This window comes from Clostridium sp. ZS2-4 (genome assembly GCF_026719745.1).
Classification (GTDB): domain Bacteria; phylum Bacillota; class Clostridia; order Clostridiales; family Clostridiaceae; genus Clostridium_H.
Map to the genome: position 1 here is coordinate 115343 of NZ_JAPPRQ010000044.1, position 57671 is coordinate 173013.

Genomic DNA, 57671 nt, shown 5'->3' on the forward strand with positions numbered 1-57671 from the left:
CAAGGACATTGCCTCTTTACTTTGTGAGTAAATTAAATTTTGAAGTTCCACTTCCAGTCCACTTTTGAAAAGAGTAATATGTTTAATAGTGAAATCTACAGCTGGTATATACTTTGATAATGAAGTAAAATTTAAGTAAATAGTACTCTTTTCCATACTTATTCCCATACTCTCAAAATTCTTTAAAATCTTCTTAAGCGCAAAGTCCACAATTTTAGACCATACAGGAATTTTAGCAACTCTAATATTAAACAATCTTAATTTTAATATATTATTTTCTACACTTCCCAATCCCAATGAAATAGAGAAGCCAATTTTTAATCCTTTAGTATAATACCCCTCTACTTTTATTAATTCTTTTATTTGGATTTTCTCTATTTCTAAACCCTGAAGTTTTACATTTTCCACTATCATTCCCAGCAAATCAGCTTCAGTTAACCTAACCCTTATATCTGAAATATTCATACAGTTAAAGCTCCTCTAGAGCCTTCCCCCCCCAACTTGCAATAATTTAACAACACAAGTAAAGTATACACAATAATTTAATTTAACACAATAAATCTTTTACTATACCTCATTAACATAAATTACATTAGCAAATTTTATGATTTATATTGGACATCCGCTTGTAAATTTAATATAATTATCACAGGTTGACATAATCAATACTCAATTCTCAATACTCAATTATCCAAAGGCTTACTGGCAATTAGCTATGTGATAAAGTAAACTTTAATTCAAATGTAGTTTTTACTACAGCTAAATTTGCATTCTGTATAAGCCATAAATATCACTCACAGATTTGAGTTCCCTATTTAATTTGAATCGATCCAAAAACTTTATAATTCTTATATTAGAAAGGATGATTTTGTGAATAAAAGAAAAAACAAATATATATTTATCCCAATAATTACAACTATAATATCTATAATACTCATAGTATTTACAAGCTTTGCCTTTAAATCTCAAGAAACAAAATCATATACAGAATTTTTAAGTGACATAAAGACCAACAAAATTTCGGTGGTATATTACACAAGCTCTCCGACTTTTAAAGTACAGCTTACTGATGGTAAAATTTATCAAACCGATAATCCTAGAAGTGATAACTTTAAAGAAGAACTATTAAAAAGCGGAGTAAAGGTTTTAGAACAATCTTATGTATCTCCTGTAGAAGTTGTACCTTTTGTGCTTTTAGGTGGTTCTGTAATAGCCCTTATTGTAATGGCTGTAAAAAATTCTAAGGTTGCTTCAAAGGGTATTCGCTCTGTTGACTCCTTAGATGCAAGTGCCGTAGAGGATGTAAACTATACTTTTAAAAACGTTGCAGGAAACGAAGAAGCAAAAGAAAGTGTAAAGGATATAATAGACTTCCTTAAACAACCTGAGAAATACAATACCTATGGTGCCCGTATGCCAAAAGGAATTATATTGTACGGTGAACCTGGGACTGGTAAAACCCTACTTGCAAAAGCTGTTGCAGGTGAAGCCGGTGTTCCTTTTTATGCTGTATCCGGTTCAGATTTCATTCAAGTATATGTAGGGGTTGGTGCCAGCAGAATAAGACAATTATTCAAGAAGGCTAAAGCTCATGGAAAGGCAGTAATCTTTATAGACGAAATCGACGCCATAGGAAAAAAGAGGGACGGTTCTGCTGGAAAAGGCGGATCTGATGAAAGAGATCAAACTTTAAATGCTCTTCTTACTGAAATGTCTGGCTTCAATGAAAAAGAAGGAATTGTCGTAATGGCTGCTACTAACAGATTGGATATGCTTGACCCAGCCTTGCTAAGACCTGGCAGATTTGATAGACATATAGAAGTTTCTCTTCCTGATGTTTCAGCAAGAGAAAAAATATTATCATTACACCTTAAAAACAAACCTGCCAAAGACATCCATATTAAGGAATGGGCGCAAAAGACCTCTTTATTCTCAGGTGCTAAAATCGAACATTTAGTTAACGAAGCTGCAATACTTGCCTGCAAGGAAAACAGTGAGAATATAGAGAATAGACACTTTGACAAAGCCTTTTCAATAGTTTTAGCTGGATATGAAAAACAAAACAGAGATCACATAAAAGATATAGATAAAAAAATCACCGCTTACCACGAAGCTGGACATGCTCTAGTTTCTGCCAAAGTACTCCCTGATGATAAAATTTCGAAAGTTACTATTATTCCAAGTACTAAAGGTGCTGGAGGATATACACTAAGCATTCCTCAGGATCAAATGTACCAGAACAAGGATTACTTGAAAAAAAGAATAATGGTTCTTCTTGGAGGGAGAGCTGCTGAAGAAATTATCTTTGGCAAAGACAAAATCACTACTGGTGCATATAGTGACTTAAAACACTCAACAAATATAATATCCAACATGGTTGCTTCTTATGGAATGGGAGAATCTTTAGGATTATTAACTCTCTCTGAAATAGGCGAACTATCCTCATCTAATAAACAGGATATTATAAATGAGTGCAAAAATACAGTCGACAGTCTGTATACACATGTAAAAGAATTACTTTGTGATAATAAGGAGATTTTAGAAAACCTTTCAAATACATTGATAGAAAAAGAAACATTATACAGTAATGACATAGAAAAAATAGTTAATAACTAATCTTCGCTAAAAACAAGACGGTTTTTCGAAATGAAAAACCGTCTTGTTTTATATATACTTTGCATTACTTTATTATACCTATATCAGGATGAAGCTCACCGTGCTGTTCATAAGAATTTCTATATCTAGCCATAACAGTTGAAAAAATATGTGCTGTTGATTGAGGAGTAAATGTTATAGCATTAGCTCCTGCATCAATAGTTTCCTTTATAGTCTCATCAGTTGGTCCAGCTGTAGCTATTATAGGCATCTCAGGAAAATCTTTTCTTATGGTCCTTACTATCTCTGATGTTCTTTTCCCTCCAGAAACATTCAAGATATTTGCTCCTGAATTTATTCTGGCTTGTATATCTTCCTTTTCCGAAACCACTGTAACTATAACAGGAATATCTATGGTTTTTCTTACCCTGCTTACAACCTGATTTGAAGTTGGATTGTTCAATACAACTCCAATACACCCTTTAAACTCTGCATCTAAAGCCAAGTTTACTACTCTCTTTCCAGTGGTTATTCCTCCTCCCACTCCGCAAAAAACAGGCTTATCTGCTCCAACCATTAAAGCTTCTGTTATAACCGGCTGTGGGGTAAAAGGATATACTGCCATAATAGCATCTGCATTTGTATTTCTAATTACTGCAACATCGGTACTAAAAGCCAATGATTTTATTCTTTTACCTAAAACTATTATTCCACTAGCCTCTCTAATAACTTCAGGTACTTTAATCATATTACTTCTTAAAATTCCATTTATTTCAGGTACACTTTTTTTCATAATTTCCTCCTACAACTCTAAGCAAATACTATTATAATTATATATCCACCCATTATCTAATACAATAACTATATTTTTAATATCCTATTCAATTTTATTCTTTAACATTAGAGATACTAATCCCCCTCCTATTAGTCCTCCTAAATGTGCAAAATTATCAATATTGGGAATAGCTACACCTACAAAAATATTTATTCCTATAACAGAAATAATATTTTTAACCATTCCTTTTCCAACTTTATCTTTCATTTTTAATGAAAAAATCAATGCTGCTCCAAGCAGTCCAAATATGGCTCCTGAAGCTCCTATTGAAACTCCTTCTGAAAACATATAACTAAATATTGAAGAAACAATTCCTGCTGTAAAATATATAATTACATATTTTACTCTTCCATAAACCTTTTCCACAAAAGGTCCTAATGCATTCAGCGCATACATATTCAACACTAAATGTATCAACCCTCCGTGCAAGAACATAGCTGTAACAAGTCTGTAATATTCTCCACTGCTTATGAGCTTATTGACTTTGGCTCCTAAAAATATTAAAACTCTTATATCGCTATCTATTATATCTCCAGAAAGAATAGCTGTTATTATATACATAAGTACATTAACAGAAATTAGCGCTATTGTTATAATAGATTTCTTTTCTTCTTTCTTTTCATCTTCTATTTTTTTTCTATACTGAAGTATACTGTATATCTCATTTCCCATTTCTTGAAGCTCTTCTGGACAATATACCAATTTATTCTTAACTTCATCAACAATTAAAATTTTCTTTATATCACTTTCTCCAACTTTAATTTCTTCATTTTCATTTTCTTTTACCAACATAAGCACTTTGATTAACTGCTCATTTTCATTTATATCTACATTGTTAATATTATCTTTATTCAAAAAAACTAAACATTGTTTTACTCCATTTATCACCTTTTCTATTCCCCAAAAAGATTGGATACCATCTTTTGAATAAATTTCTTTAATATTATAATCATAATACCTGCACATCATATCAATAATAAATTTATTTAATTCTTCCTTCTTCATATTATTCCTCCAACTATAAATAAAGTAAAACTAAAAATTACAGTTACAAATACCTCTTCAAAAGGCATTTATAACTGTATACTTAATTTTTTATGCTATTGTATTTTATAATTTTTATCTATACTACCTCTTCTATAGTAACAGCCAATTCCCTCATTAAATCAATCTCATAAAAAGGTACTGGTTGTTTTAATCCTATATCATAAAGAACTCTTATTGTAGGTCTGTCTGGGAAACCTTTATTTTGCCTTATTACATATCCCTCAATATTATTTGAAAGTCTTACACAACATCCTAATGGATATATAGCAAAGGTTTCTTTAAAACTCTTCACTATTTTCTCATCAAACATACATCCACTTCCAGCCAATATAAGCTCATAAGCTCCATTAGGGCTAAATTTTTTTCTATAGCTTCTGTCATTACTTACAGCATCGTATACGTCACATATAGAAACAATCTTACCATATTTAGAAATTTGATTTCCTGGCAAACCATAAGGATATCCATTTCCATCAATTCTCTCATGATGCTGCTCTACAGCCTCAAGTATTTCCATAGGTATTTGAATGTTTTTTTCTAAAATCTCTCTACCGTATATAGGGTGCTTTTTTATTTCCAAAAATTCTTCATCCGTTAAAGATCCTTTTTTATTAATTATGTTATATGGTATCTTAGTTTTACCAATATCATGAAGTACTGCTCCCTTTCCAAGATCTTTTAGTTCACTTTCACTTAAATGCATTGAAAGTCCTAAAAAAGTTGCCATAATACCCGTATCCAGACAATGTACATAGGTATAATTATCATAGGTTTGTATATCATATAAGCTTTTATTCACATCACCAGCATCAATTATATATTCTACTAAATTTTCTACAATTCTAAGAGAATCTCTAGTTTCTCTTTTATTTGCAACATGAATATTTTTGATTATTTTCTCCATACTTTTCATGGCAACCCGCTTTAACTTTACAAGCCTCTCATCTTCAACCATTACATCATCTAATCTGTCATCTTCAATATATACATACAAAACACCTAATTTTTTCAACTTTGATATATATTGTTCTGTTAATGCAATACCTGATCTCAATAGAATACTTCCATCATTAGTAAGAATACTTTTTCCCAAAACATCTTTTTCTTTAACTCTATTTATAAACTCAAGTCTCATATTCCACCTCATAAAATATTTATATTGCCGTTTTCATTTACCAATTAATTCTATTATATTATAATAAACTATAATTTTCATTAATTTTCCTCTTTTTTTTACATTTTGGAAATATTTTAGGTGTAAATATGTTTAAACTCGAATTTATATTAAATTTGCCTTTACTTCTCTAACATATTCAAAAGTTCATTAAATCTATTTATTGTATCTTCTATCGGCTTTGATACAGTCATGTCAATTCCTGCACTTTTAAGTATATTTATAGGATAATCAGAACCTCCACTCTTTAAGAAGCCCTTATATTTTTCTACAGCATTTTCTCCTTGGTCTAATATATTTTTCACAAAGGAATTTGCTGCTGAATATCCTGTAGCATATTGATATACATAAAAATCACTATAAAAATGAGGAATTCTGGACCATTCCATATCTATCTCTTTATCTACAATCATATCCTCACCAAAATATTTAACATTCAACTCATGATATATGCTGCATAAATCTTCTGAAGTAAGGGGTTCACCATTATCAATTTTCTCATGAGTAATCTTTTCAAATTCGGCAAACATTATCTGTCTGAACACAGTAGTTCTTATTTGTTCAAGTTGAGTGTTTATAAGATAAAGCTTCTTCTTTTCATCCTTTTCATTTTCTATCAGATAATTTATAAGCAAACATTCATTTACTGTAGACGCCACTTCTGCACAGAATAAAGTATAATCAGCATATACATATGGTTGCTCTTTTCTTGAATAATACGAATGTATAGAGTGTCCCATCTCATGGGCAAGGGTTGATACATCATTCAACTCATAATTATAGTTTAACAATACATAAGGCATTGTATCATAGCATCCCCATGAGTATGCTCCATTTCTTTTGCCCTTGTTTTCATAAACATCTATCCACTTTTTCTCTATTCCTTCATCAAAAATCTTTAAATATTCTTCTCCTAATGGTTTAAGAGCCTCTTTTACAATCTTAACTCCTTCATCAAATTCAATATGAGTCTTAGGTGTATCTATTACAGGTACATACAAATCATACATATGAATTTCATCTAATCCCAGCAATTTTTTCTTTATTCTTACATATCTATGAAGACTCTCTATGTTATTATTTATTGTTTCAATAGCATTTTCATAAACTCTCACTGGAATATCATTAGGTTGCAGCGAACTCTCTATAGAACTTTTATACTTACGGGTTTTTGCCACGAAAGAAAAGTTTTTTATAGATGAAGTAAGAGATGAAGCTAAAGTATTTTTAAATTTTTCATATGTTCCGAATAATGCTTTAAAAGCAGCTTTTCTAACCTTAACATCTTTAGATTTTATATACTTTGAATAATTTCCTTCTGTTAATTGTATTTCATTTCCCTCTTCGTCCTTAATATCAGGGAAAGTCATATCTGCATTTGACAGCATGCTGAAAATATTTCCTGGTGCATTTAAACAATCCGATACAGCTGCCATAAGTTCTTCTATTTCACTGCTTAAAGTATGAGGTTTTCTTTTCAATATTTTTCTAAGCATAACTTCATACATCCTAAGCTCAGGAAGCTCTTCAATTTCTCTTTCTATTGTTCCTTCTTCATAAGACAGAATTTCTGGAGTAAAAAATGCTCCTATAGCCATAAGCTCGGCTAAATAAGTCTCTATCTTATTTTTTAATGCTTGATGGGTTGTATTTGTAGTATCTTCATCAGCTCTCAAAAATGCATAAACTGCCAGCTTATCCGCAAGCCTTGAAATCTCTTCATACAGTTTTAAGAAAGCTAAAAGTTCTTTTGCCTGATTCAACTTACCCTTATACTCTTTAAGTCTTGGAGCAATTTCCTTTAGTTTTGCAAAATCCTTTTCCCACTCTTCTATACCTGAATAAACCTTTCCGATATCCCATTTATACTCTTGTGGTATTTCATCTCTTTTTTTAAGCATCTTAGTATCACTCACAATATAACACCCCGCTTTTTAGGATTAAAAATTATTCAGGTTTTGCCTTTTGCAAAACCTGTTTTTTCACTCTCAATTGTTAATTGTCCTCTGTCAACTGTTCTAAAGATATTCTTCCTTCTTTTCCTCTGCCTCTGTAAAAGCTTTTTTCATCTCCGTATTAATCAGTTCACAAACCTGATTTAGCTTTTCTTTCATTTCATTATGTTCTTCAATATAATCAAACTCAACAATCCACGTTGGATTATATTCATCGTCCTCTTCTTCAATTTTATAACCCATTTCTTCAAAAGCTTCTAAGTTAAACAAATGAAATAAAGCAGTATACTGCCACTCTTCTACATCTTCCTTAGTATCAAAATATAGATTTATTTTATCCTCTTTATAGAAAAATTTAGTAACATATTCAGCTCCTTCTCCAACCTCGTAGCTTCCAAGTTCTCCTAAAAATTTATTATCCTTATCTACTTCCATAAGTACTAATGATGAAAATTCCATTCTTTATCCCTACCCTTTTAAAATTATTTTTTATCTAGTATAAAACATACTTTAGATTAAAGAGTCTATACCTTCATATTATCACCTTAAAATCAGTTTTATAACCATTATAACATAATTTTTCACAAATCATAGCAAGTTTGCACTTAGTGGAAAGTTAGTGAACTACCACCACAATTGGTCATTGAACTATGAGTATTAATAATTGCAATATTAATTACAATATGCAGTTACTTGCAATTAATATTTTCAAACAAAAATAAGCGTAGTATATCCAATAACTATACTACACTTATTTTAAAAGTTCTTATCTTACATGGCTTCTTCTCTATCTTTCTTCCAGTCCAAGAACTGTATTTCCTGGGCAACAACTTGACTTAAATATCTTTTGACTCCATCTTTACCTTCATAAGAAATCATTTGAAGTCTTCCAATTACACTGATCATGCTTCCTTTTCTTGTATGTTTAGATAACTTTTCAGCATTTTTTTCCCAAGCAACTACTGGTATAAAATCTGCCCCCTTCTCGCCCTTTTCATTTAGGAAAGGTCTATCAACAGCTAAAGTAAAGTTAGTTACGAACTTACCATTTTCCTTTATCTGTTTTAATTCAATATCCCTTGTAATTCTACCTATAAACAAAACCTTATTCATTTCTACTCCTCCATTAACAATAAAATATTTATCTAAATTATATCCAGATAAAATATTATTAATCAGGAGTTACTAAAATAGTATCATCTTAATTCCAAACAAAATCAAAATAATCCCACCAACATAATCCGCATATTTTGCTACAATCTTGATTTTTCTCAGATATCTTGAAATAACAAAAGCAAGTCCTGACATTATAAGAGAAATTAATCCTATGAATAAAGTATATTTAAGCAATATTAAATTACTTCCTATGTTATTGAAAACAGTAAATCCTATAACTGCAGCATCTATACTCACAGAAATTCCAAGAATAAAATACATCTTTTTTTCCAAAAGAATATTTTCCTCTTTTTCTTCCAAACCTTCTTTCAGCATAAGTATTCCTACCACACCTATTATTATGCCTCCTACTATCTTGGGCAGTGCCAGTATATATGTATTAAACAGAAAACCTGCAACTGCACCTGTAAAAGAAAAAAGAAATTGAAAAAAACCAAAGGACATAGAGAACCAAAGTTTATTTTTAAATTTTATTCCTTCATTTATCCCTATGCTCAAAGCTACTCCAAAAGCATCCAGTGCTAGCGCCAAAGCTATTAACAATAACGAATACATATTCATAAAAAATTCTCCTTATATATTGCAATTATCAATACTCATTGTTCAATAATCAATTTATAGAAAACTTCTACAAAGTTTTAATACAATAAACAGTTTTTCTTACAACTTATACATTATGATATGAAAAAAACTTTTTCATTATTCATACTGCTAAAACTAAACTAGCAATTCACCTTCCAGAATTCATTACCGTTAATATACATTTTTATCTTTTTATATATTTTAAATCATTTTATGTATTTATTTTTAATTTTTAATGTTGTATATTGATTTTATAGAATATAATATTAAAGTAGATATTTTTTACATAGGGATGGTGGAATTTATGAGAGTAAAAAAAGCAATAATACCTGCGGCAGGATTGGGTACAAGATTTTTGCCTGCAACAAAAGCACAACCTAAAGAAATGCTCCCTATAGTTGATAAGCCTACTATTCAATATATAATTGAAGAAGCTGTAGCATCTGGCATAGAAGAAATATTAATTATAACTGGAAGAAATAAAAGAGCAATAGAAGATCATTTTGACAAATCTATTGAACTGGAGTATCAACTTAAAGAAAACAATAAAACAGACTTGCTTAATATGGTAAAAAACATATCAAATATAGTAAATATACATTATATAAGACAAAAGGAACCAAAAGGACTAGGTCATGCCATAAGCTGTGCAAAGACCTTTGTAGGAAATGAGCCATTCGCCGTTATGCTGGGAGATGATATAGTACAAAACGAAGTACCCTGTTTAAAACAGTTAATAGATTGTTTTAATGAATATAAAACAAGTATCATAGGAGTACAGCCTGTTCCAAAGGATGAAGTTTATAAATATGGAATAGTAAATGGTCTTCATATAGAAGACAGGGTTTATAAGGTTAAAGATCTGGTTGAAAAACCAAGTATAGAGGAAGCTCCCTCAAATATTGCAATACTGGGGCGATATATCATAACACCTGAAATCTTCAATATATTAGATCATACCCAGCCAGGAAAAGGTGGGGAAATTCAACTTACTGATGCACTTAAAACATTAATATCTCAAGAAGCCATGTACGCTTATAGTTTTGAAGGAAGAAGATATGACGTTGGAGATAAGCTGGGATTTCTTCAAGCAACTGTAGAATTTGCCCTTCAAAAAGAAGAACTCAAAGAACCTTTTATGCAGTATTTATTGAATTTAATCAAAAATTTCCAATCAGAAGATCAGTTTTCTGAGAACAAATAAAAATATACCAGCAGTATAATAAACTATGTTACTTTATTATACTGCTGGTATATTTTTTATTTCCATTTAACATTTGACATATATTAAAATTTGTGACCTGACCCCAATTTTTCCTTATTTCACTATAACTTTAACTACTGCTCCTGCACTTAAAACAGTACCATCATTACTTTTTATCTTATCATTTACAAGGAAATAATAATTTCCCGCTTTCTTAAAACCATCTTTTAAACTCACAACTATCTTTCTTCCATCAGTAACATTAAAATCAACTGGAAGCTTTTCGCCGCTTTCTCCTGAAACTAATTCTATATTTTTATCATTTACAGTACTTTCATCAATATTTTTATTTAAAGTTATAGAAATGGTTTTATCATTTTTATTTTTTACAATCTCTTTCATATTTTTACTGTTCAACTTAAAAAGCTTTCCATCCTTATTTATGTTAGATAAAATCAACCTTGCCGTCTGTATAGAATCTTCATCCTTATTAACATGAAAATCTGGAGTTATGCCTACATGCTGAATTATATTTCCCTTTGGTGAGAAGAATTTAGAGGTTGTAAGCTTTATATAGCCTCCATCACTTAAAGGGAACATATTCTGAGCAACTCCCTTTCCATATGTTGTTTTTCCTATGAAAAATGCTTTTCCATAATCCTTTACTGCTGCTGACAAAATCTCTGAAGCACTGGCACTGTATTCATTAACAAGAAATATTATTGGCTTTTCTATAACTTTAGGGTGACCTGTTGCATAATAGGTCTGTTTATTATGTTTATTGTCCTCCATCAACATCATAGGTTTCTCTCCAATAAAATACCCTCCAATGTCAAGAGCACAATTAACATAACCTCCACCATTGTATCTTAAATCAACTATGTAACTTTTCACATTGTCATCTTCCAGTTTGCTTAGCTTATCCCAAAATTCATAAGCAGTTGTAACTCCAAAGGAAGAAAGTCTTATATAGCCTATGTTGTCCTTTAAAACTTCACTGGTCACTGTAGGAGAAGCTATTATTTTTCTTATAAGCTGAAAATTCAAAAACTGTTCTCCTCTTTTTACAACTATATTGACCTTGCTTCCTTCTTCACCTTTCAAATATTTTGAAGCCTGCTCTACAGCTTTTCCCTTGAGACTTGTCCCATCTGCACTTATTATTATATCCCCTGCTTCAAGGCCTGCTTCCACAGCTGGAGAATTTTCAATAGTAGATAAAACCTTGATACCATCCGCTACTATATCCATGTATATACCTATTCCACAGAACTTATTATCTATGCTGTTTACAAAGCTCTCATACTCTTCTTTTGTAAAATACCTTGAATAAGGATCATCTAAAGCTGTAATCATTTCATTAATAGATTGTGTATTTTCAATCTTATCTTTTACATTCTCAACATAATACTTGTTTATCAAATTTTTAACTTCTGATAAAGTATTAGCGTCTGATGTTTCTGTTGAATATGCTATAGCTTTTCCCTGAACATAAGCTCTTTCTTCAGCAGAAACACTTATAAAAGAAAAATTCAATACATACATTAATGAAAGTAAAAATAATAATATCCTGTTTTTCTTATTTTTTAATGTGTTCATATATTTCACCCCTAAAAGTAAGAACTGCCTCCCTTCTGAAGACAGTTCCATAAATATATTAATTTAAAATTTCTATTCAATAGAAATAATTTCTAATGGTTCCTCTGCTCCTGCAGTTCCTGTATCTTTATCAGTATAAACTAACTTGCCTCCACTTACAGATGCTTTTTTTACTATTTTAGGAATTGAAGTACTTGATATTGCTTCTTTTGTTTCAGTAAAAGTCATTAAAGAAAATGGTTTTCCTCTTTCACTGGCATTTAAAAATGCATCACTTACAATTGAAAAGTCAACGTACTTTCCAGTACTATCATGATAAGCATATGTACCAAATTTTGAAACCTTGCTTATGAAATCTTCATAAAAAGGATCACTCTTAGTTTCACTGTAATTCAAGAATCCATCAATTAAAGTTTTAGAATCGTACTCATATACCATATTTGTGTTCTTATCTTTTACCAAGTATGCATCCATCTTGGCAGAAGCACTTATCCCTGCGCCCAAACTAATGCATCCTGCAATAGCTAACGCACCAAAAATTTTTGTTCTAATTTTCATCATAACTCCTCCTTCATAATAAACTGTTTCTTGTTATTTATTTACAGTTATTTTTATACTGTCTTTTATTGCTTTTTCATTTGTAGTTTCTACAACAGTGTGAAAAAACTTTTGCTTAACTGCATATCTGCATTTCTGTCCTAAAACTGTTACTGTGTATTTTTCTGGAGTTTTTGTATCCAATGTAATAATTACATGTCTGTCCATAGTGCTTAGAGCATTTTCCATTCTTACAGTCATTTTAGGAATATCTTTATTTTTTTCATCCTTTACAGGATTGTAAACATTTGATTCTGCCGCTGTTTTACCACCATATAATACTTCTACTTTTACATCTTTTCCCTTGTACTTCTCCTGAAGCTGTTTTGAATATTCTTCTGCAATCTTATCCAACTGAATTTTATTGGCCTCTGATGTAACAGTAATTTTAGCTTTTACTTCTTTATCTCCAGCCTCAACCTTTGCACTTGCCATATCCTTCTTTAATACTTCATTTATATCCTTGTCCACTTCTTTAGTACCCTCTGTTTTTACAGTTTCCTCATTTACTTGCTGTACATTCTTCTTACTTTTAGCATTTCTCATGGAAGCAATAGTAGCAAAAGTACTTCCTATAAGCGCTAAGGTAATAAAACCTACTAATATTTTCATACCCTTCTTTTTACTATTATTTTTCATTTTCAACTTCATCTCCTGCAGATATAGTATTTTTCATAGTAAAATTAATGTCCCACTTGCTTAAATCAGCATCAGCTTTATTTATTTCATTTTTTTCAAAATCAAACTTATAAATTCTAGCTTTATAAGGATTTATTGAAACATCTTCCAGATAAAAGGTTCCTGATGCAGCTATATCTCCTTTAGCATCTATAATTGTTATAGGGAATTTTTTAATTTTAATTCCTTTACGACTTCCATTACGTATAACAACTGTTACTGATATTCCTCCATCTCTCTTTTTAGAAACATCATAGGCTGACATACTAAATTGTCCTTCTCTCAATAAAGGAAGCTTCTCTAAGAATTTCGTATATTTTTCTTTATTCTGAAGTGAAATTTTTTCTGGTAAATTTTCGTATTCTACTTTAACAACAGATTCAGCCTTTATTTTTGTATTAAATACAATTTTAAGTTCTCTCAAATCATATCCATCCAAATTCGCTTTCTGCTTTGAAAAATATATCTTCCAAGGTCTTACTGAATATGGAGGTATCTCTCCAACATCCCTTAAACCAAATATCTTGCTTGCTAAAACCTTTCCTTCACTGTCTATTATTCTTAAAGGAATCTTTTCAAGACTTAAAGACTTTCTAAGACCATTTCTTATAAAAACATTAGCTTCATAGCTGTCTCCTACATCAAATATGTAATCTGTACTTACATCAACCTGTCCATCTTTTATAGGCGGCAGTGTAGAAATTTCATCCTCTAAACATTCCTTCTGGAAATCAGAAAGGCTGTCCTTTATTTCAGGATGAATAGAAAGCTCAGTGTCTACTACTTTTCTTTCATCATTTAAATTCTTCGTCATAATTTCCCTCCACTTTATAAATTCATTTACCTAATTGCAAATTTCACAAAATTTTTGTTTCATACTTTGACATACATAAGTATACCATACCTGTCCAATTTAATGAACAAAATTAGCTTGCTTCTCTTCCACATAGAGTAAATAAATTGTTAACTTTCTATCATATTTAAATAATGTTCCACCTTACAATGAAAAGCCCTGGAAAGAACATTCTTTCCTGGGCTAGTTCTAGTTAATGTCATATGTTTAAAATTATTTTTAAACCCAATTTTAAATTGTTTTACTTAAACTTATAAGTGTTTTACTGTTAAAATAAAATCTTTTGTAGTCACTTCGCCATTTAAACTAATTGTAGCTGTAATTGTTACTGTTTCATCTGGATCTGCTGCCAGTGGTCTATTTACTATTTGACCGTCTTTACTTACTACTGCTGGCTTATCTGCTATCCAAGATATTGTTGTTCCATTTTCTCCTGTTGTTGGTAATATTCCAAGTGGTCCAGTTATGTTATCTAATGCACTATTGCCCCCCAATGGAATATCTAATGCTGCTTTTGCTTCTGCCACTTTTTCTGCATCTGTTTTTTCAACCACACTTTCTTCTTTCGCTTGAATAACTGCATCTTGAATATTGTTGCACATAGTCTTGCTTCCATTTGTACCAACCACTATTACTGCTATATATATACTCTTTTCAACAGCATCATTATTAGTAAACTTAATTGGTTTATCTCCTGTATCACGTTTATCAGATGCATAAACTATACCTGCAATTGATATGGAAGGCATGCTTCCTTCTTTCACCACTATTTCATAGCGTGCTACATTTTTTGACTCTGGTGCTTCCCAGGTTACTGAAATTTCACTGGTTTCAGCATCTACTTTATTTACAGTTACAGGATTCATAATAACTTCTATCTGTTTTACTGTAACATACAATTTCTTTATAGCCTTTTCTGAACCTTTAATTATAGTAGCAGTTAATGTAACTCTTTCATCTCTGCCTACTGGTCTCTCCACTTTTCCTGTATTGGAAAGTATGTTGCTTTTATCAGAAACCCATGCAATGCTAACATCATCTCTAAAATTACCCTTTGTCGGTAAAACTATATCTTCTGTTATATTACTCATATTTTCTATTGTAAGTCCATTTTTCTCAGCAAGAACTATTTCTCTGTCTGAAGCATTTGAATCCGGCACACCAATATCCAGCATAACAGTCTTTAATCTGTCCGCTGCATTATCTATCTCTCTTTGAGAAACATTTTTCAAAGTTGATGCATTCATGGCAACTTCATTAGCCTTAATAACAGCATCATTTAATTTTTTCCTGCTGTCATCATCTAATGTTAACAACACTCCCTTAGCTTGGTCTATTAAACCTTTTAAAGGATCTAAATCTATCCATACTGTAACATCTTTTGCTTCTGAAATATTTCCAACATCATCAACAGCCACTATTCTATAGTTTATATGCACATCTGTAGTAGCTGCTTCTAACTTATCGGTACTCATATATTTAGGAATTCCTACTCTTGCACCTCTAAATTCTTTACCAATTTTAGCTTTAACAGCCTCTTTAATTAAATCTATACTGTCTATATTTCCAATATCTTTGCTTATAATATACAAATCACTATTTTCATCAGTAATTACCTTAAAAGCTTCTCCAAGATACAACTTAGCTGCATCCCCTACATTAACTCTATCAGATAACTCTACTTTAGGTTTTTTGTTGTCTACTGTAATCGTATAGTCTGAAACTGGAGATGCTCCAACCTTATTTTTGATTACAAGCTTGTACTCTATATCATCATAGTTTGGATCATTTGCATCCATTCCCTTTGGTGCATTCATAACTTTAACAGCACCGTCCCCATCCAATTTGACAACTGTCTTATTGGCAATATCTGTACTAGTAAACGGCCATGGTTTTCCACTAGAAGTTGTCCAATTTATAACTTCACCTACCCTACTAACAGGTATTAACCAAGCTTCTTCTCCTTTAGCTGGTGCAGAACTTAACTTAACTTCATCATATTTCTTAATCTTTTGCTTAGTAAAGCTTGGTTTTTTAGGAAGCATTTCATCATCCACATCTATGGTATACTCATCACTGGACACATAACCTTCTACCTTTGGATTCTTGTTTCTATCATCATCAGAAGCCCAGCCTTCAAATTTACCTGCAACAAAAATATTGTATTTTCCTTTTTTAAACGTAATTCTCTTACTGTCCTTAGTTATTGAATCATCGCCGTGCCATAGTCTTCCAGTAGTTGAATTACTGATACTTATTGAATCTATTTTATTAAATTCATATTTTGAATCTAGTAAATCACTTTTACTCAAATCAAGTTTAGTACTTCCTGAAAGTATATATACATAATAATGGTCAGGAGCTTTTATTTGTGAAGGTACCCACTTTTCTATTTTAAAATCTTTTCCACTTACTCCTATACTTTCATTGTCTCCATCCTCAGCACTAAGTATAGAAGGTGTATCTGCATATTTAATTTCAGTAGGTCTGCTAGGTGCCTTTCCTTTTCTTGTAACTGTAATCCACAAGCTTTTTTGTGCATATTTATCTATTTCCAATCTTTGAACTGTTGCTCTGTTGTATTTTCCAATTCTTGTTACAGTTGCCTTACCTAAAGATTTTACACAATCCTCGCTATCATAAACATTTATCTCATCACCAATATTTAACTTTCTTGGGTTAGATAACAGATTGCTATCAAATTCATTTTCTACTTCAATTATATCTGTGTTCTTGCCTGGATTGTTATACATTCTTATTGTATTAGTTTCATTAAGCTTTTCTGAAGCTAACCAAAGCTCTACCTTGACTTTTCTGCTAAATCCTATAACTTCTCCAATATAAGTACGAACACCATTTCTCATGGTTGCCTTCTTCTTATCCCAAACTACTGAAAATTGATGCATTGTATTATCATCCATAATTCCTGGTACTTTATCAGGTAAGTATTTATTTTCAAGCTCTTCTATTTTTAAATTTACATCTGCATAATCAACAGTAAGCTTGATATCATCCATCTTTATTATTTTATTTCCATTTTTTGTTTTACCTACGGCTTCCGATTTTATTTTACCATCTGTATCCAAAGGAAGTTTGTACAGCTTTTTCTTGCTGGTATAATAAATTGAAGCATTTACTACACTTATGTAATCAACTGTTTCATTAGTTAATTTATATTTTGTACCACTTCCATCCGTACTTATCTTGTACAGCTTTCCACCATCCTGATAGTTACTGTAATACAACCAATTGGCAACAACATTTATATGGAAACCTTTATCAAACTCTCTTGTTTGTCCTTTTATCGGAATAACAGTTCCTGTACCATCCTTTTTAACTTTGCTTAAAACTCCTGAGCTTGATGTATAGTAAATCCACTCTCCATTAACTTGAATTGAATTTGCCCACTCTTCACTTAACTTGGCAATATATTTACCATCTGTACTGATTACATAAGGTTTATGTCTGTCATTTATATTTGTATAGTATATCCATTGTCCTGACACATTAATATAAGCTACTTCATCCCTTAATGCACTGCTGACAATTTTTCTTTCAGTACCATTTGTTCTTATCTTATACAGCCTTCCACTTTCTGAATGATTGCTATAATAAATCCAATCTCCCGCCAAAGTTACATAAGCAGCCATATCGCCACATATTTTCTGTCTTCCAGTACCGTCTTTTCTTATCTTATACAATTTTCCACCATCTGTATAGTTACTGTAATATACCCAATCATTAAGAACATTTATGTATTGAGCATCATCATTGCATATAGCATTATTGAACACACCATTGGTATCAAATTTATATAATTTGCTTCCATCTCCCGTATTATTGAAATACAAATATCCGTCACTATCTTCTGTTACATATCCGTTATTATTTATATTTCCAGCTGTATTCCCTTCAAGATTGCCATTTGCAATTCTAAGATTGTTTACACCTTTATTATAGTACAGCGTATATAATTTTCCCGTAGCTAAAACAGATTTGTTACTTGATAAAATCTGAATATTTTCTGAGCTGCTTGAAGATGTGAATACAACAGTTTCTCCTATTTTTTTAACACTGTTATTATGTTCTACTCTAAAATATTCTGCTCCATCAATACCTTCTACACTAGTAACCTTAACCATTATAACTTTAGCACTTGAATTAACTGTAACCTCTGCATTTACTGAGGGTGGAACAAGCTCGTACTCAGAAGTTTCTTTGTTCAATTTGTATATTCTTCTTTCCCCTCTTGATCCAGTATAATTAATCCTGTCATATAGTTTAGGTTTATCACTTCCTGAAATATCTATATCACCTAAAATATTTTTTATTTTTTCCAAAGTAGGTCCATAGCAGTAATAAACATCATAATTTCCATTTAAAATTTCATTTTTTAACCTGGAATTACTGGCAAGATAATCTATGGAATAGGCTGTATCTCCTACAATAATAACCCCTTCTTCTGCTGGAAGTCCTGAAAATACATTATTTACATTGAAATAAATTTTATTATGCTTAACTAATTTTTTACCGTTCTTAGCCTTAATATCTTTTAAAACTATGTGATACTGCTTGCCTTGAACATATTTATAATTTGGTTTTATAATTATCTCTCTCTTGTTTTCTGAAACAGATACATGAGTAGAAACCCATTTATCATTCCAGTCTTGAACACAAACATTAGTTGCATTTATAGTCTTTTCATCCAATTCTCTATTAAACTTGATAGTCCAAGTCTTATTAGCCGAAACTCCTTGAGTTTTGTATGTAACCTTATAGTCTTCGTCTTTATCGTCTTTTGATTTAGCCAAAGCTGTAGTTGGAGTAAGTAAAAACACCGTGACTAGCATCAGCGATAAAATTCTTCTAAAATTCTTTTGTTTCAAAATTCTCCCTCCCGTAATAAAAAATAAGTTATTTCTTCATGTATTTTATTTATCGTTATTAATTATGAAAATATTACCCTACAGCGGGATTTTTATTATAAATTTTCACATAACCTTAATTATAAATTATAATATTTAGCATGTCCACCAATAAAGGGTAATTTGAATAAATAATATTATATTTATCTAAATTACCCTTTATTGCAAGTTCCATATTTGATATTATGGCTTTTAGCATATCTTTTAATAGCACCTTCTTTTCTGGTTACTACAAAAAAGCCCTATACTTTCGCATAGGACTTTAATTTTAGTATTTATTTTTCTTAATATGTTCCCAATTTTACATCTACACCAGTTGCATAGTTATTGTTAGCTTTACCCTCATGATCAACCAAAGAATTTATTTTTAACAGGTAATTTTCACTGTCATCCATATCATCAAAGGTTAGAATAATTGTTGTGGAATTTACATATTTAACTCCACTGCAACCTATAGTTATTTTTTTATTTGCTCCTTCATTACGTTCTAAAGAATAATTTGCAGCATCTATATTTGCATCTCCATTTTTCATTTCCTGTCCAAATTCAACCTTTATCTGCTTTTTACCTATTGTTACAACATTTTTAACATATGCATCATCACTTTTGCTGCCTACTCCAGAAAACTTATATTGAATGTCTTTAGTAGATTTTTGTTTATACTCATCCTTTACATCTTTAGAAACAATTACTCTGTAAGTTTCATTATACTTTAAAGGCTTGCTTAAATACAATTTAACAGTTTTTCCATCTTCGCTTCCATTAAAGTATACAGAAGATGATGATAGCTTGTAATAACTATTATCTGAAACTCCTTGAACTTCAAAATCATAAGTTTTAAAATCCTGAGAAGCATCAAGATTCCTATCAAATTTAACAAGAACAACCGTATTGCACAAAGCTTGTGTACTAACTATTGAAAGATTGTATTCATCCTTATTCATTTCTTCATTTTTATAGTCTATCAAGTTTAGAGTGGTTTCTCTTATACTGTCTTTAACGTTTCTAATAGTAATAGTATACGTATGTCCTTTTGCAAGAGAACCGCTTACATTTAAAATAACCTTATTTCCTTCTTTACTAACTGCTGCCTTATCAATCTGCAGTGGTGCTCCCTTTGAATCTCTTATTGAGTAATTCCCAATATTTTCAGCTGTTTGAGAATCTACTGCCTTATTGAAAGAAAGCTCCATAGAAGTACTGTTTCTAATAACAGCCTTGTTTAAAGCAAGAGCTTTATTTTCTGATGCCACGCCATCAAAATCTGCTTCATCTCCAAATCCATCTAAAAGTCTAACACCATAATCACTTACTAAATCTCCAAGAATTCTTACAGTATAATTTCTTCCTTCTGACAGACTGTTTTCCTTTAAGTATATCTGCACTCCATTACTGCAATCTTTAAGAACTTGTACATTCATACTTCTGTACCCGCCCTTAGCAAAACTTGCCCCATCTTCAAGAATTTCATAATATAAAGGCTGTTCTACTTCCTCATTAATTGGTTGTGTAAAATATACATTTATGACATTTTTACTAACTTGTTTTATATTTCTGATTTTAAAATAATCCGAGTCTACTTTCTTAACCTTAAACTGAAGCTTGCAAGGAGTTACTAAATTTCTTCCTCCCTTGGACTTTACTCCACTGCTTACGCATACTGAATAAGTCTCATCCTGTACATATTCATTTGTAGGAATAATTCTAATCTCTTTAACCTCTTTCAAGTTATCAGCTGAACCCTCTATGACACTTTCTACAGGCTCAAATTTAAGATCAGTAAATTTTTGTCCATTTGAATCTATCAGATATATGTTTTCTGTTGTCAATGATTTTACATCTATACCTGTAGTAAACTTAACATTCCATTCCTTATTCGGTAGCACAGGCTCCTCTATCACTTCTGTCTTCCAGTTGTCTGTTTTGTCAGCAGCATAAGCCTTATTTGAATTAAAGGATAAAAAAACCGCTGCCAGAGCTGAAAATATTAATAATTTCAAAACTCTTCCGTTATTCATTTGCAATTCCTCCCACTTTGTATCCCATTGTTTTCCTATACATTATAACATAAAAAGCGGAAATCAAAAATCATATAAACTTATAAAAATAGATTTTTCAATACACACTAAGCAGTAATATCTGCTGCTCCTTCTTCTACTTTATTTAATTTTATATTTTGTATCCACTTATCAATGCATATTCTAAGTACATACAGTCCAATTCCTATTGGAAGCCAAACAGCAGCATAGTGCAATCCCCCTTGAATATATGGTAATATTACTTGAAAACCAGAGCCTTTCAAATTTATATCTCTCAATGGATTAATAAAATATCCTAATGGCCAAATCATTTTTACTATATTAGCCAAACCTTCTGGCATCATATATTCCGGCCAAACATATCCACAGGTTAAAATTGCAGGAACAGATAAAAACATACATATCTGTACACATGGAAGGACTTCTTTAAATATTGCAGCAAACACAAAGCTTACCGCTATCAAGTCTAAAATAAATACTATTAATAATATATAATCATACAGTATTATTCCTCTCATAGGCAGATTAAAATATTTGCAAGCTACATAAAAAGAGATGCTGAACCCTGCAAACGCCAAAGCTGCTGCAGCTAGAATTCTCACAAGAAGAACTCCTAAATGTTTTAAACTTTCTATCGATTTCACTTTCATATTCAATATTTTTTTCTTATCCTCTATCAAACTTGGTGCAAGTACTTCTAAAAAAGTCTGCTGAATCATTATGCCTATTATCCCAAACATCAAATATTTCATATAACTAATTTGAGGATCATATAGTACACGTTGAACAAACGACATGGAAGTAACTGCTTTCTTAGCTTCATAAGGATTCATACCTTTTCCTTGTAAAACATTAAGCTGAACCCCTGCATTAAGTGTATTTAATATTTCACTTCCATAAGCAAAAGCATTGTTTCCAATAACAATATTACTTTGATCTACTATAAAAAGGGTTTTAGGTGCATTCATTTCTTTTACATTTTTCTGAAAATCTTTAGGTATTACAAGCCCTGCATATGCTTTTTTTCTTGTTATCAGTTCTTTTAGTTCATCTTCCGATTTTGCATAATTTATTATTTCAAAACCTGGACTTTCTTTAAATTGCTTTGTAATCATCCTTGATATGCTAGAGTTATCCATGTCAAGAATAGTCATAGGTATTTTTTCTACAAAAGTCTTACTATAAACATTTCCAAAAACAAATGCAAACAATACGGGTACTGCAATCAACATAAGAAAATTTTTCAGCCAAACTACAATCATTTTCAAAATTTCTTTTTTACTCATGTCTACGCCACCGCCTCTACATTTTCTTTTTGTTTATTTTGCTGTTTTTGCTGTTTTTCCTCACTTAATTTGTTCCATAAGATTTTTATAAGCTTTTTAGTAAAAAATACTATCACTGAAGCTATCCACATCCAAACAACAAATTTAGCCAACCAATTCATATCTGATGCAATATAACTAATATCAATAGCTTTCATAGATAAATCTCTTAATGGTTCAGCATAATGAACATATGGGATAAACTGTCCCAGTTGTTGAAATGCCTTAGGCATTGCCATTAGTGGAAATGTATATCCTCCTAATATGCTGGAAGGCAGCACTAAAAATGCTGCTACCTGAGTAGCTAATAATTTGTTTGGAATTATCAATTTAACTAAAGCTCCAAAAGAAACCATACCTATGGAATATAACAGGGTTAATTTTAATCCACCTTCTAATGTACCTCTATACGCCACTCCAAAGTAATGAATTTGAACCCACATGGCAACTGCTATTGATGCAGCTCCCAAGATACCCCAAAACAAATTTTTAAGTAAAAGGAATCCAAAATATTTTTCCTTGTCACGAACACGATCTGCTCCTATCATAACCAAACCTACCTGAATAATTCCTATTAGCATCCCTGGTATAAGGAAGTTCACATAATTCCTGGTAGGGTTATTTAAAAGACGGTAGGAAAAATACATAGGAGCTGCAGTCTTTATTGATTGATTTGGAAGTATATTCAATTTTCCTTCCATTACCTTTTTCATATATCCCATCTTAACAGTTAGCAATATCTCTGTCATCCTGGCTTTTGCCGCACTAGTGATTGACATTTGTGAGCCATCGTAAAACACTAGAGTTTTAGGTCCTGTGCCTTCCTTTAAATCTTGTGAAAAAGAAGGTGGAATTACTACTCCTACCATAGCCTTATTCTGTTCTATCATGCTTTGAATATCACTGTCCTGCTGTGAATATTTTACTATATTGAAAGTTTCATTATTTCGTATTTCCTCAGTAAGCATACGACTGAAGGAAGATCCATCCTTATCCACAATAACAGTGGGTATATTCTGTATTTGTTTAGCCTGCATATTATAGCCAAATAAAAAACTAGAAGAAATAGGAATAATAAATAACATTACGAATAACATTAAAGTTTTCTTTATGAATGCTATCCAATTTATTGTGGTTATCCACTTTTTTATTTTCTCTTTCATAACTATTTCCCAGCTTTCTTTGGCTCTTTTTTAGCTTCTGCCTTTACCTCTGGTATTTTACCAAAATCAATAAAAGCTGTCATTCCTGGATGTAATTCTTTATCCATTTTAGTAAACTGTATTTTCACTCCATAAGACAGAATATCATACTCTCCATTATCATTAGTTGCTCTTTTAGTAGCAAAATCGGGTTTAGCATTAATTTTAGCAATCTTTCCTTCAAACTCTTGTTCTTTATACGCTGGCAATTTAACAGTTACTTTTTTACCGACAGAAACCATAGCAAGATCCTTCTCTTGTACTTTTACTTCAACCCATTGGTCACTTATTTTAGATATTGTAATTAAAGGCATTCCTGTAGAAACAAGTTCTCCTACTTTTGGATTAACTGTAGTAATAACTCCATCTGATGGTGCTGTAATTACTGTATCTTTTATATATGTTGATGCTTCTCTTGAAGCTGCTTGTGCTTGTGCTACCTGTCCTTGTGCCGCTTGAATCATAGAATCAGCTTTAGCAACCAAAGCTTTTGCCGCAAGCTTGTCTTCTTCTCTGGCACCTTTTACTGCTTGATCATAGGTTTGTTTTGCTACTTCCAATTTCATTGCAACTTCCTTTAATTTTGTTGAAGCTTCATCATTTTGCTGTTTTGTAGCAATACCTTGTTCATACAGAGCATGTACTCTATCGTAAGACTCCTGTGCAAAATCATGTGCTTCCTTTGCAAAATCACATGCAGCCTTTGCTTTTGCTATATCTTCCGCTTGAGCACCATTTTCTGCTTTTTGAGATTGTGCAACAGCTGCCGCTTTTGCAGCCTGTGCTGCCTTTAATTGTCCAGTAGCCGCAGCAATAGCCGCCTCTGCTTGAGCCTTTTTAGCCAAAAGTGCATCACTTGATATACAAATTAACACATCACCTTTTTTTACTCTATCTCCTTCTGATACTTTTATTTCTGTTATATTTCCTGGTATCTTCGTATTAATACTAATTTCTTCTGTCTCTACCTGACCTTGTACAATGAGATTTGGTTCTTGAGCTTTAACTAATTCTTCTCCTGTTACATTCAGTGATGATACCATCGATGATACAGAACTGCATCCTGTAAAAGTACTGGAAATAATAGCTGCTGAAATAATAGCTTTAGTAAATTTTTTCATTTGTAAACTCCCCCTGATTGCTTATATTACATAAATTACTCATAGATTTTTATTTAAAATGAGTTTCAATTAAACCTTTTTGAATTTTTTCTAAAAGTTCATTGGCAATTTCTTTTTGTTTATCTGATAAAAAATTCATTATTTTTTCAGAGAACTCCTTATATTCAGGCATCACCTTATTAAGTATTTTCTTTCCTTCCTCTGTAATTACCGTATTTATACTTCTGCGATCTTTAGGATTGCTGACTCTATGCATAAAACCATATGATTCCATTCTGTCAACCAGTGTAGTTATATTGGCTTTTGTAACACACATTTTGCTTCCAAGCTCAGAAAGAGCAAGCCCCTCATCACCAGCCAGATAAACTAAATATAAAGATTGAAACTGTGGTTTGGATAACCCTATTTCTTTATAATATTTATCAAATATCTTATCTATTAACAATGTTGTCTTGATAAAATTCCCCATTAATTTCGTTGAAACATCTTCAATCCAATCATATGTATTTAATAAATCATCCATTCTTTTAGACATTTTAGCACCCCCATAATAAATATATTTATAGTTTATATATTAATAGTAAATATATTAATTAAATTTGTCAACTGGAAAATGTAGATAAAAAGCTGCCTTGTTAATAATGTAAATTTTTTTTACAAAAATATTTACAAATAATATTTTCCGTTAAACTTTTTAATCTGATATATGTTTTGTCCATTATAAATGGTATTTAGTCGGCTTTTTTCAAAAATGTTCTAATTTTGAACATTAATGTGTTGACATTATTAAACATTAATGCTATCATCCTTACATATAAGACATAACAATCCATGGTATTATTTATATCTTAATATAGATTATAGAAAGGCATGAAAAAATGGACATTGGGAAAAACATTCAGAATTTACGAAAAAAAACTAATATTACACAACAAGATTTGGCAGATATGTTAGGTATAAGTCGTTCAGCTATTTGCCGCATTGAAAGCAAACCATCAATAGATACTAATTTGCTTGAAAAAATTTCAACTGCCTTCAATGTACCTGTAATATCTCTGCTGTATGATGAAAAGGATGATATTTCCAATTACATAGCAGCTGATATGATTAATTCGGTTAAATCTATAAGAACACTGAATTCCAGTGGCAATAGCTTATATAAAAAATTACCCGACAAAACAAAAAATTTCACAAGAGCTTTAGGAATTCAAATATATAAGGAAATTATTGAATGTGAATGTATTTCTGTAAAAAAATTCGCAAGAAGTTTAAAAACAAATATGAACTTTTTATTTGATAAGGATAATAAAAACTTGCAGAAAACCTGCACACAGTTTATAGATACTTTTACCGCAAACTGGCTTGAAAACACTTATAAAGGAAAGGAGCTATAGACTTGTTACTAAGAGAGGCAATTAAAAGATTTAAACATTATTTGGTAATGACAGACAAAAGTAGCGAAACTGTTCGTTCTTATGCAACTGATCTTGCTAACTTTGAAAAATTTCTTGAACATAAATATAACTGTCCACTATATATAAATGAAATACAAATAACAGATATAGAAGATTATCTCTATTATCTGAAAAAGAAAAATTTACAGACCGCCAGCAGAAGCAGAAATTTACATACACTGCGTTCTTTTTGGAATTATTCATGTAAAAATAAATTGTGTACCTTCAATCTTGCCATGGCTGTTGAGCCAATTAAGATTCAAAAAAAAGAGCGTACATATCTTTCAACAGAAGAGGCTTTTACTCTCATAGAAGCTATAGACCATCCCTTGATTAAGTTGGTTATAAAAACCCTATACTATACTGGTCTTAGAATAAATGAGTGTCTCAGTCTCAATCTAGACGATGTTGATCTTCAAAACAAAATTATTCATGTCATAGGTGGAAAAGGTAATAAAAATAGGGATATTCCCATAAATGAGAATCTCATTCCCCTGTTTGAAAATTACTTAGCCAATGAAAGGCCTGATGTAAATAGCCCATACTTCTTTGCAACAAAGAAAACTGGTAGTTTAAGTGCCAATTATGTAAATCAAACTTTGAGAGAAACAGTTGAAATGCTTGGCTGGAAAAAGCATATCAGTGCTCATATACTTCGCCACAGTTTTGCATCTAATCTAATAAAAAACGGAGTAAGTCTGGTTTATGTGCAAAAATTATTAGGACACTCAAATTTAAAAGTAACTTCAATATATACTCATGCAAATATGGAAGAATTAAATAAATCAATTAACGTATTATAATATAAAATATCAAATTACTAGAAAGAAGTGAACTATATGTATACCAGAACCATGAATGGTGCTTTTTCTCCATATGAAGAAATCACAAGAAGTGAAATCGCAGCAAATATTAAAGCAGAATATGATGACAAATATATTATAAAAAGTTTATTTTCAGGAAAAACTCGTGATGATCTAGCTAAAGAGTTTAATCACAAAAACTACCGAACACTGGATATGTTTATGAGGAGACGCGGATACTTTTGGGATTCCAATAAACAAAATTATCTATTGAAACCTGCTGAAGCTCCTAAAATCGAAATGACTTCCAGTACTTTTAAAGTTGAAAAAATAATTTCCTTGTTCGCTGCAGGACTTGAACCAATAGAAATTGCCAAAAAGGTAGGAATGAAGGATCATAGAACTATCGCTATGTATATGAAGGATAAAGGTTATGTATGGTCCAGTGAAAAACAAAATTATGTTCTTTTAAAAGGTCAACAGCCTGAAATAGATTTTATGGAAGATGACTATGAAGATGAAATAGCTGTAAACTCTACTTCTAATGATTTTTCTCTTTCTCATTCTGATGATTTTTTAAGTGATTTCCATGAAAATCCTGCTAAAATGGATAGATTTCAAAAGCTAATTCCTATGCTTGAAATGATTGATCGCAATAAAGATAAACTTGCTGAAATTCTTTCCATAAACAGCGGAGGTACTATTCCACGCTATGTCGTTGGAGGAATAACTATTACAAAATCCCTTTGCATGTCTCATAACCTTGCAGAGCTTATAAAAGAATTCAGCAAAGAAAAGAATGTTAGCCAAAGAGAAATCTTTGAAGTTGCAATTATTGAATTTTTGAAAAAATACGGATACGAAATTGAAGTAAATTCATTGTTTACATCTTAACTTTAACTCAAACTAGCAAAGGTGGTTTTTACAAAAACAAAACCACCTTTTTTTAATACTGTTTAATTATTATATACATATACGTTCTTTTTTCCCACCACTACAATAAGTACCTTTCTTATTTCTTCTTCTTTAAACCCTTCCTTAATCTTCTTACTTTTTGCATATCTCTTAAGTTGCTCAAGACCTTGTAGCATTATCTCCTCTAGCTTATCTTTTTCTGATTCCTTTAAATATTTTAATTCAATTATCCATTGAAATTTTGTAAATGATTCAAATTGGATTTTCTTTTTTAGCATTATGTCTATATATCCATTGCTATTTTCGTCTTCACTAATAGTCATATATGTTCCATCTACACCAAACAAAGTCATAAGTATCATTTTAATTCCTTTTTCATCCATACCTATAAGATCTCGATTAGAAAGTTCAGAAAGGATTTCTTTAAAAAATTCAATAAAATTACCTATCTCACCATTCAGTCTCATTTTTCTTATGCACTCTTTTAATCTGTCATTATTAATTTTTAATTCTTTTTGCAATCTTTCAAAAATCTGTTCCCAATAAATTGTTCTTATAGCATAGTTAGGTATTGTGAGCACAACCTGATCTTCGAAAGGTTCTTTTATTGTAACCATTCCAAGATAATAAAGTAACGATATAAAATTTTCACTTTTTGAATACATAGTAGCAAGGTTAAACCTATCTACAAGCTTTGTTCTTATTTCTTCAGTTGAAATTATTTCTTGAACTGTACTTTCATCTCTAAAATTATCTGCTAGCTGATTAATTCTTCCATAATCTGTTTTAACATTATTATCTATCATATGCATTGGGTATTCATAATCATTAGTTAAATATTTCAAGAAATAGAGAGTCATATCTGAATTATAAATTCTATTTTTTCCTTTAATACTAAATAAATATCCATTGTAATATTTTTTCATATCACTTATAACTATTTCTTCATCTGTAAATTCGCCAATTTTTAAAGATTGAATAATTTCTCTTAATTCATTTTCTGTAAATCCCATAATATCATTTACATCTGGTCGTAAACTTAAATTCTCTGTAATATTAAATCCACTTGTCAAATCATCCAACATTATAGGACTTACCCCTGTCATAAATAACCTTGTGAAATTATCCATGGTAGCGTCTTTAATTGCTTTATAGAATGCTTTAACCAACCCTTCACCATGCATAAGACTTTCATATGTATTTTTTCTTCCTCCAGTAATTAATTCATTAGCAAAGTTGTCATACTCATCTATAAGAACAAAAACTGGCATATTAATATTAGAAGTTATTCTTCTTATATATTCAATCACCATTTCCGCACTATTTACATTATCCGGAATTTCATTTTCTCCTAATAAGTTTTTGTATTTTAAAATAAAACCTTGAGCTGATGAAAAAACTTTAAAATTAAAACTTTCTTTTAATTTTTCTTCACCAGAACTAGTATTAATTCCAGCAAAACTAATTTTAAATACAAGATATTGATTTCTTTCTTCCGTAGGATTTTTTCCAATATACAAATCATCAAACAAATCATTAAACTTATCTTTTTTATTTATATCATAATAAGATTCAAGCATAGAAAGAAATAAACTTTTTCCAAATCTTCGAGGTCTAATAAAAAACTGATATGGTGCATAATCCTCTAAAACTTTAATATATTTTGTTTTATCTACATACAAATAATTCTTTTTCCTTAAAACTTCAAAATTTGAGATTCCGTAAGGTATTTTCTTTTTAATCATATACACACCTCCCTCTACTCATTATTTATATTATACCATTTTTCTTTACAAATAGTCACTTTATACATATTCTACAAAAGTAGTTAAGACTAACAGGCACACACCCTATTAGTCTTTATTTTAAAAATTAATATTTAAATTTAACTATAACTTCTTTAATTTCACCTTTGCTGTTCTTTCTTATATTAAAACTTTTTATATCTTTATTATCATTTTCTAATTGATAGTTTAATTCATTTATTGTTGCTTTAATCTTCTTTATAATATCGCTGTCTTCTACAATTTTATATCTGTCTTTTCTTGTAACTATTTCCTGCTGAGTATTATCCAAGATAACATAATAGTTATCCCCTTCTTCAATTACTGCATATTCATTTCCCTTTGTAATTGTTGAACATAAATAATCATCTAAACATTTTACTTTCATAAATTCCATCTCCTTATAAAGTGTGGTATGTATTTAAATTACTTTACAATCTTATCCATATTTTATCACTCTGTTGAATATATATCAAACTAAATAATCTAAATTCTTAACACTATAATCTCAGTAAACTCTTTTAAATCTGTTAAATGCTTTTCAATTATTTCTTTAATTACCCCTAAGTTTACAGGTTGATAATTATGTACTGCAATATTTCTAAAACCAACCATAGCTTTTAGTTTTTTCATAATCTCCTTACCTATGTATCCATTGCTTTCTAAAACCTCAAATGCATCTCTACTATTTTGAGGAATACCCAGTTTTTTTTCTGAAACAATATGCATAGCAAGATCACTAGCAGCTTCGCATGCTCTTTGAATATTTAATATTATTGAATCTTGCTTTGTATAATTTTCAAGGTTTATTGGATTATTATCATACTCTTCATATATTCTGCTTATACATCTTTCTATAATCTGTATTTTATTATAAATTACATCATTTTCCACATATTGTTCCCCTCTTCATAATATCTCCAATCATACTTATACCCCCTAGGGATTATCCTTAATTTTTAAAGATTAACTAGTAATATTCTATCAGGTTTATTATATCATATTACTCGATTATCTAAACAGCATGAATATATTTGTAATTCAACTGTAAATTTAAAGCTATTTAAGTGTTTTTATTCCTTAAATTATATATGTTGGGTTTACTTTATTTTTATAATATTATTTATTGTAAACAATATTTTTATAATATTAAATTATTAATAAATTTTTACCTAATATTATAAATTACACTATTTTTTTAATAAATATTTTACACTTGTAGTATTTTACCAGCACTCTATGGACAAGCTATATAGCCATTTCCCCCTTGGAAAATACTTGAATATTTTTTGGAAATATAAGTGCTATTAACGCCGCACAAATCAAAGTAACATTCAGTAACACAGTAACAGGAGATGCTAAAGACGAAGTAACAGATTTAAGTAACTATACTTTAGAAAACCTTAAAGGTGATGAAATAGAAGATGTATTCAAAAGTGTTGATTTTGAAGAAGGATCAAAAGAAGCTATCTTAACAGTTGATTATAGCAAAGTTGGAGATGCGGATGATGAATATCAAAACCAAGCTAGCTATAAGCTAATTTTAGATGAAAACATCATTGGAGAAGAAGTAACTAAAGAATTCAAAGTTTCAGATTTTGATATTCCTGAAGTTGAATCTGTTGAAACTGCTGGTATCAGAACAATAAAAGTAACATTAACTGAACCTGTAGTAGCTAAAAGCGGCAGCGATTTAGAAGATGCTTTTGAAGTTAATGATGGAGCATATTCAATAGAAAAAGTTGAATCTATCAACAATGGAAAAGAATTAAACGTAGTTCTTTTCAGCGATTTAAAAGATGGAGAAGAATTAACAGTTGATGTTAAATCTGAAGCTGAAGATTTTGCTGGATATGCATTAAAGAAAGGTTCATACAAAACAACAGTAAATGTTAATAAAGAAGCTTTAGTTATAGCTGAATACAAAAATGCAAAAGATACTGAAATAACATTAGTATTTAACAAAGATGTTAAATTCGCTGATTACGAAGATAAAACTAAATTAGTTAAAGATGCTGACAAAGCTAAATATGATGCTGATTTCACAGCGGTATCTAGCAATGATGTATTTGAAATGTTCTACCATACTACAAGCAAAAATGAAGTAGAAGCTGTTGAAATAGACGGAAATGAAGTTACTTTACACTTTTCATCAGAAGATCAACTTCCTGAAACAGCATATATATTCGTAGAAGCAGATGCTTTAAAAGATTTATGGGAAAAGAAAAACGATGATATGAACATAAAGGTTACTATAAATAAAGATACAGTTAAACCAGAAGTTAAAGAACTTAAACAAGATGATGACTCTAACAAAAAAGTAGTTATAACTTTCACAGAAGAAATGGACAAGGATTCAGCTGAAACAGAATCAAACTACACTGTTAAAGATAAATCTGGAAATACTGTAAGAGTGTCTAACGCTGAACTAACAGATGATAAAGAAGTTACATTAACTCTATCAAAAGATTTAGAAAATGCAAAAGAATATACAGTAGCAATAGAAGATGTTGAAGACAAAGCTGGAAACAAAATAGCTGATGTTACTAAGACATTTACAGCTAAAGAAACTGAAGCAGTTACAAGTGTATCAGCTAGATATTATGATGAAGGTAAGAGCAGCCAAAAGGTAGTTGTTGACTTCGATACAAAAATGTTAGTTGATGGAAGCAGATATGCTATCAACAATCTTGAAAACTATGATTTGAAAATAGTTAAAGGTGAAAAAACTTACACAATTAACTTATCTGATTACGATGGTGCTAGCATCAAAGCAGTAGAAGAAGCTACTAAAGCAGAAATCAAACTTCCAGGAAATAGTGAAGATCTAGATGATAGATTCGATTTCACTGGTGCAACTATTAGCTTAACAATCAATAAAGTAGAAGACGTTAATGCAAACAGAAGTGAAATAATTTCAAATGTAGCAGTTGCTCCAAAAGCTACAAATATCGGATTAGATGAAGATAACGACCAACCAATAGCAGTAAATAACGAAACTATAAAAGTAGTATTTGCTGATGTACTTAGCTTTGAAAAAGATGACGTTGAACTTGGTTACATGAACGGCGGAGTATTTACAAAAATCACACCATCTTCTACAAAGATAACTACAGAAGACGGTAACACAGTTGTAACTTATACTTTAAAAGAAGCAGATCAATTACAATATGATGGAACTTACAAAGGCGATTACCAAGTTGTTGTTAAAACAGTGGCAAGCCCTGAATCAGAAAACAGCTATGGTGATATATTAGCTGCAAACCAAACATGGAACGTTAAAGATGAAATAGCTCCTGCGTTAGCTAAATTAGCTGAAACAACTGGTGGAGACGTAACAGCAACAGTTAAATATGACGTACCAATGGATGATAGAGATGACTATGAAGATGCAGTAAAAGTAGTTAATTACGATGCTGCTACTAAGACAGCTACTGTAGCATTATACTTCCAAGAAGATTTAACTGATGCTAACATTAACAAATATGCATTCAAAACTGATGATAGCGATGTAGATGTAACTAATGCTACAGTATCAAATAATGTAGTTACATTAACACTTGATGCAAGTGATAGCGACTATACTGACGCAGCTGACTTTGTAGGATTAGGAATAACAACTGGTTCTAATGAAATATTCGATACAGCTGCTGATGCTAACAAATCTGTAGTTGATGTTGAAATAGAAATCGTAGATACAGATGCTATAGATGCAGCAGCAGATTTAGCAGCAGCAACAGCAGCAGTAGTAACAGCTGAAGGTTCAAGCTTACAAGCAGATGTTGATGCAGCACAAGCTTTAGTTACTGCATTACCAGCTGGAGCTGACAAAGATGCTTTACAAGTAAGAATAGATGCAATAGTAGTAGTACCTTAATAGCAATAACAGTATAAACGGAAAAAGATAAACAACATTTTGAGTAGGATAGCCTAGCTATCCTTCTCAATTTCAAAAGAACGGATTAAAAGAAAAGATTTATAAAGAACGAAAACATTTCAAGAAAAGTCATATCTTAAAACCACAAATAATAAATATACTGCATTATATAGTGCAGGTTCCCCCCAAAAAAAGTTCTTATAACTCATTTCTAAAAAAAGACTAGCAGGCATTTGCCTGCTAGTCTTTTTACTTGTACAAAGAAACCACCAACTAAGCTGGTGGCTATTTATTATAAAGCTCTTTTAGTATAGTTTTTAAATTTCTCTACTGCTACATAATAATTAAGCTTTGCTCTGTTATATTCACATAAAGCCATTAAAACACTTTCTTCTGATGCATCATACTGTACTTTTGTACTTGTACCTGCATCAAGCTTTGCTTTCTCTGTTTTTAACATAGTTTGTGCCTTTTCATAATCAAGCTTTTTAACTTCAACATCGTCATTTAAGTTTAATACAGTATTGTAATCCATTCTAACTTTAGCTTCTATGTTTTTCTTCTCATCTTCCATTTTGTACTTCAGTTCTATAAGTTGATCCTCCAAGCTCTCAACCTTTGACTTATAATCACCACCTGGATTTGCAGCCCTTTCTAATTCACTGGAACTATTTGCATTCTCATAATCTTCTACAATATCTTTTTCTTTTATAGCTATTTTTTGTTGTTCTTCCATGTTATTTACTGTGTGGTATTTTGTTAACATCTTCTCAACAACATCTTCTAAATTCTTAACTTTAAAAGATTCATATGGAATCTCTGCATTCTTTAAATTCAACTTCTTATCTACAGGATTACCTACTTTCATATTAAGCTCCATTCTAAGCTTTTCCTCATCATTTTTAAGCTGCTGAAGCTTTATTTCAGAATCCTTCAAGTTTGTTTCATCATCGATTAAAGAAGTAGCTGCCTCTGTTCCAAGTTTAATCTTTTCTTTCTTATATTCCAAAAGCTTTTTCAATCTTTCTATTTTCTTTTCTTGAAGTTCTATCATCTGATTTTGAAGCATTATATCATAATAAGCTTTAGTTGAAGCTAATACAACTTCATCCTGTTTCTGATCCTTCTGCCATTCAAGATCCTTGATCTCCAACTGTCTTTTAAAAGGATAGATATATTTTTGCATATCCTTTTGATAACCTGAAGCATGCTTACTATCATCTAAAGCATCATGATACCATTTATCCCTTACTTCTATTTTCTTCTTAAACAGATTTAATTCAGTATTATTAGATGTAGTAAGTCTAATTATATCATTCATATCAATCTGTGAATTTTTATCAGCAGCTCCCCATGCAGATTTGGCGCCTACCCCTAAAATTCCTACTAAAGCTATTGCTGCAGTCATTACTTTTATCTTTTTATTCATATTAATTTATAACTCCCTTCCTCTAATAAGCTGGTCCTACTTTACTGGCTTTTTCAAGTTTATATAAGGCTATATTATAGTTTCTCACAGCAGTATTGTAATCCATCTGTGCTTTGTTTAATCCAAGATCTGCATCCCATGTAAGCGATACAGGTTTTGTTCCAAGCTCATAGGCTTTTGAAGCTGAATCAAGCTGCTGTTTTGCCTTATCCACATTTTTAGAAGCTAAATCAATTTCTCTATTTTTCTGAATAACATCAAGATATGCACGCTGTATATTTTCTTCTACATTCTTTTTAGCCTCATCCAGTGCCACAGATGCTTCATCCAATGCCTTTTCAGCATCCATATATTCATAATCTTCATCATCAAAATAATCTTTTAAAATATCCATAGTTCTTTTCTTTTCCTTCAAATCAACGCTAGTATCAAATATTTCACTTCTAGCACCCAAAGCACTACTTAGATACTCTTGATAGCTTAGAGGCTGTTTTACAGCCTTATTTAGGCTATCTGTAAGTTCTATTTCCTGTGTAAGACTCACTCCTAAAGCATTTTTAAATTGAATTTTACCATTTTCTATATCCCTTGATAACTTATCAAGTTCCAGCTTTGTTTTATCAAGATCAATTTTAGTTAGATTTTTTTGCAGTTCAGAAGCCTGACCAGCTTCACAAGTTTTAACCAAATCCTTATATCCCTTAAGCATCCTGTCATATAATTGTTTTTTCAAATTATAACCTTCCTTGGCGTAAAGAAGATTATCATAGGCTTCTTTTACTCCTACATCTAATGCAGATGTAGCAAATTCTTTTTTCTTAACTGTCTTTTCAATCATACATTGAACAGTGTACCAAGGTATGTCTCTAGGCATAATAAAGAAATTATATTCTTCTTTTGATGTTAAGTTTCTTGGCGCTCCAGTAGTTTTATCAGCAAGACCAACAGCAATAAGCTTTGCTTTTGCAGCCTCAAATTCAGCTAGTTTAGCTTTCATTTCATCATACTGTTTTCTCATGTATTCTATGGTAGCTGGTTTAATTTGCTCCTCTATATACTTCATAGTACCTTGTGCCTTAGCAATTCCTTGTTTTATGGCTGCTTTCACAGGATCATCTTCTGGAGTACCTGCTGGAAGCTTTGCCAATTGCTCCTGTAACTCTTTAAGCTTTTTCTCAGCTTCATTATAGCCTTCCACAGCCTCAATTAATTTCTTGCTTTCCTGTTTGAAATCATCACTATTAAGCTTTTTATAAGCACTCTTATACTCATCAAAATCATCCATAGCCTGTTCAGCTTCTGTGCTTAACTTTTTATACTTTTTAAAATTTCTATCCAGCTGATCCATTCCAGTTTCAAGCCTTTTCATATCATTGCTGTTTTTTATTGAAATATCTACAGCCTGCTGCTTTGAAAGCTTCAATACATCCTTTGAAGGAGCAGCACTTACAGAAAGTACTGCTCCTCCTATAAAGACGGATGTAAAGCCTAATGTTAACATCTTTAATATAGATTTTTTACTCTTCATAGTCTTTTCTCATCCCTCCAAAGTATTTCCTTTGTTTGATTTTAAATCTGCAACTCTTTGTTTAAGTCTCATAGAACGGCTTTCTATTAAATGGTATAACACAGGTATAACAACCAAGGTCAATAAGGTAGATATAATCAAGCCGCACATCAGTGCAACTGCCATAGGAACAAACATAGGATTTCTTGATGCTACTATAGGAGCAAGACCCATTACTGTTGTGAAAGCACTCAATATAATAGGACTGAATCTTTTACTCATTGCATCCTTACAAGCTTCATCAAGAGAATGTCCTTCATCCCTTGCCTTATTTATATATTCGATTAGCAGTATGGCATTCTTTACAACTATACCAACCAAGCTTACGATTCCCATGAGAGCCATTAGGGAAAGGGGCTGTCTGAATATAAATAATCCTATAATTGATCCTATTAAAGACAATGGTATTGTTAAAAATATAATAAATGGCTGCATAAAAGAATTAAACTGTATAAGCAGGATTATATAAATAAAGAAAATAGCAACTCCTGCTGATACTCCTAATTTACCAAAATATTTCACAATATCTTCCTTCTCACCATAGTACTCTATTCTGACTCCAGACAAATTCATAGTTTTTAATTTTTCTTCTATGACATTCTGAATATCTACAGCATTACCACCTGGTTTAACACCAACATATACGTTAACACAGTTTTCTTTATTGTATCTTTTTATTGTATCAATCTGAGTTTGCAGCTTGATTACTGCAATTTCCTTCAAAAGAACCTTGTGACCCGCAAGAGTAGATTTAATTCCTAAATTCTCAAGCTTTTCTTTAGTATCAATATTACTGCTTACAATAATGCTGAACTCTTTACCATTTTTCCTGTAAACAGAGGATTCTGTACCTCTTAAAGCAATATTTATCTGTCTTTCAATATCATATTTTATGATACCAAGCTCCGATGCCATATCTGAATCTATATCCACCTTATATTGATATGTTCTCTCAGCAGCATCATCACGAATTTTACAGGTACCTTCAACTTCTCTGGCAGCAGCCTGTATCTTTTCAGAAGCTGCATATATTTTATCCATGTCATCGCCTAAAACTCTTATCCCAATAGGCGCTTCCTTAGGCATTGCATATTGAAGTGGATAAACTGTACATTTAGCACCTACAATTTTTGAATCTAATGTTTCCTGAAGATAGTTTGAAAATTCTTCATTATTTTCAAATCTTTTACCTTTATCCAAATCAAAATCTATCTTAGTTTGTGAAAAATCATTAGAAGGCACTGAGGTTGGCATGGCAACCCAAAATTTAGGCACTCCATCTCCTGTTCCAGTGGTGTAGTTGTTGATTTCAGGTTGAGCCTTAAGAACCTTCTCAACCTCTGTGGCAACCTTTTCTGTGGCTTTCAAGTCACCCTTCTTTTCTATGGTTGTATTTATATACATCATATTCTTATTTGCATAAGGAAAAAACTGAAGTCCCAAGGTTGACGCCAATAGTGCTGTTAATCCTAAAAGCACTACAGCTATTGCAATAGTAATTCTTCTCCTTTTAAGTCCAAAGTCTAATAATTTTTCAAAGGCTCCACGAATTTTTGTCATACCTTTGCCTTTTTTCTTATCAGTGGTTTTCTTAAAGAATAAAGATGCTAAAGCTGGAGTTATAAGCATAGCAGATATATAAGATGCAATTAAAGAAATAATAACAACTATTGGAATACATTCTACATATTTTCCTGGTATACCTGGTATGGTAAGCAGTGGTGCAAAGGAAGCAACCGTTGTTAATGTAGAAGTAAATATAGGTACAGCTGATTCCTTTGCACCATCAAAGGAAGCTTTTACGCTGTCTACTCCTTCATCAATCTTAACCTGAACTACATCGCTTATTACAATAGCATTATCCACCAGAATACCCAGAGCAATAATAAGAGCCATAGTTGAAATCTGATGTATCTTTATACCAAAAATCTCCATGAATATAAAGCTGATTAATATTGAAATAGGAAGAGCGGTAGATACAACTATAGAATTCCTTACTCCAACCCCTGCAAATATTACAACAACAACCAATACGATACCTTCTATCAAATTTGCCATAAAATCTGAAACCGCATTGTCTACGTCTGTTGGTTGGTATAACACTTCATAAAAATTCAAATCGCTTGGTAAAGATTTCTTGATTTTATCTAATTCTATTCTAACATCTTTACCGATTAATACAATATTTTTATTTTCTTCAAAATGTCCTGTAAGCAAAATAGCATTTTTACCATCCTGCTTATATATAGCTGCATCATCTTCATAAGCCATATGAATTTTTGCAATATCCTTAAGTCTTACAACAGCGCCAGTATCATCGGAAATATATACAATAACATTTTCAATATCCTTTACCGATTGAAAACCATTGCTTGTAATTACATCTATTTTTGAATCTTTATTTTCAACAGCTCCAGGCGGTATTTTTATATTCTGTGCCTGAAGAGCCTTTGTAACATCCTCAACAGAAATAGGATAATTATTCAGTTTTTCAATATCTATATCAACCTTAACCTCTTTATTAAGCTTACCGTCTACATCGAATCTGGTAACTCCATCTATTTTACCCAGTCTTGCTTTTATTTCCTCCGCATAGGAATCCAACTGGTCATAGGAATAATTGTCTCCTGACAAGCTTATTATCATTCCTGCTGTAGAAACTAAATCCGTATCGATTTCGCTTGGAAAACACTCACTTGGAAGTTCTCCCTTTTTATCATCTATTTTATCTCTTAACTGTCTCCATGATTTATCTTGATCTGCATCATCCTTTAGATATACAATTAAAACAGAAACACTATTTTTAGAGTATGATTCCACATAATCAAAGCCATCTACCTCTGAGACTGCATCCTCCAATTTTTTAGTAACTAAATTTTTTACATCCTCTGGAGTTCCACCAGGGTATATAGTTAATACCTTTGCTATTCCAACAGATGCATCAGGATTCTCCTGCTTAGGTATTACTCTGTAAATCTGAAGTCCAAATATTAAAATCAATACAGTTAAAAATATGGTTATCTTTCTATGCTTGATTGCACTTTTAACTAAACCAGACATCTCTCCATCCCTTTCTATTTAACAACATTTACTTTATAACCAGGCTTAACATTCTTCAAACCTTCAGTTACAACCTTATCACTAAGGGATACTCCTGTTACTAGGACCTTATCTCCATATATGCTTTCAATGGTTACATTCTTTCTTGATATCCTGTTTTTATCTACCACATAAACATAATCCTCACCATCATTTAAAATGGTTGTTATAGGAAGCCATATGCCTTTTTTATTTGAAAGCTTAATATTAACCTTTGCAACAGTACCTACATAAAATTTATCTGATGGAATTTTTGTGTTCATTTTAATCTTTGCCTTGTAAGTTCTGCTTTTTGGATCAGGAGTCTGATCTATTTCAGCAACTGTACCTTCAATTTCCATATCATTTATTTTTATATTTGCTTTTGTACCTACAGTTATTTTTTGTATGTCATTTTGAGCTATTTGTATATCGATAACCTGTTCTTCTGTACGAATTACCACAACAGGATATCCAGCAGCTGTATTTTCACCAGCTTTATTAAGTACCTTTACCACATATCCTGATACCCCTGATGTAAGAGTTGTATCTTGAAGCATACTCTGCTTGGATTGGTACTGAGTCTGTGAAGCATTATACTGACCCTGTGCTGCCTGATATTGAGATTTTGCTGCTTCATACTGAGCTTTTGCAGCATTATACTGAGCGAGAGCACTTTCCTTATCTTCAGCTCTAGCACCATTTTCAGCCTTTGACAATACTTCCTTTGAATTATCTAAAGCAACCTTGGCACCATCAAGTTTAATTTTCACATCATCTAACTGCTGCTTTGAAACAATGCCTTCTTTATAAAGCTTTTCAAGTCTTTCACAGCTTTCTTTTGCATAATTATAATTATTTTCAGCATTTTTAACAGCTAATCTGGCACTGTTTATATCTTCCTTCTGCGCACCATTCATAGCTTTGTCATACTGTGCCTTTGCTGCTGCCACTTGAGCCTCTGCCATGGATATTTTTCCTTGCGCAGCCTGCATCTGACCTTGTGCAGCATCCATCTGACCTCTTGCACCATCAACTGCAAAATTGTAATCCTGAGTATCCAATACAGCAATCACTTGTCCTTGCTTTACATTATCTCCCTCTTTAACATTTACCTGTGCAATTTTTCCTGGTATTTTAAAGCTATATTTTATTACATCTTCTGAATTTGTATTTCCTAAATACTCCAACAGCACAGGATAGTTTTCCTCTTTAATATCCATAATCTTTACAGGTATTACTTTTTCCTGTTCTCCTGCCTTAGCATTTCTGCCGCATCCAGACAGTGAAAACATTACAGCTCCTGTAAGCAAAATTGAAACTAACTTTTTCATAGAATCCCCCCAGAAGAATTATTTAAATGTTGCGACCACCCTGTCGCTTAATACAAGATAATATTATCACACCATGAAAATACTGTCAATGATGATAATATTATCTTTAATAACAAGTATATGTTGACAGTATTTCAAAAATGTTTTATACTTCAAGTGACTGGTTAGTCGCTTAAAAGGAGGGGATAGTTTGCCAGAACAAACTTTTTTAAACTTATCTGAAGAAAGACAGAAAGAGATTATTGACATATCTTTAAAAGAATTTTCATTTCATAACTTTGAAACAGCATCCATTAATAAAATAATTAATGAAATTGGTGTAGCAAAAGGGAGCTTTTACAGGTATTTTAAAACTAAAAAGGATTTATATTTGTTTTTACTGGACTATGCAATGAATAAGAAAATAGACTATTTGGAAAAAAATATAGATACAACTACTACGAGCGATTTTTTTGAAATATACAGAAGTACAGTATTTAACTATATGAAATTTGACTTGACATTTCCAACCATAAGCAAATTTTTAAGAACTGCTGTTGATAATAAATATATAGAACAGTCACAAGTGCTAAACTCACTACATGGAAAACCATTCATAAAAAATCTGATATCGAAAGGGCAGAGGGAAGGGCAGATAAAACAATCTTTAGATGTTGACTTTGTAATTTTGTGCATAATAAATTTATCAGAAGCCCTGCTGAACTACATAAATCTTAAACTTGGTCTGAACTATAAAGAACTTCTTGAGGTAATGGAAGGGGAAGCTTCAGATTCTAAAACTGAACTGCAAAATATATTTGCACAGTTAATGGAGGTTCTGAAGACAGGACTAAAGCCAGCAGAAGCTTAAAATAAGCTCTGCTGGCTTTGATTATTTCTCAATTAGTATGTTAGCTACATTCTTGCCACCTTGTACTGCCTGTACATTGATAGACATACCTTTATATTCTTCTTGTAAATTCTTATATTGCACCTTTAGTTCTTCAGCATATTGATTAGCTATTCTAGTAATATCCTCTTGCTTAGCTCCTTTTTTAATAACCATAGTAGCTGTGATTGTTTTGTCTTTAATATAAACCTTGCTTCCAGATACGATATCTTCTTTAGTAATCTTCTCTGTCATAGCCTTATCTTCCACCTTTGTATTTTTATCCTTAGGTGGTGCAACTGGTTTTGGTTTACCGCAAGCAGCAAGAGATGCTGAAAGGGCTAATATAGAAACTAGGGCTGTTAATTTTCTTCTTAATGATTTTCTTGTCATTTTAATATCCTCCATTGTTACTTAATTATGAATTTAATTATACTATAGAGGGGAGAAAATTTCTAGTTGATGTGTGTAACTATTTGCCCAAAATAAAAAGAGTATCCACTTTTAGTGAATACTCTTTTTAACAGTCTTTGTTCACAACCCCGAAGATATTGTAAAGGATCGCATGGAGAGAGCTTGCTATTGCTATCTAAATTTAAAAACTTTTATTACTTTTTCATTTGGTTTTAATTCATATTCTCCCTCTATAAACATATCATAATCTTCCGTTTCAACATAATCTTCACCTATAATCTCTACATCACTATTTTTTCTTTTAGTTAGTCCTTTCTTTTTAGTTTTGCTTACTTTAAAATCAATTGTTTTCATTTTGATTCCTCCTTCTTTTTTACTAGAAAATTTAGTTTCATACTTATATATGCTGTTAGATTAAAATTTGAGAAAAATTCTTTAAACTTTTTTGTCATCGCCCTTACTAAGCTAAATTTAGTGCAAAAATGAAAAAAGTACCCACTTTGAATGAGTACTCTTTTCTTAGATTTGAATTTGAGAAGAAAGTTTTTCCTTCTCTCTTTATTTGTTAATAATTTGTTCACAACCACCTGAGGAGCCTTGCGAAACATTAGGTTGAGCCTACTATTAGTCTTTTAAAATATAATTACTTGTATTATTTTACTTTAGAAATATTAAGCAGATTTTCAACTTCATCTAGTGAATAGTCTTTCTTTATTGAACCTATAAATACTTTTCTTTTTTTACTATCAGTTCTTATTTTCAAATCAACGCCATCTACTGATACTTTAAACTTTTCTACATCCTTAGTATCAAGTCTTACTAGTACAATTGTAGTAAGAGGTATACCTTTTCCGAGTTCTATTGTATATTTAGGAATATTCTTATCTGCAATTGTAGTATCTTTGGCAGTATCTTTCGGATTGTTTTTCACATCATTTTTTGTAGCTTTTGTAGGACTAGTGTTTTCTTTTACAGGCTTATTATTTTGTGATGTATTATTTTTAGTACTTTCTTTTTTTTCATCTTTTACAGGTGCTTGTTTTTTACTGTAAGGTAATGAGAATTTAAAATCACCAGTTATTTTTGTTTCACCATTAATATTTATATCTTTTGCTATTTCAAGTGTATGTCCATTATTTTTATTTTTGAAAGTTCCATTTGGCAATTTGATTATTAACAAAGAATTTCCATTTTTACTGTCTACTAAAATTTCACTTCCTGTTGGAATAGGCTTTCCATCTAACTTATAGTTTTCTATACCTAGTATACTCTTTTCAACTTTTTTAGGCACAATTGCTCCGGTGAACTTTATAAAAACATAATCTGCTTTAGTATCCTCATCTTTAGAATCAACTTCTTGAATCATTTGATCAAAATCTACATCAGCAAAGGCATATTTTATTGAAACCTCTTTGGAAATGGTTATCTCTCTTTTAGAATTGCTGCTAACTGTTTTTTTACTACTAAAAGAAATAGTTGAAAATACTGTTACAAATACAATTATAACGGCTATAATTATACCTATTATCTTCTTATTCATCCTTGTCTTGCTCCTTTTTTCTTCACTTTAATTTTCAGTATGTTAAATAGCTTTAAATTCTACATATAAATTTTCAAAATTGTATTCGCTGTATTTTTCAGCATCAAAATTAATGATAAGCTTGTAGAATCTAGCTTTAAGTGGATTTACTTCTAACTTTTTCAAAGCTAAAGATATAGAACATATAACTTTCTTATCTTTATCATAAAGAGTTATAGGTAATTCTTCTATCTTAATTTTATTATCAGAACCATTACGTACCAAGATAGTAATATTTATTTTATTATTATCCTTTATCTCAGCGTTATATGTATTAATGGTTATTTGATCTTTCTTCAATAAAGTAAGACTATCTAAATAGTCATTTAAATGTTTCTGTACCATCATATCCATGTCTTTAGGCATATCTTCGTATACCACTTTTACTGTTTTCAAAGCCTGTAAATTACTATCAAAAGCAACTTTCCAATCTTGACATGGTGTTTTATCTATAAGTATATTTTGCTTACTAAAATATAATTTCCATGGTCTTGCACTATAAGGTGGAATATAGCCTAATGCTTTTAAAGAAAAAATTTCACTTGCAACTTTATTTCCATCACCATCTATTATAATTAGAGGAACTTTATCGAAATTTATTTTTCCTCCAAGTCCATTTCTAAAAAACACACTTGCTTCTAGTTTATCCCCTAAATCAAAAATATAGGAAGTACTTATATTTACATCATTTTCTTTTATTGGATCAAAACCTTCCAACTCTTCTTTTATTACTTCTTTTTGTAAATTTGACATTATTTCTTCTTTACTGGATTGAATAGATAATTCTAATTCAACATTCTTTTTACAACTCTTTTCTTCCTTACTCATATATACCTCCATATCTAAATTTATATAATTATTACGAATTATAGTATATCATCAAATAAATAAAAAAATAAGAAATTTTAATAAACACTTACTTCTATTTTTATATCCTCATTATTTAAATCTAATTCATCTTTATTTATTAAATATTCTTTTGTTTCATTTTCTTTTATACTATCACCACTTATTAAATCTTTTACTTCTCCATTTTGATACATTCTTACATTTACTTTTCCATCTATTTTAGATGTTGCATCTATTTTTATACTGATAGTTTCATCATTTAATTTATATTTTTTAGCACTAGCTTGTTTTACTGTACTATCTTTTCTAAAATCAATAACACAAGGTTTACTAGAATTGTCTGTAATTAATTCTAGCTTATAGGCTCCATTTACAGCTATTTTTGAATCCTTATCAGTTCCATCCCAATTATATTCATTTAATCCACTTTTAGATTGCAAGTCTTTTTCTTCTTTGATCAAATTACCTTCATTATCTTTTATTTTTACAGTATACTTACCACTGCCACTAAAGTTTATATTGAAATCAACACTATCATTAGTATCCAAAGGCAATATTTCTTCTATTATGTCATTGGTATCTATAGTAGCTGATACTACATTACTTGTAGATATAGCATTAAAAGCTTGTACATATCTTTTTATTTCTTTAGGAGTATCTAATTTTTCAATATAGGTATTATCATATACATTAGCTAATACGTTAAAGTTTTCATCTAATACTTTATATCCTGATGCATTTACAGGTTTGTCCCATGTAAACTTAACTTCATTAGGTGATATAGCTTCAGCTTGTATATCTTGTATATCATCAACTATTCTTCCATTAACTAAATCTGTAAACACACATCCAAGGCGCATATTTCTAACAAAATTTTCATATGTTACATAGCAAAAACCATTATTTCCCCAATTTTCTCCCCAAGAGTTTATAATTTTAAAAGCACCTTTTCCATCTGGAGTTATTAGATTATCATCATACCCAACAATTGCAACAGCATGCCCACCATTGGTATATTCTTCTGTTGTTATTATATTTGTTCCATCTGTTGCCTCATAAGGATATTGAAATTTAAATCCAATACTAAGTCCTACAACCACAAGATCACCAGTATTTAAGTATTCTCTTGTTTTTTGTACTATATACTCTGGAGAATCATTATTGGTATATAATACTCTCCAGCTTTTTATTTTATTCAAGGCTGCTTTTTGTATTACGCTATAACTAGGTTGTGTAGTATAATCTTCTGGAATATAAGGAAAATTATCAAGAGTTGCTGCACCTATATTAGTTAATAATTCTCCTGCATCTTGTAAATCTGCTCCTTCATCCACACCTTCATTTATTTGATTGTATATAAAAGAAGGACTAAAGACATGATTATCAACATTTGAATCACCATCTTTTATTTTCCAACCAATGTCCATTGCCTGCTGATAGGTTCTCAAATAATACCCTGTAGACCAAGCTACACAACTATTTTCATTTTGTTTCCCAATAGCTGGTAGATACGGTGAATCAGAATAATCAAGACTACTGGGTAACTCCTCTAATTCATATCCATTTGCACGGAGTTTATTTTCTAAAGCGGTTTTTAAATTCTTATCTGTTTTGGCATTTCTATCTGTTTTTAATCCTGTCTTGTTTAATGTTATTTCTTCATTATCAATAACTTCCCACTTGTTATTTTTTTTCTGAATATGTTTTTTGAAATATTTACCTTGTTTTTCTGTGAATAATTCAATTTTATCCTCATATACCTGCTTTTCTAAAATTATCTCTCCATCGTCTAAAGGATATGCTGTTTCAGCAACAGCATAAAAACTACTTGTACATGAAATAAATATTACAATTATAGCTAATATTATATTGAAAATTGATTTAATCTTTCTCATATATGTACCTCTCCTATATTTCATCTTACTATTTGGCTTAATGATATGAAAAATAATATATAGTTAAATTAGAAAATTACTTTTTAAAACAAAAGACCAATAGATATGATATACCCATTAGTCTTTCATTTATAAATTTTTAGATATGCGTATTTAATTTTTCACTGCAAGATATGAGTGCAGTATGTTTGTGAATTTAAGATTTGATTCGTTTTTGAAATGTTTTTTTACTGGCATCTGTCAATTCTCAATTGTCAATTATTTAAGTCCGTTCATTTATTTAAATTTGAGAAGGAAGGTTTCCCTTCCATCTCAAATTTATTTTGTTCCATTCACAACCCCCAAGAGGATTTGCAAAGCTACCGAGTTTTCTGTTAGCTTAATTATTGTACGTTTATTACTGTTCCTTCTACAATTTTGTTAGTGTACTCAGACTTATCTGTAACGAATATGTTACCATTATTGTCTTCTATAATTTCAACTTCTATCTTAGCTGTTGGGCTAGAGATATTTTGAGACAATTCTAAAGTAAGTGCTCTTGTAGATGTTACTGTAGCTTTTGAAACAGCTATAATCTGACCATCTACTTTAACTACAAAGTTCTTAGCAGCATCTTCTGGAGTTGCCCCTGAAGCTAAATCTATAGGTTCATCGAAAGTAAGAACAATATTCTTAGCACCTTCTAATTCAGAAGCTATATTCATTGGAGCTTTGTTATCTTTAAGATCTATAGTTGTTGTAACTGGAGTCATCTTAGCGCCTTTTAGGTTAGCTACTCCTTCAACCGTAATTTCTACTGCCCCATCTACTGTTACTGAACCTATTGGAGCAAAGAATCTTGCATACTTATTAGCTGTATTTACATCTGGACCATCCACTACATAAGTGATATCAGATGAAGATAATCCCCATGCTGCTAAAGTTTTACCGTTTAATGTGTAGTTTGATGGGTCTTTTAGTGTAGCTGGGTCTATTGCACCTTTGAACTGAATTTGAATTTCATCTCTGCTAACTGATGGTTGAGGAATTACAGTAATTAGAGATTTTGAAGTTTGTGGTACAATATCACTTACAGTTTCTTCAGCAGTTCCTGGAACTGTTACAGTTGCTGTAAACGCTAAAGAGGTAAATCCTTTAATAGCAGTACGTCTAGAATCCACCCACTCATGGTCAGTATTACTAGCTGGAGTAACAACTTGTATAGAATCTGAGAAGAATCCTTCTGGTACTTCCACCTTGTAAGTTGCTCCTTCTACTAATATACCGTCTTTTAACAACTCAGGATTACCTGTTAAATCTATTGTTAATACATCAGAATCTAATCCAGCTCCTGTAAGAGTTGATATTTCTTTTGTTCTTACTACTCCATCTTTTTCATAAGAAACTCTTATTTTATTAAGTACATCTGAGTCTCCAGCTATTGCAGAACCATCTGCTTTCATTGCATTAACAGAACTTTTTGCTGCATTTACTCCAAATGGAGTTTCATCTACTACTCTTAATTTTATTTTTGTCATATTTCCATCTTTTATTTGTTGGAAAGTTTCAGGTTCATCGCTTAAATCATTAATAGCTAATTTATCGAAAACTGGTGCTTGAAGGTCTTTGTAAAGTCTAATTGACTCTTCAAATTTCTGAGTTCCCTTTGTTGTATCTGCTATTAAATTTTCTATTTTAATTGTACGGTTAACAAAGTCCTGTCCATCATAAGCTAGTGTTTTAACTGCATCTGCTTCAACTGCTTCATCTGCTTTATCTGTTGCATTAAATTTTATAGTAGAGAAGAATCTACCTTTTCTTTCTCCAGAAGGTACTTTTGTTGATTCAGTTTGGGCAATATTCGCATAATCTACATCTACTGTTCCATCTGGTTTTAAGATTGAAATACCATCAGTATCTGCTTTAGCTCCTTCTCTATTCCATTCAACTTCAATTATGTTATCTGCTATTTGTTGAATTCCTAAAATTTGTGGTGCTATTTTTTCTGTTTGAGCAGGGTTTATAAACTTCACATTGAATTCAATTGTACTTGGTATTGTTATGTTGTTTGCTAAATCTTTTACACCAACGACTTTGATGTTGTGAACTTCGTTAGATGCAGCAAATTTATCACCTAAAGCAGCTTTGACATCTATTATTGCTCTTGAAGCATTAGCATAAGTTGAAGAAGTTGTTCCATCTGCTTGTTGGAAACTAATGTTTGCTGTTTTTACTTCTCCATCTACGTACATAATTACACTATCAGCTTTGTATACAGGCTCATTAAAATTAATTATTAAATCTTTAGCATCATCAACAGCTTCAACTTCTACTGTAGTAGATGCTATTGGATTGAACGGTACTAGTTCTTCTTTGTTAGTTACTGTTTTGTATCCACTAACTAGTTCAGGTCTTGCTGTATCACTAATTAGCATTGGGAATACTGCTGTGTCTATGTTTCTTACACCATCAGCATTTTTAACGTTTCTTACTGCTACTTGCACTGTAACATCTTTGTTTAATATTTTGTCTTGGCCTACTGATACTGAGTCTCGATTTTCAGATATTACTTTAAGTGGATTAGGTCCATCGAATCTAGCTGATTCAGGAAGATTGATTGTCACGACAGTTTTTCCATCTACTGTTTCTGATATAATGTTTTTTCTAGTTGTTTTTGTGTCATCTGTGTAAGCAAACCATACAACAGCATCTGGTAAAGTAGAAAGATTATTATCACTTCCTAGTGTAGGGTTACTACCTAACTTACCAGCAGTACCTTCTACTATTTCAAAATAGTAATTAGCTGGATTAATTGCAGTAGCTTCATCTACTACAGTAGAGTATTTTACTTTAAATTCTCTGTAGTTTACAAATTGTACGCCTTCAACCTTAGCTTTATCCACAACAACAGCGCTATAGTCATAATCTTTAGATATTCCATTAACTGTTACTGTTCCTTTTTTTCCGTCTAAAGATTCAATATTTAATATATAAACATCTTTAGTTACGCCTTGTTCAATAGAAGTAACTGTTGCTCCAGTTACTTGAAAGAAATCTTTTGATAAAGTTTCTTTTGCTTCTTTATTTAACTTTACTACAATACTTGTTTTATTAACAGTAGTAACTGATTGAACCTTTAATGGTTCTTCTGCTGGATTTACTGGTTTAACATTACCATTTTCATCTTCAGTAAGTTTTGTAACATGTTCTGGAGCATCCATTACTTTATCAGCAGTTACATTTTCAGTATACTTGTCTAATTTAAAGTTTTCTCCTGCAAGAGCTGCATCTACTGCTGCATTCATTACTGCTGCTTGATCAACATATCCTTTTACATCGTCATGGAATGCTACAAGGTCTTTTGACATGTAGTCATCGTATAATCCAGCTGGTAAATCTAATGATTTGTTTACAGCTGAAAGAAGTAATTGATCAAGGTTGTATTGAGAAAAATCTCCTTTTACAGTCTTAGACTCAGTTAAAAGTGCATCTGTTGCTGCATATGCATTTGTTGATATTGCCGTAGCTATTAATGTACCAATCGCAGCACTTGATAATAAGGCTGTTTTTGTATTTTTTTTATTATTCATTACTACTCATTCCTTCCTTAATTTGTGATTTAACATTTAGATAGTAGTGAGGATCTATAATAGATCCTCACTATTATTCATTTATTTAAATTATTTTAGTGTAACTTTTACTAAATCTTTAGCTGTGTCTGCTGTATAGTTTCCATCAACAGCTGCTGCAAATTTTCCATTTGAGAATTTTGCTTCTACACCATCTATTGTTACTGAGTATTTAGTAGAATCAACATCTTTTAATTCTACAATTACTACAGCTTTTCCTGGCACTATTTGGTTAACTATTATAACTTTTTCTACGTCTACTGATGGTTTTTCATCTTTTGCTTTAACAACAACTTTTCTTGTAGCAGTTGCTTTGTTTCCTGATTTATCAGTTGCAGTGTAATTTAAAGTGTAAGTAGCTGCTTTAGTTGTATCAACAGTACCTTCTACTTTTACTTCTACTGTTCCATCAACATTATCAGTTGCTTTTGCAGTTTCAGTGAAAGTATCACCAACTGTTAGAGTAAGATCTTTTACACCAGTGATTACTGGAGCAACTTTATCTTCTTGTACAGCTTTTTTATCTTCAACTTCTATTACAGCATCAACCTTAGATTTGTTAGGATCTTTAGAAAGCATATCAAATACTTCATTATTACCTGTTGAAATTGTTACTCCTACGAAATCATCTAGTTTAGTATATTCTTTATCATCACTATCACTTGCATCAAGTGTTAAGACAATTGTATGGTTACCTTCAGATTTTACATCAACTACATCTATATCATCATCTTTAGTATCAAACATATAAGGTTTCATATTATCTATATCTCTTATATCTTCTTCGAAGTATAGTTTTACAGTAGCTTGTTTATTAGCATAACCACTTACTATTACTGCATCTTTGTAGTCTTCTCTGTCATCTATTTTTGTACCATATATTACTTCTGGTTTTGGATCATCTTTACCTGCTAACTTAGCTAATTCAGGAGCTATTTCGTCTTTAACAATCCATGTTTGATTTGCAGCTAATGTATCACCGTATCTGTTTTCAGATTTAATATCTTTTGGATTTTCTTTAGTTACAACAGCAACAACATAATTTTGATCTTTATATGTTCCGTTGTAGTTTAATTGTTCTGCTTCTTTTAATGTATATTCTACAACTGTATTACCGTTCTCTGTTTTAACTTTTTTATTACCTTCTTCTAGTTCACCTACTTTTGAGAATTTTCCATTTGTAAGTGTACCATATTGAAGTGATATATCTTTATCTTCAAATTTCTTGAACTCATCCTCAAATGTTACTTTGATAGTTTCTCTATCTATAGCTACTGGTTGATCATTATCTGAATCTAAACTAATATCACTATTTTTAGGGTTAACTTTTACATGTTCTAATATCGCGCTCTTATTTTCATTAGTATCTTCTACTTTATTTATTTTTAATTCAATCTTAGTTGCATCATTAAAATTAAATCTTTCATCATTGTCTGCTTTATTTCCTGGAAGTTTTATTTCTACTTTATGATCATTTTCAACTGCTTTTATGCTAGCGTCATCATAATCAGATAAGTTAATAGAATAATCTTTTCCGTTTTTAAGAGTTAGGTTTAAGTCATAGTTGTCAAGGGTGTTGATAGCATATCTGCTTCCATCAGCTAACATTTTTGTATCAAAGTCAACAACTATTTTTTGATTGCTTTCTCCCGCATCATAGAATCTTGCATTTACAGAATCAACTGCTTGAGTTTCTTTAGCTACAAATTCCTTAGTAACATCAGCAATTTTGTTTCCAGCTTTATCTTCAACATCTTCTATAGTTACTTTGTATTTGTCTCCATCTTCTAAGTCTTTTGTTAATTCTAATGTAACTTCATCGCCATCTAATCTAGCTTTATGAACTCTTATTTCTTTTTTGTTTTCATCTTTTACAGTATAATTTGATGCTTTTGTAGCTGATTCTTCTTCCATATCTTCTGTGAAAGTTATTTTTATTTTTCTATTAGAATCATCATCTTGTTCAATTTCTTTAACTTCTGGTTTAACCATATCTTTAGTTATTTGAGCTTTTGTAACTAAGCTGTTGTTCTTTTTCTCCCATAAATCTTCTAATGTATCAGCATCTACTGTTACATATGCTGTTTCTGGTAATGTATGATCTGAATCAAAGTATAAAGTAAGTTTGTTTCCATCTATTTCTACAGCTTCAGCTTGGTTTTTAGCTGTAGTATGATAGAAGCTTTCAAAGAAATCATCATCATCTTTTTCTATAAAGTCTTTTCCATATTTAGATTTTTGGCCTTTTAAAGCTATCTTAGTATCATCTTTATAATCATGGAATTTAATATCTTTATTGAATACTAAAGTGATTTCACTATCTTTAGCTTTTTCATAACTAACTATAGCTAATTCTTCTTTATTAACATTTACTGTTGCATCAAATGTGTCTTTCTTTAATGAATATCCAGCATAGTCTGTTGCTTCTGATTTAACTTCAACTTTTATTTTTTGACCATCTTTTAAGTCACTGAAAAGAACGATGTTTAATTCTTTACCATTGTCAATAGCATCAATTTTGTCTATTGAATAGTCACCGTCATTAATTTTAAATGCTTCTTCTAAGTCGTTGTATATATCGTCAGCAGTTTTTCCTTTAGAAACTATTGGTTCTGATAATTTTACTTTTATTGTTCTAATACCAGCAACTTCAACAGATTTAACTTCTGGAGTTTCGAAATCTGAAACTTTGAATTTCTTTTCAATTTCTTTACCAGCAATTTTTTCATCTAAAACTAACTTAAATTCAGCTTGGTTTTGATAATCTTCATCATCAGTTCCAATTTCATTGTAGTTTACTGTTATTATAGCTTCTCTTGATCCTTCTTCAACATCAACACTCTTGATGATATCATCTATTTCATCATCTTTAGAATTTTTTAAAGTATAGTTATCTTCATCAGTTGCTTCGTCTTTAGCATCTCCAGTTAAAGTTTTATTGAATGTAACTTTAATTTGAGCTGCGTTAATAGCACTTACTGACTCAACTTTCAATTCTCCAGTTGATGATTCACCTTCGTCATTGTAGTTAACTTTTCCGTCAACAACAACTGCTTTTTTAACTGAAGAAACAGTTACTACTTCTGCTTTGTCTGATTCTGTGAAAGCATTCATATCGAAATCTGTTCCTTCAGCAGCTGCGAAAGCATCTGCTACTGAACCGAAGCTTACATATCCGCTTTTATCATCGTGGAAAGCGTAAACGCCTTTTCCTTCTGATACTTTAGATGTGAAATCTTGATATAAAGGAGCATCTATTCCTTCTGAATTATCTAAGAAAGATGCTACTAAGTCAGCTTTGTCATATTTGTATACTGCGTCTCCAACTTTTACTGTGTATGCATCAACTTTCGCAAAAGCTTGAGATGATAACATTGCTGATGTAACTAATCCTGCTAATGCTGCTGTTGAAAGTACATTAACAACCTTTTTTTGTTTTGCCATGATATTTTTACCTCCTCATATATTGACCAATTAATTTTTTAAAATTTATTTATTTTAGTTTTAATAACTAAATTATTTTGCAGTGAATGTGTAATTATCACCATTTAATAATTCTTCTTCATTAGTTGAGTAAACTACTGCTTTGAATGTTTTGCTTTCTTCATAGTACTTTAATTTTGTTCCGTCTTTATATTCAACGTCGTATTTATCTCCGTCTACTCCAGTTATTTTAACCATTCTGCTCATAGCATCTAATCCTGGTGCTACTTCGATAGTTGCTTCTACTACTTCAGCTTTTGTGCATACTATTTTGTAGCTAGCAGCATCTTTTAAAGCTTCTTCATTAGTAGAGTAAACTACTGCTTTGAATGTTTTGCTTTCTGAATAGTATTTTAATTCTGTTCCATCAGTATAAGTAACTTTGTAGTTTTCTGGATCTTCAACATTTAAAGTTACTTTAACCATTCTGCTCATAGCATCTAATCCTGGTGCTACTTCGATAGTTGGTATAACTTCGCCTTGTCCTTCAGTTACAGTTACTACTTTAAGAACCCATCCATCGTATTTGTTTGTGCTGTCAGCTTTTTTACCCCAAACATCTACCATGTATGTTCCTGGTTTTGTGAATTTATATGAAGTAGCTTCTGCACCTTCATAAGTATCATCTAACATCCATCCTTCTGATCTTACTGGTGCTGATGGATCAAAGATGTGTAATTTATATTGATCTGCTCCTGTAAGAGTTACACTTTCTCCAACTTTATAAGTATCTTTAAGTCCAAGTTCGTCCATGTTTGCTCTTGCAGCAAAATATCCATCTTTTTGAACTTTGAATTTTCTTACAGTATAGCTGTCAAATTTAGCTTCTGAACCAGCTTTTCTTACCCAGATAGAAGCTTTGTATGCTCCTTCTTCTAAGTTTTTAACTGTTGCTGGTATAAATGGATTTGAACCTACTTCAGCTAATTGATAGCCATTTGTTAATTCTACCCATTTACCTGTTTTAATGTTTTGAGCCCAAACTTTGTACTCAACTGCATCTGCTGTATTTGCTTGAAGAGCAAATTCCACCTTATTGTCAGTTTCCACCATTGTTTGTACTGGTGCTGCATAAGTTACAGCTACTTTTGTTTCTGCTTTAGCTGGAGCTGCTACAGCCACACCTGAAGCTACTAATACTGCTGCTAAAAGCATGCTAATTTTCTTTTTAACCACTTTAGTTCCCTCCCATTTTTTGATTAAATTTAATTATATTTTTTTAAATTTTAAGCTTTTGGTTGAATAATTTATGTAAAATCGGGAAACATAACTAATGTAAACTTATGATTCCTTATTATTACCTTTTTTAAAATTAATCTGCATTACCTCAATATTCTACAATTAAAGAATAATCCCTTCTTTATTATTGTAAAAATGTTGTAAAGTCAATCTGTATTTCATTTTTAACAATTACTTAACTGCATTGGTAACTTTATCACATTATTAATTATATAGGTTTTTATACCACATATCAACATAAAATATGCATTTTATTCTTGTTAATTGTTAACTTTGGAAATAATTTTACCATTATATCCTATATTATTATATATATTTTACCTTATCGTTATGATTTTATCCTATATTACCATAAAATGCAATACTTTTTTAATTCATATTTTTTCTTCTAAAATTGCCACCCTATATTTTATTGCCCTGTAATTCTAAATATTCTCATTACAAATTTTGTAACTTTTTTTGTAATTTTTTATAATTTTAATTTCTTTTTTCTTATATTCAATTAATCGTGAATAAACTCCACTACTTTATGCTTATTTCACTAGTAATGTTTGCCATTATCATTGGTTGCTTTTTCTTATTATTAAACATTCTACTATATATACGTAGTATTTCTAATAAAAGTTCCATAAATTATAAAAAATTTTAAAATTTTTTATAATATCTTTTCCATAACCTCTTCAATTATAAAATTCCTTTACATTGAATATTAGTAATATAATTAACAAAACCTAAATCAGTAATCTGTTTTTTACTGGTCACTGGTTACTGGTTACTGGTTACTGGTTACTGGTTACTGGTTACTGGTCACTGGTTACTAATATGTGAGGTGTTATAAAATTGAAAGGTAAATTAAATAAATCTGTTTTTCTAAGGTTATTAAACAAATTAAAAGAAGATGATATTTTAGCCTTAGGCTCTCAGCTTGCTTACAGCTTGCTTTTATCCTTCTTTCCTTTTTTAATTTTTTTACTGACTATTATTGGCTTTAGCTCTGTTACGAGCAGCGATGTACTTTTTAGTCTAAAAAGCATACTACCTAAGCCTGCATACGAATTAATTTCTACTACTATAATAGAAATTTTTGATTCACAGAAAAGTGATTTACTTTCCTTCAGTTTACTGGTTACCATTTGGATATCTTCTAATGGATTTTATGCTGTTATAAAAGGACTTAACAAAGCTTATGATGATGACGAAAAACGTCCTTTTTGGAAAGTTCGTGTTACATCAATTATATGTACCTTTATTCTTGTTTTAATGATTATATTTTCTTTGGTTCTTTTAGTACTTGGAAATGCCATCGGAATGACTTTAAGCACACGATTAAATCTACCTGGAAACTTTGATATATTATGGAAGGTTTTAAGATATGTTATTACACTGGTATCTATGGTATTTACCTTTGCTCTTATTTATATGTTTACTCCTACTAGAAATCTGGTATTGAAAAATGTTCTTCCTGGAGCTGTTTTTGCTACTATTGGATGGGTTGTTGTTTCAATAGGATTTGCTTTTTATGTAGATAATTTTAATAACTACTCAAGAATATACGGCAGCATAGGTGCTGTTATTATTCTTATGATATGGTTATTTCTCAGTTCCATTATTCTTCTTACTGGTGGAGAAATTAATGGGTTATACTTAAACTCGAAAACCAATTGACAGTGGACAATTGACAGTTATGGATGTTTTTCTTACAGAAAAACTTCATTTTAAAAAATCCGAGGTATAATATGGATAAAATCCATATTATACCTCGTTCTTTTAATATAATGTAGTTTTGCCTCAGCAAAACCTCCTTCACTGTCACCTGTCAATTGTCATCTGTCATCTATTTCTTCACACTCTCAACTTTCAACTCTCAACTTTCAACTGCGCTTTTCTCTTTCTTCTATTTTTAAGATCATCAAACAAAGTATACACTACTGGTATGAATACCAAAGTTAATATTGTAGATAGTAATAGTCCTCCGATAACTACTACTGCCATTGGTGCTTGCATTTCTGATCCTTCTGCAATACCTAGTGCCATAGGTAAAAGACCAAGAATTGTTGTTGATGCAGTCATTAAAATAGGTCTTAATCTTGTTGGTCCTGCTGCAAGAATAGCTTCTTCTCTTTCTTCCCCTCTGCTTCGTCTTATGTTTATATAGTCTATCAAAACTATGGCATTATTAACAACTATACCTGAAAGAACTATAAAGCCCAAGAAGGATGTAACAGATAAAGTTTTTCCTGTTATAAATAACCCTAAAGCTCCTCCCGCAAGAGCTAATGGTACTGTGAACATAATTATGAATGGATTTAACAAGGATTCAAATTGTGAAGCCATTATCATGTATACAAGAAGTATGGAAACTATTAAAGCTTTAGCTAAGCTGATAAAGGATTCCATCATCTCCTTATTGTCTCCACCTATTTCATAGCTATATCCCTGTGGCATATCTATCTTGCTTATACGCTGGTTAACATCCCCCATAACACTTTTTAAATCTCTACCATATATTTGACTTGAAACAGTTATAACTCTTGTTTGGTCTTCTCTCTGTATTTGTACAGGTCCTTTTTCTATTTTTACATCTGCTA

43 protein-coding genes (2 of these 43 running past the window's edge) are annotated in these 57671 nt (G+C 31.0%); 8 read left to right on the forward strand and 35 right to left on the reverse strand.

Annotation, left to right across the window (positions count from 1 at the left end):
- On the reverse strand, window positions 1-465 hold the 5' portion of the coding sequence (locus OIO11_RS07660) for a YkvA family protein (protein ID WP_268070854.1). 591 nt of this gene lie to the left of the window's left edge; only the first 465 of its 1056 coding nucleotides appear in the window; it begins with the start codon at window positions 463-465; its stop codon lies beyond the left edge, outside the window.
- Between the two features lie 405 nt (window positions 466-870).
- Here OIO11_RS07660 and OIO11_RS07665 point away from each other — a divergent pair, with 405 nt between their 5' ends.
- A complete protein-coding gene (locus OIO11_RS07665) occupies window positions 871-2616 on the forward strand; it encodes an ATP-dependent metallopeptidase FtsH/Yme1/Tma family protein (RefSeq protein WP_268070855.1) in 1746 nt (581 codons plus the stop codon).
- A 64-nt stretch (window positions 2617-2680) separates the two neighbouring features.
- On the opposite strand, the gene OIO11_RS07670 is transcribed toward OIO11_RS07665, so the two are convergent.
- The 7 genes from OIO11_RS07670 to OIO11_RS07700 form a co-directional block, all read right to left on the reverse strand.
- Window positions 2681-3388 carry a hydrolase gene (locus OIO11_RS07670; protein WP_268070856.1) on the reverse strand — a complete coding sequence of 236 codons (708 nt, stop codon included), beginning with the start codon at window positions 3386-3388 and terminating at the stop codon, window positions 2681-2683.
- Window positions 3389-3472: 84 nt separating this feature from the next.
- Window positions 3473-4435: a rhomboid family intramembrane serine protease gene (locus OIO11_RS07675; RefSeq protein ID WP_268070857.1), complete on the reverse strand. Its 963-nt coding sequence runs from the start codon at window positions 4433-4435 to the stop codon at window positions 3473-3475.
- 118 nt (window positions 4436-4553) lie between these two features.
- Window positions 4554-5612, reverse strand: coding sequence for an HD-GYP domain-containing protein (locus OIO11_RS07680; RefSeq protein ID WP_268070858.1), 1059 nt, complete (start codon window positions 5610-5612; stop codon window positions 4554-4556).
- 161 nt (window positions 5613-5773) lie between these two features.
- Window positions 5774-7552 (reverse strand): oligoendopeptidase F, encoded by a 1779-nt coding sequence (gene pepF / locus OIO11_RS07685; RefSeq protein WP_268070942.1) that lies wholly within the window; start codon window positions 7550-7552, stop codon window positions 5774-5776.
- 117 nt (window positions 7553-7669) lie between these two features.
- The gene (locus OIO11_RS07690) at window positions 7670-8065 is read right to left on the reverse strand and encodes a DUF6762 family protein (RefSeq protein WP_268070859.1); all 396 of its coding nucleotides are present in this window, start codon (window positions 8063-8065) and stop codon (window positions 7670-7672) included.
- 312 nt (window positions 8066-8377) lie between these two features.
- A complete protein-coding gene (locus OIO11_RS07695) occupies window positions 8378-8719 on the reverse strand; it encodes a single-stranded DNA-binding protein (protein ID WP_268070860.1) in 342 nt (113 codons plus the stop codon).
- A gap of 72 nt (window positions 8720-8791) precedes the next feature.
- Window positions 8792-9343, reverse strand: a complete 552-nt coding sequence (locus OIO11_RS07700; protein WP_268070861.1) for a manganese efflux pump — start codon at window positions 9341-9343, stop codon at window positions 8792-8794.
- Window positions 9344-9668: 325 nt separating this feature from the next.
- On the opposite strand from OIO11_RS07700, the gene galU reads away from it, so the two are divergent.
- Window positions 9669-10568, forward strand: a complete 900-nt coding sequence (galU, locus tag OIO11_RS07705) for a UTP--glucose-1-phosphate uridylyltransferase GalU (RefSeq protein WP_268070862.1) — start codon at window positions 9669-9671, stop codon at window positions 10566-10568.
- A gap of 114 nt (window positions 10569-10682) precedes the next feature.
- On the opposite strand, the gene OIO11_RS07710 is transcribed toward galU, so the two are convergent.
- The 10 genes from OIO11_RS07710 to OIO11_RS07755 all read right to left on the reverse strand — a co-directional run bounded on the left by OIO11_RS07710 (window position 10683) and on the right by OIO11_RS07755 (window position 25442).
- Window positions 10683-12167 (reverse strand): S41 family peptidase, encoded by a 1485-nt coding sequence (locus OIO11_RS07710; protein WP_268070863.1) that lies wholly within the window; start codon window positions 12165-12167, stop codon window positions 10683-10685.
- Between the two features lie 72 nt (window positions 12168-12239).
- Entirely contained in the window at window positions 12240-12725 is a 486-nt protein-coding gene (locus OIO11_RS07715) for a hypothetical protein (protein ID WP_268070864.1), read from the reverse strand.
- Between the two features lie 33 nt (window positions 12726-12758).
- Window positions 12759-13403, reverse strand: coding sequence for a hypothetical protein (locus OIO11_RS07720; protein WP_268070865.1), 645 nt, complete (start codon window positions 13401-13403; stop codon window positions 12759-12761).
- Window positions 13393-14256 (reverse strand): SLAP domain-containing protein, encoded by an 864-nt coding sequence (locus OIO11_RS07725; protein ID WP_268070866.1) that lies wholly within the window; start codon window positions 14254-14256, stop codon window positions 13393-13395. Before OIO11_RS07725 ends, OIO11_RS07720 begins: the two co-directional genes overlap by 11 nt.
- 290 nt (window positions 14257-14546) lie before the next feature.
- Window positions 14547-19181: a DUF5050 domain-containing protein gene (locus OIO11_RS07730; RefSeq protein ID WP_268070867.1), complete on the reverse strand. Its 4635-nt coding sequence runs from the start codon at window positions 19179-19181 to the stop codon at window positions 14547-14549.
- Between the two features lie 323 nt (window positions 19182-19504).
- The gene (locus OIO11_RS07735; protein ID WP_268070868.1) at window positions 19505-21238 is read right to left on the reverse strand and encodes an Ig-like domain-containing protein; all 1734 of its coding nucleotides are present in this window, start codon (window positions 21236-21238) and stop codon (window positions 19505-19507) included.
- 107 nt (window positions 21239-21345) lie between these two features.
- Entirely contained in the window at window positions 21346-22545 is a 1200-nt protein-coding gene (locus tag OIO11_RS07740; RefSeq protein WP_268070869.1) for an ABC transporter permease, read from the reverse strand.
- Between the two features lie 2 nt (window positions 22546-22547).
- Entirely contained in the window at window positions 22548-23747 is a 1200-nt protein-coding gene (locus OIO11_RS07745; protein ID WP_268070870.1) for an ABC transporter permease, read from the reverse strand.
- Window positions 23748-23749: 2 nt separating this feature from the next.
- Window positions 23750-24907, reverse strand: coding sequence for an HlyD family secretion protein (locus OIO11_RS07750; protein WP_268070871.1), 1158 nt, complete (start codon window positions 24905-24907; stop codon window positions 23750-23752).
- Window positions 24908-24956: 49 nt separating this feature from the next.
- Entirely contained in the window at window positions 24957-25442 is a 486-nt protein-coding gene (locus OIO11_RS07755) for a MarR family winged helix-turn-helix transcriptional regulator (protein WP_268070872.1), read from the reverse strand.
- 343 nt (window positions 25443-25785) lie between these two features.
- On the opposite strand from OIO11_RS07755, the gene OIO11_RS07760 reads away from it, so the two are divergent.
- The 3 genes from OIO11_RS07760 to OIO11_RS07770 are packed head-to-tail and all read left to right on the forward strand — an operon-like array spanning window position 25786 to window position 28058.
- Window positions 25786-26301, forward strand: a complete 516-nt coding sequence (locus OIO11_RS07760) for a helix-turn-helix domain-containing protein (protein ID WP_268070873.1) — start codon at window positions 25786-25788, stop codon at window positions 26299-26301.
- A 2-nt stretch (window positions 26302-26303) separates the two neighbouring features.
- Window positions 26304-27164: a tyrosine-type recombinase/integrase gene (locus tag OIO11_RS07765; RefSeq protein ID WP_268070874.1), complete on the forward strand. Its 861-nt coding sequence runs from the start codon at window positions 26304-26306 to the stop codon at window positions 27162-27164.
- Between the two features lie 36 nt (window positions 27165-27200).
- Window positions 27201-28058, forward strand: a complete 858-nt coding sequence (locus OIO11_RS07770) for a hypothetical protein (RefSeq protein ID WP_268070875.1) — start codon at window positions 27201-27203, stop codon at window positions 28056-28058.
- A gap of 62 nt (window positions 28059-28120) precedes the next feature.
- On the opposite strand, the gene OIO11_RS07775 is transcribed toward OIO11_RS07770, so the two are convergent.
- From OIO11_RS07775 to OIO11_RS07790, 4 genes are all read right to left on the reverse strand, one after another.
- Entirely contained in the window at window positions 28121-29824 is a 1704-nt protein-coding gene (locus tag OIO11_RS07775; protein WP_268070876.1) for an ATP-binding protein, read from the reverse strand.
- A 127-nt stretch (window positions 29825-29951) separates the two neighbouring features.
- Window positions 29952-30251, reverse strand: coding sequence for a hypothetical protein (locus tag OIO11_RS07780; RefSeq protein WP_268070877.1), 300 nt, complete (start codon window positions 30249-30251; stop codon window positions 29952-29954).
- A gap of 98 nt (window positions 30252-30349) precedes the next feature.
- Entirely contained in the window at window positions 30350-30757 is a 408-nt protein-coding gene (hepT, locus tag OIO11_RS07785; RefSeq protein ID WP_268070878.1) for a type VII toxin-antitoxin system HepT family RNase toxin, read from the reverse strand.
- Between the two features lie 636 nt (window positions 30758-31393).
- On the reverse strand, window positions 31394-31789 hold the full coding sequence (locus tag OIO11_RS07790) for a hypothetical protein (RefSeq protein ID WP_268070879.1): 396 nt from the start codon (window positions 31787-31789) through the stop codon (window positions 31394-31396).
- 148 nt (window positions 31790-31937) lie between these two features.
- On the opposite strand from OIO11_RS07790, the gene OIO11_RS07795 reads away from it, so the two are divergent.
- Window positions 31938-33740 (forward strand): Ig-like domain-containing protein, encoded by a 1803-nt coding sequence (locus OIO11_RS07795; protein ID WP_268070880.1) that lies wholly within the window; start codon window positions 31938-31940, stop codon window positions 33738-33740.
- A gap of 292 nt (window positions 33741-34032) precedes the next feature.
- On the opposite strand, the gene OIO11_RS07800 is transcribed toward OIO11_RS07795, so the two are convergent.
- The 4 genes from OIO11_RS07800 to OIO11_RS07815 are packed head-to-tail and all read right to left on the reverse strand — an operon-like array spanning window position 34033 to window position 41148.
- Window positions 34033-35169 (reverse strand): TolC family protein, encoded by a 1137-nt coding sequence (locus OIO11_RS07800; RefSeq protein WP_268070881.1) that lies wholly within the window; start codon window positions 35167-35169, stop codon window positions 34033-34035.
- Between the two features lie 22 nt (window positions 35170-35191).
- Window positions 35192-36697, reverse strand: coding sequence for a TolC family protein (locus OIO11_RS07805; protein WP_268070882.1), 1506 nt, complete (start codon window positions 36695-36697; stop codon window positions 35192-35194).
- A 9-nt stretch (window positions 36698-36706) separates the two neighbouring features.
- Window positions 36707-39796 (reverse strand): efflux RND transporter permease subunit, encoded by a 3090-nt coding sequence (locus OIO11_RS07810; protein ID WP_268070883.1) that lies wholly within the window; start codon window positions 39794-39796, stop codon window positions 36707-36709.
- Between the two features lie 14 nt (window positions 39797-39810).
- Window positions 39811-41148 carry an efflux RND transporter periplasmic adaptor subunit gene (locus OIO11_RS07815; protein ID WP_268070884.1) on the reverse strand — a complete coding sequence of 446 codons (1338 nt, stop codon included), beginning with the start codon at window positions 41146-41148 and terminating at the stop codon, window positions 39811-39813.
- 190 nt (window positions 41149-41338) lie between these two features.
- Between OIO11_RS07815 and OIO11_RS07820 the strand changes: the two genes are divergently transcribed.
- Window positions 41339-41998, forward strand: coding sequence for a TetR/AcrR family transcriptional regulator (locus tag OIO11_RS07820; RefSeq protein WP_268070885.1), 660 nt, complete (start codon window positions 41339-41341; stop codon window positions 41996-41998).
- A gap of 21 nt (window positions 41999-42019) precedes the next feature.
- Here OIO11_RS07820 and OIO11_RS07825 read toward each other — a convergent pair whose 3' ends face one another.
- The 8 genes from OIO11_RS07825 to OIO11_RS07860 all read right to left on the reverse strand — a co-directional run bounded on the left by OIO11_RS07825 (window position 42020) and on the right by OIO11_RS07860 (window position 55020).
- A complete protein-coding gene (locus OIO11_RS07825; RefSeq protein ID WP_268070886.1) occupies window positions 42020-42409 on the reverse strand; it encodes a hypothetical protein in 390 nt (129 codons plus the stop codon).
- Between the two features lie 192 nt (window positions 42410-42601).
- On the reverse strand, window positions 42602-42784 hold the full coding sequence (locus tag OIO11_RS07830; protein WP_268070887.1) for a hypothetical protein: 183 nt from the start codon (window positions 42782-42784) through the stop codon (window positions 42602-42604).
- A gap of 298 nt (window positions 42785-43082) precedes the next feature.
- Complete coding sequence (locus OIO11_RS07835; protein WP_268070888.1) at window positions 43083-43970, reverse strand: hypothetical protein; 888 nt, start codon at window positions 43968-43970, stop codon at window positions 43083-43085.
- A 42-nt stretch (window positions 43971-44012) separates the two neighbouring features.
- Window positions 44013-44837: an SLAP domain-containing protein gene (locus OIO11_RS07840; RefSeq protein WP_268070889.1), complete on the reverse strand. Its 825-nt coding sequence runs from the start codon at window positions 44835-44837 to the stop codon at window positions 44013-44015.
- Window positions 44838-44914: 77 nt separating this feature from the next.
- Complete coding sequence (locus tag OIO11_RS07845) at window positions 44915-46753, reverse strand: FlgD immunoglobulin-like domain containing protein (RefSeq protein ID WP_268070890.1); 1839 nt, start codon at window positions 46751-46753, stop codon at window positions 44915-44917.
- Between the two features lie 383 nt (window positions 46754-47136).
- Window positions 47137-50322: a SwmB domain-containing protein gene (locus OIO11_RS07850; protein WP_268070891.1), complete on the reverse strand. Its 3186-nt coding sequence runs from the start codon at window positions 50320-50322 to the stop codon at window positions 47137-47139.
- Between the two features lie 90 nt (window positions 50323-50412).
- Window positions 50413-53805, reverse strand: a complete 3393-nt coding sequence (locus OIO11_RS07855) for an Ig-like domain-containing protein (RefSeq protein ID WP_268070892.1) — start codon at window positions 53803-53805, stop codon at window positions 50413-50415.
- 72 nt (window positions 53806-53877) lie between these two features.
- Window positions 53878-55020 carry a hypothetical protein gene (locus OIO11_RS07860; RefSeq protein ID WP_268070893.1) on the reverse strand — a complete coding sequence of 381 codons (1143 nt, stop codon included), beginning with the start codon at window positions 55018-55020 and terminating at the stop codon, window positions 53878-53880.
- A 903-nt stretch (window positions 55021-55923) separates the two neighbouring features.
- Between OIO11_RS07860 and OIO11_RS07865 the strand changes: the two genes are divergently transcribed.
- A complete protein-coding gene (locus OIO11_RS07865) occupies window positions 55924-56748 on the forward strand; it encodes a YihY/virulence factor BrkB family protein (protein WP_268070894.1) in 825 nt (274 codons plus the stop codon).
- 192 nt (window positions 56749-56940) lie between these two features.
- On the opposite strand, the gene OIO11_RS07870 is transcribed toward OIO11_RS07865, so the two are convergent.
- Window positions 56941-57671: the 3' end of an efflux RND transporter permease subunit gene (locus OIO11_RS07870; RefSeq protein WP_268070895.1), read on the reverse strand. The gene runs 2383 nt beyond the window's last position; the window shows 731 of its 3114 coding nt (coding positions 2384-3114); the start codon falls outside the window, past its right edge; the stop codon is at window positions 56941-56943.

Coding starts and splice junctions, on each gene's coding strand:
- OIO11_RS07670 (WP_268070856.1), bottom strand. CDS start 3,388: ATGAAAAAAAGTGTACCTGAAATAAATGGAATTTTAAGAAGTAATATG.
- OIO11_RS07675 (WP_268070857.1), bottom strand. CDS start 4,435: ATGAAGAAGGAAGAATTAAATAAATTTATTATTGATATGATGTGCAGG.
- OIO11_RS07680 (WP_268070858.1), bottom strand. CDS start 5,612: ATGAGACTTGAGTTTATAAATAGAGTTAAAGAAAAAGATGTTTTGGGA.
- pepF (WP_268070942.1), bottom strand. CDS start 7,552: ATGCTTAAAAAAAGAGATGAAATACCACAAGAGTATAAATGGGATATC.
- OIO11_RS07690 (WP_268070859.1), bottom strand. CDS start 8,065: ATGGAATTTTCATCATTAGTACTTATGGAAGTAGATAAGGATAATAAA.
- OIO11_RS07695 (WP_268070860.1), bottom strand. CDS start 8,719: ATGAATAAGGTTTTGTTTATAGGTAGAATTACAAGGGATATTGAATTA.
- OIO11_RS07700 (WP_268070861.1), bottom strand. CDS start 9,343: ATGAATATGTATTCGTTATTGTTAATAGCTTTGGCGCTAGCACTGGAT.
- galU (WP_268070862.1), top strand. CDS start 9,669: ATGAGAGTAAAAAAAGCAATAATACCTGCGGCAGGATTGGGTACAAGA.
- OIO11_RS07710 (WP_268070863.1), bottom strand. CDS start 12,167: ATGAACACATTAAAAAATAAGAAAAACAGGATATTATTATTTTTACTT.
- OIO11_RS07715 (WP_268070864.1), bottom strand. CDS start 12,725: ATGAAAATTAGAACAAAAATTTTTGGTGCGTTAGCTATTGCAGGATGC.
- OIO11_RS07720 (WP_268070865.1), bottom strand. CDS start 13,403: ATGAAAAATAATAGTAAAAAGAAGGGTATGAAAATATTAGTAGGTTTT.
- OIO11_RS07725 (WP_268070866.1), bottom strand. CDS start 14,256: ATGACGAAGAATTTAAATGATGAAAGAAAAGTAGTAGACACTGAGCTT.
- OIO11_RS07735 (WP_268070868.1), bottom strand. CDS start 21,238: ATGAATAACGGAAGAGTTTTGAAATTATTAATATTTTCAGCTCTGGCA.
- OIO11_RS07740 (WP_268070869.1), bottom strand. CDS start 22,545: ATGAGTAAAAAAGAAATTTTGAAAATGATTGTAGTTTGGCTGAAAAAT.
- OIO11_RS07745 (WP_268070870.1), bottom strand. CDS start 23,747: ATGAAAGAGAAAATAAAAAAGTGGATAACCACAATAAATTGGATAGCA.
- OIO11_RS07750 (WP_268070871.1), bottom strand. CDS start 24,907: ATGAAAAAATTTACTAAAGCTATTATTTCAGCAGCTATTATTTCCAGT.
- OIO11_RS07755 (WP_268070872.1), bottom strand. CDS start 25,442: ATGTCTAAAAGAATGGATGATTTATTAAATACATATGATTGGATTGAA.
- OIO11_RS07760 (WP_268070873.1), top strand. CDS start 25,786: ATGGACATTGGGAAAAACATTCAGAATTTACGAAAAAAAACTAATATT.
- OIO11_RS07770 (WP_268070875.1), top strand. CDS start 27,201: ATGTATACCAGAACCATGAATGGTGCTTTTTCTCCATATGAAGAAATC.
- OIO11_RS07775 (WP_268070876.1), bottom strand. CDS start 29,824: ATGATTAAAAAGAAAATACCTTACGGAATCTCAAATTTTGAAGTTTTA.
- OIO11_RS07780 (WP_268070877.1), bottom strand. CDS start 30,251: ATGAAAGTAAAATGTTTAGATGATTATTTATGTTCAACAATTACAAAG.
- OIO11_RS07795 (WP_268070880.1), top strand. CDS start 31,938: ATGTTCTACCATACTACAAGCAAAAATGAAGTAGAAGCTGTTGAAATA.
- OIO11_RS07800 (WP_268070881.1), bottom strand. CDS start 35,169: ATGAATAAAAAGATAAAAGTAATGACTGCAGCAATAGCTTTAGTAGGA.
- OIO11_RS07805 (WP_268070882.1), bottom strand. CDS start 36,697: ATGAAGAGTAAAAAATCTATATTAAAGATGTTAACATTAGGCTTTACA.
- OIO11_RS07810 (WP_268070883.1), bottom strand. CDS start 39,796: ATGTCTGGTTTAGTTAAAAGTGCAATCAAGCATAGAAAGATAACCATA.
- OIO11_RS07815 (WP_268070884.1), bottom strand. CDS start 41,148: ATGAAAAAGTTAGTTTCAATTTTGCTTACAGGAGCTGTAATGTTTTCA.
- OIO11_RS07825 (WP_268070886.1), bottom strand. CDS start 42,409: ATGACAAGAAAATCATTAAGAAGAAAATTAACAGCCCTAGTTTCTATA.
- OIO11_RS07830 (WP_268070887.1), bottom strand. CDS start 42,784: ATGAAAACAATTGATTTTAAAGTAAGCAAAACTAAAAAGAAAGGACTA.
- OIO11_RS07835 (WP_268070888.1), bottom strand. CDS start 43,970: ATGAATAAGAAGATAATAGGTATAATTATAGCCGTTATAATTGTATTT.
- OIO11_RS07840 (WP_268070889.1), bottom strand. CDS start 44,837: ATGAGTAAGGAAGAAAAGAGTTGTAAAAAGAATGTTGAATTAGAATTA.
- OIO11_RS07845 (WP_268070890.1), bottom strand. CDS start 46,753: ATGAGAAAGATTAAATCAATTTTCAATATAATATTAGCTATAATTGTA.
- OIO11_RS07850 (WP_268070891.1), bottom strand. CDS start 50,322: ATGAATAATAAAAAAAATACAAAAACAGCCTTATTATCAAGTGCTGCG.
- OIO11_RS07855 (WP_268070892.1), bottom strand. CDS start 53,805: ATGGCAAAACAAAAAAAGGTTGTTAATGTACTTTCAACAGCAGCATTA.